General features: G+C 68.7%; 41 protein-coding genes and 1 riboswitch (2 of these 42 running past the window's edge). Of the genes, 25 read left to right on the forward strand and 16 right to left on the reverse strand.

Features of this window, described 5'->3' with window-relative positions; genetic code table 11:
• Positions 1–234, reverse strand: the 5' portion of a protein-coding gene (locus tag FHW85_RS09550) for a LacI family DNA-binding transcriptional regulator (RefSeq protein WP_167252431.1). Its footprint begins 819 nt before the window's first position; only the first 234 of its 1053 coding nucleotides appear in the window; the start codon lies at positions 232–234; its stop codon lies beyond the left edge, outside the window.
• A gap of 205 nt (positions 235–439) precedes the next feature.
• Here FHW85_RS09550 and FHW85_RS09555 point away from each other — a divergent pair, with 205 nt between their 5' ends.
• The 4 genes from FHW85_RS09555 to FHW85_RS09570 all read left to right on the forward strand — a co-directional run bounded on the left by FHW85_RS09555 (position 440) and on the right by FHW85_RS09570 (position 6983).
• Entirely contained in the window at positions 440–2782 is a 2343-nt protein-coding gene (locus tag FHW85_RS09555) for a GH92 family glycosyl hydrolase (RefSeq protein WP_210427745.1), read from the forward strand.
• Between the two features lie 342 nt (positions 2783–3124).
• A complete protein-coding gene (locus FHW85_RS09560) occupies positions 3125–4921 on the forward strand; it encodes an ATP-binding protein (RefSeq protein WP_167252429.1) in 1797 nt (598 codons plus the stop codon).
• Complete coding sequence (locus tag FHW85_RS09565) at positions 4918–5388, forward strand: response regulator (RefSeq protein WP_167252428.1); 471 nt, start codon at positions 4918–4920, stop codon at positions 5386–5388. The genes FHW85_RS09560 and FHW85_RS09565 overlap by 4 nt, the downstream gene beginning before the upstream one ends.
• A 29-nt stretch (positions 5389–5417) precedes the next feature.
• Positions 5418–6983, forward strand: a complete 1566-nt coding sequence (locus tag FHW85_RS09570; RefSeq protein ID WP_168648093.1) for a response regulator — start codon at positions 5418–5420, stop codon at positions 6981–6983.
• Between the two features lie 421 nt (positions 6984–7404).
• On the opposite strand, the gene FHW85_RS09575 is transcribed toward FHW85_RS09570, so the two are convergent.
• The 7 genes from FHW85_RS09575 to pgmB form a co-directional block, all read right to left on the reverse strand.
• Positions 7405–8808 (reverse strand): sigma-54 dependent transcriptional regulator, encoded by a 1404-nt coding sequence (locus FHW85_RS09575; RefSeq protein WP_167252426.1) that lies wholly within the window; start codon positions 8806–8808, stop codon positions 7405–7407.
• A gap of 80 nt (positions 8809–8888) precedes the next feature.
• Positions 8889–9980 (reverse strand): alpha/beta hydrolase fold domain-containing protein, encoded by a 1092-nt coding sequence (locus tag FHW85_RS09580; RefSeq protein ID WP_246866712.1) that lies wholly within the window; start codon positions 9978–9980, stop codon positions 8889–8891.
• Positions 9977–11653, reverse strand: coding sequence for a trehalase family glycosidase (locus FHW85_RS09585; RefSeq protein ID WP_168648094.1), 1677 nt, complete (start codon positions 11651–11653; stop codon positions 9977–9979). The genes FHW85_RS09580 and FHW85_RS09585 overlap by 4 nt, the downstream gene beginning before the upstream one ends.
• Before the next feature lie 182 nt (positions 11654–11835).
• Positions 11836–14097, reverse strand: coding sequence for a glycoside hydrolase family 65 protein (locus tag FHW85_RS09590; protein ID WP_168648095.1), 2262 nt, complete (start codon positions 14095–14097; stop codon positions 11836–11838).
• Between the two features lie 31 nt (positions 14098–14128).
• A complete protein-coding gene (locus tag FHW85_RS09595; RefSeq protein WP_243867810.1) occupies positions 14129–15391 on the reverse strand; it encodes an MFS transporter in 1263 nt (420 codons plus the stop codon).
• 90 nt (positions 15392–15481) lie between these two features.
• Complete coding sequence (locus tag FHW85_RS09600; RefSeq protein WP_168648096.1) at positions 15482–18028, reverse strand: TonB-dependent receptor; 2547 nt, start codon at positions 18026–18028, stop codon at positions 15482–15484.
• A gap of 62 nt (positions 18029–18090) precedes the next feature.
• Positions 18091–21171, reverse strand: coding sequence for a beta-phosphoglucomutase (gene pgmB / locus FHW85_RS09605; RefSeq protein ID WP_168648097.1), 3081 nt, complete (start codon positions 21169–21171; stop codon positions 18091–18093).
• 357 nt (positions 21172–21528) lie between these two features.
• Between pgmB and FHW85_RS09610 the strand changes: the two genes are divergently transcribed.
• Positions 21529–22488, forward strand: coding sequence for a LacI family DNA-binding transcriptional regulator (locus tag FHW85_RS09610; protein ID WP_167252741.1), 960 nt, complete (start codon positions 21529–21531; stop codon positions 22486–22488).
• Positions 22489–22579: 91 nt separating this feature from the next.
• On the opposite strand, the gene FHW85_RS09615 is transcribed toward FHW85_RS09610, so the two are convergent.
• Positions 22580–24226 (reverse strand): HAMP domain-containing sensor histidine kinase, encoded by a 1647-nt coding sequence (locus FHW85_RS09615; RefSeq protein ID WP_167252420.1) that lies wholly within the window; start codon positions 24224–24226, stop codon positions 22580–22582.
• 829 nt (positions 24227–25055) lie between these two features.
• Between FHW85_RS09615 and sucC the strand changes: the two genes are divergently transcribed.
• The 6 genes from sucC (at position 25056) to FHW85_RS09645 (ending at position 31912) form a co-directional block, all read left to right on the forward strand.
• Complete coding sequence (sucC, locus tag FHW85_RS09620) at positions 25056–26216, forward strand: ADP-forming succinate--CoA ligase subunit beta (RefSeq protein WP_167252419.1); 1161 nt, start codon at positions 25056–25058, stop codon at positions 26214–26216.
• Positions 26217–26229: 13 nt separating this feature from the next.
• Positions 26230–27105, forward strand: a complete 876-nt coding sequence (sucD, locus tag FHW85_RS09625; protein WP_167252418.1) for a succinate--CoA ligase subunit alpha — start codon at positions 26230–26232, stop codon at positions 27103–27105.
• Between the two features lie 247 nt (positions 27106–27352).
• Positions 27353–27868 carry a spore coat U domain-containing protein gene (locus tag FHW85_RS09630; protein WP_168648098.1) on the forward strand — a complete coding sequence of 172 codons (516 nt, stop codon included), beginning with the start codon at positions 27353–27355 and terminating at the stop codon, positions 27866–27868.
• 4 nt (positions 27869–27872) lie between these two features.
• Positions 27873–28592: a molecular chaperone gene (locus FHW85_RS09635; RefSeq protein ID WP_167252416.1), complete on the forward strand. Its 720-nt coding sequence runs from the start codon at positions 27873–27875 to the stop codon at positions 28590–28592.
• A 60-nt stretch (positions 28593–28652) separates the two neighbouring features.
• Entirely contained in the window at positions 28653–30962 is a 2310-nt protein-coding gene (locus tag FHW85_RS22560; RefSeq protein WP_168648099.1) for a fimbria/pilus outer membrane usher protein, read from the forward strand.
• Positions 30959–31912, forward strand: coding sequence for a spore coat U domain-containing protein (locus FHW85_RS09645; protein ID WP_210427746.1), 954 nt, complete (start codon positions 30959–30961; stop codon positions 31910–31912). Before FHW85_RS22560 ends, FHW85_RS09645 begins: the two co-directional genes overlap by 4 nt.
• Here the strand turns inward: FHW85_RS09645 and FHW85_RS09650 are convergent.
• Both FHW85_RS09650 and FHW85_RS09655 read right to left on the reverse strand, forming a co-directional pair.
• Positions 31909–32160, reverse strand: coding sequence for a hypothetical protein (locus tag FHW85_RS09650; RefSeq protein ID WP_168648100.1), 252 nt, complete (start codon positions 32158–32160; stop codon positions 31909–31911). The two genes, FHW85_RS09645 and FHW85_RS09650, sit on opposite strands and share 4 nt — an antisense overlap.
• 54 nt (positions 32161–32214) lie before the next feature.
• The gene (locus tag FHW85_RS09655) at positions 32215–33123 is read right to left on the reverse strand and encodes a LysR family transcriptional regulator ArgP (protein ID WP_168648101.1); all 909 of its coding nucleotides are present in this window, start codon (positions 33121–33123) and stop codon (positions 32215–32217) included.
• Positions 33124–33417: 294 nt separating this feature from the next.
• On the opposite strand from FHW85_RS09655, the gene FHW85_RS09660 reads away from it, so the two are divergent.
• The 3 genes from FHW85_RS09660 to FHW85_RS09670 all read left to right on the forward strand — a co-directional run bounded on the left by FHW85_RS09660 (position 33418) and on the right by FHW85_RS09670 (position 36814).
• A complete protein-coding gene (locus FHW85_RS09660) occupies positions 33418–34035 on the forward strand; it encodes a LysE/ArgO family amino acid transporter (RefSeq protein WP_168648102.1) in 618 nt (205 codons plus the stop codon).
• A 62-nt stretch (positions 34036–34097) separates the two neighbouring features.
• Positions 34098–35729: an NAD+ synthase gene (locus FHW85_RS09665; protein ID WP_168648103.1), complete on the forward strand. Its 1632-nt coding sequence runs from the start codon at positions 34098–34100 to the stop codon at positions 35727–35729.
• Between the two features lie 314 nt (positions 35730–36043).
• Complete coding sequence (locus tag FHW85_RS09670) at positions 36044–36814, forward strand: GNAT family N-acetyltransferase (protein WP_168648104.1); 771 nt, start codon at positions 36044–36046, stop codon at positions 36812–36814.
• A gap of 82 nt (positions 36815–36896) precedes the next feature.
• On the opposite strand, the gene FHW85_RS09675 is transcribed toward FHW85_RS09670, so the two are convergent.
• Positions 36897–37736, reverse strand: a complete 840-nt coding sequence (locus tag FHW85_RS09675) for an outer membrane protein assembly factor BamD (protein WP_167252408.1) — start codon at positions 37734–37736, stop codon at positions 36897–36899.
• A gap of 70 nt (positions 37737–37806) precedes the next feature.
• Between FHW85_RS09675 and rluD the strand changes: the two genes are divergently transcribed.
• Both rluD and pgeF read left to right on the forward strand, forming a co-directional pair.
• Positions 37807–38784, forward strand: a complete 978-nt coding sequence (gene rluD / locus FHW85_RS09680) for a 23S rRNA pseudouridine(1911/1915/1917) synthase RluD (protein ID WP_167252407.1) — start codon at positions 37807–37809, stop codon at positions 38782–38784.
• The gene (gene pgeF / locus FHW85_RS09685) at positions 38774–39511 is read left to right on the forward strand and encodes a peptidoglycan editing factor PgeF (RefSeq protein ID WP_168648105.1); all 738 of its coding nucleotides are present in this window, start codon (positions 38774–38776) and stop codon (positions 39509–39511) included. Before rluD ends, pgeF begins: the two co-directional genes overlap by 11 nt.
• Positions 39512–39615: 104 nt before the next feature.
• On the opposite strand, the gene otsA is transcribed toward pgeF, so the two are convergent.
• From otsA to otsB, 3 genes are read right to left on the reverse strand one after another with little or no spacing between them, the layout of a single operon-like run.
• A complete protein-coding gene (gene otsA, locus FHW85_RS09690; protein ID WP_168648106.1) occupies positions 39616–40998 on the reverse strand; it encodes an alpha,alpha-trehalose-phosphate synthase (UDP-forming) in 1383 nt (460 codons plus the stop codon).
• A complete protein-coding gene (locus FHW85_RS09695; protein WP_168648107.1) occupies positions 40995–42836 on the reverse strand; it encodes a glycoside hydrolase family 15 protein in 1842 nt (613 codons plus the stop codon). The genes otsA and FHW85_RS09695 overlap by 4 nt, the downstream gene beginning before the upstream one ends.
• Positions 42829–43632, reverse strand: a complete 804-nt coding sequence (gene otsB, locus FHW85_RS09700) for a trehalose-phosphatase (protein ID WP_208399571.1) — start codon at positions 43630–43632, stop codon at positions 42829–42831. Before otsB ends, FHW85_RS09695 begins: the two co-directional genes overlap by 8 nt.
• 247 nt (positions 43633–43879) lie before the next feature.
• Here otsB and clpB point away from each other — a divergent pair, with 247 nt between their 5' ends.
• On the forward strand, positions 43880–46462 hold the full coding sequence (gene clpB, locus FHW85_RS09705) for an ATP-dependent chaperone ClpB (protein WP_210427747.1): 2583 nt from the start codon (positions 43880–43882) through the stop codon (positions 46460–46462).
• Between the two features lie 192 nt (positions 46463–46654).
• Here the strand turns inward: clpB and FHW85_RS09710 are convergent, their stop codons facing one another.
• Positions 46655–48667, reverse strand: coding sequence for a phospholipase C, phosphocholine-specific (locus FHW85_RS09710; protein ID WP_168648109.1), 2013 nt, complete (start codon positions 48665–48667; stop codon positions 46655–46657).
• Between the two features lie 650 nt (positions 48668–49317).
• Positions 49318–49535: riboswitch (cobalamin riboswitch) on the forward strand.
• Between the two features lie 121 nt (positions 49536–49656).
• On the opposite strand from FHW85_RS09710, the gene btuB reads away from it, so the two are divergent.
• The 8 genes in view from btuB to cobU are tightly spaced (at most 26 nt apart) and all read left to right on the forward strand, a layout consistent with a single transcriptional unit that may run on beyond the window.
• Positions 49657–51507 (forward strand): TonB-dependent vitamin B12 receptor, encoded by a 1851-nt coding sequence (gene btuB / locus FHW85_RS09715; RefSeq protein ID WP_246866720.1) that lies wholly within the window; start codon positions 49657–49659, stop codon positions 51505–51507.
• A gap of 26 nt (positions 51508–51533) precedes the next feature.
• The gene (locus tag FHW85_RS09720) at positions 51534–52109 is read left to right on the forward strand and encodes a hypothetical protein (RefSeq protein WP_208399569.1); all 576 of its coding nucleotides are present in this window, start codon (positions 51534–51536) and stop codon (positions 52107–52109) included.
• The gene (gene cobO, locus FHW85_RS09725) at positions 52106–52708 is read left to right on the forward strand and encodes a cob(I)yrinic acid a,c-diamide adenosyltransferase (protein WP_168648111.1); all 603 of its coding nucleotides are present in this window, start codon (positions 52106–52108) and stop codon (positions 52706–52708) included. Before FHW85_RS09720 ends, cobO begins: the two co-directional genes overlap by 4 nt.
• Positions 52705–54000, forward strand: a complete 1296-nt coding sequence (locus FHW85_RS09730) for a cobyrinate a,c-diamide synthase (protein ID WP_343203684.1) — start codon at positions 52705–52707, stop codon at positions 53998–54000. The genes cobO and FHW85_RS09730 overlap by 4 nt, the downstream gene beginning before the upstream one ends.
• A complete protein-coding gene (gene cbiB / locus FHW85_RS09735; protein ID WP_168648112.1) occupies positions 53997–54911 on the forward strand; it encodes an adenosylcobinamide-phosphate synthase CbiB in 915 nt (304 codons plus the stop codon). The genes FHW85_RS09730 and cbiB overlap by 4 nt, the downstream gene beginning before the upstream one ends.
• The gene (gene cobD, locus FHW85_RS09740) at positions 54904–55914 is read left to right on the forward strand and encodes a threonine-phosphate decarboxylase CobD (RefSeq protein WP_168648113.1); all 1011 of its coding nucleotides are present in this window, start codon (positions 54904–54906) and stop codon (positions 55912–55914) included. Before cbiB ends, cobD begins: the two co-directional genes overlap by 8 nt.
• Complete coding sequence (locus FHW85_RS09745) at positions 55911–57386, forward strand: cobyric acid synthase (RefSeq protein WP_168648114.1); 1476 nt, start codon at positions 55911–55913, stop codon at positions 57384–57386. Before cobD ends, FHW85_RS09745 begins: the two co-directional genes overlap by 4 nt.
• On the forward strand, positions 57374–57671 hold the 5' portion of the coding sequence (gene cobU, locus FHW85_RS09750) for a bifunctional adenosylcobinamide kinase/adenosylcobinamide-phosphate guanylyltransferase (protein WP_168648115.1). Its footprint extends 224 nt past the window's final position; 298 of the gene's 522 nt are visible here — the first part of the coding sequence; the start codon lies at positions 57374–57376; its stop codon lies off the right edge, out of view. Before FHW85_RS09745 ends, cobU begins: the two co-directional genes overlap by 13 nt.

Below are 57671 nucleotides of genomic sequence, written 5' to 3' on the forward strand. Positions count from 1 at the left end.
CAGTTCGTTGAGCACCAGCGCGATGCTCGACGAGGTGCGGCGGCGCAGATTGGCCGCGGCGCGGTTGTAGACGTAGCCCTGCTTGCGCAGTTCTTCTTCCACCCGCGCCCGGGTGTGTTTGTTCACCAGTGGACTGCCGCGCAGCACGAGGGACACAGTGGCGCGCGACACGCCGCAACCGGCGGCGATGTCGTTCAGGGTGATCTTGCGGCGGATCGAGGTCGAGCTTTCCATGGTTCTCGCGGCCATTAGAACGATCCAAAAGTAGTCGATTCCATAAGGATAGTGATCTCGCACTGCAGCATGCACCGGCCATCGGTGGGGTGTTAGCTTCCCCGGTTTGGAACGATCCAAACTTGCCGGCCAGGACGGTCGACCAAGCAGCAGGCACCTCGGTCGACCGGAATTGCGCCGCAAACCACGTCCTGGGGAGATGCCGATGGTCAAGTTTTCGTTTAAGCCGGGCTTCGCGCCGGCCCTGCTGGCACTGGCCTTGTCGCTGGCGGCGGAGGCCGGCCACGCCGCCGAGCCGGGCCACGCCGCGGACGTCGACCCGCGCATCGGCACCGGCGGCGACGGCCATACCTTCCCGGGGGCCACGGTGCCGTTCGGGATGATCCAGCTCTCGCCCGACACGGCCATGCCGGATTTCAAGCACGCCTATAAATGGGCCGCCGGCTACCAGTATGGGGACACCAGCCTGCTCGGCTTCTCCCATACGCATTTCTCCGGTTCCGGCCATTCGGACCTGGGCGATGTGCTGGTGATGCCGGTGGCCGGCGAGCCGAAGCTGGAACCGGGCGACCCGGCCCAGCCCGGCAGCGGCTACCGCTCTCGCTTCAGCCACGACAGCGAAAAGGTGGAGGCGGGCTATTACGCCGTCACCCTCAGCGACTACCAGGTGCGCGCCGAACTCACCGCCGGCCGCCGCGTGGGCTGGCACCGCTACACCTTTCCCGCCGGGCAGCCGGCGCATCTGCTGCTGGACCTGCGCCCGAGCATCTACGACTACGCAGGCAAGGTGCTGTGGTCGTCGCTGCGCGTGCATAAGGACGGCGCCGTCACCGGCTGCCGCCAGACCCGCGGCTGGGCGCCGGGCCGCGAGCTGTGCTTCGCCATGCGCTTCTCGCAGCCGCTGGCCGCGCGGCATCTGTACGACCGCGAGACCGACGTGGCCTACAAGGGCTTCAAGGGCCCGGGCCACCAGCCGGAAGACCAGGACGCGCAGCACGGCCGCGCCATCGTCGGTGTGTTCGACTTCGGCCAGCTCAAGCAGCCGCTGCAGGTGAAGGTGGCGATCTCGCCGGTAAGCGAGGCCAATGCGCTGGCCAACCTGGACACCGACGGCAAGGGCTGGGACTTCGACGCCCGCCGCGCCGAGGCGCGCAGCGCGTGGAACCAGGTGCTGGGCGTGGTCGACGTGGACGCGCCGAAGGAGCAGCGCACCAGCTTCTACACCTCGCTGTACCACGCCATGCTGTCGCCGACGCTGAGCATGGACGTCAACGGCGACTACCGCGGCCCGGACAACGCCGTGCACCGCGCGCAGGGTTTCGAGTTCCATTCCACCTGGTCGCTGTGGGACGTGTACCGCGCGCAGCAGCCGCTGATGGTGCTGTTGCAGCCGCAGCGCAGCGTGGACTTCGTGCAGTCGCTGATCGCCGCGCGCGAGGCCAGCCCGTTCGGCATCCTGCCGGTATGGGCGTACCAGGGCCTGGAGACGTGGTGCATGATCGGCTACCACGCGGTGCCGGTGATCGCCGACGCCTATGTGAAGGGCATCCGCGGCTTCGACGCCAAGGCCGGCCTGGACGCGATGGTGGCCAGCGCCACCTATGCGCCGTACGGGGGCCTGGGCGAATACATGCAGCGCGGCTACGTGCCGATCGACAAGGAGCCGGAAGGCGCCTCCAAGACGCTGGAATACGCCTACGACGACTGGACCATCGCGCAGATGGCCAAGGCCATGGGCCGCCAGGACGTGGCCGCGCAGTTCGCCAGGCGCGCGGGCAACTGGCGCAACGCCTACGACGCCAAGACCGGCTTCATGCGCGCGCGCAAGACCGACGGCCAGTTCCGCGAACCGTTCAATCCCGACGTGGCCGGCTACGGCAGCGACTACACCGAGGGCAATGCCTGGCAGTACAGCTGGTACGTGCCGCAGGACGTGGCCGGGCTGATCGCGGCGATGGGCGGCGACCAGGCCTTCGTGCGGAAGCTGGACAGCGTGTTCGACGCCAAGGTCGATCCCAGGCAGTTCGCCCACGTGGAAGACATCACCGGCCTGATCGGCTGGTACGCCCACGGCAATGAGCCCAGCCATCACCTGGCCTACCTGTACGACTACGCCGGCGCGCCGTGGCAGACCCAGCAGCGCCTGAAGCAGATCATGGACAGCCAGTACGCGCCGCGCCCGGACGGCCTGGCCGGCAACGACGACCTGGGCCAGATGTCGGCCTGGTACGTGTTCACCGCGCTGGGTTTCTATCCGGTCGCGCCCGGCAGCGACGAGTACGCGATCGGCCGTCCGTTCGTGCGCAAGGCCACGCTGCATCTGCATGGCGGCAAGACCTTCACGGTGTCCGCCGAGCCGCTGGACGACGCCCATCCTTACGTGGGTGAGGTGACCCTCAACGGCAAGCCGCTGGACCGCGTGTTCCTCCATCACGGCGAGATCCTGGCCGGCGGTGAGCTGCACTTCCGCATGCAGGCGCAGCCGGACCGTAGCTGGGGGCAGGCGGCTGCGGCGAGGCCGGCGGCGATGAGTGCTTACGGGAAGTAAAAGAAAAGAAACCTTCTCCCCTCCGGGGAGAAGGTGCCGGCAGGCGGATGAGGGGCCGGGGCTCGCCACAACGTATCAACGGGGCGAAGTAAAGAGTTTTTGAGCTTGTCGCGAACCTCCGCGCCACGCTCCGCCCGGCCCCTCACCCCGACCCTCTCTCCCACAGGGACTACCTTCGGGTCGCCCGGAGGGGAGAGGGAGTTAGCGTGAAGGGGAGAGGGAGCAAAGCCGCAGGCAAATCGCCGCGCCGTGACATCCCCGCTGGCAGGCATCAGATGATTCTGTAACCATCGGCGTATGCCGCACTCCCCGTGGAAACTTACGCCGGTCACCCGACCCCGGATGCGGGATCGCGTGGCGCTGCGCTGGCGCCTGGGCGGCCTGCTGTTCGCGGTGCTGGTGATCGTGGCGCTGCCTTACATGGTGACCCGCAGCGGCTCGCGCGACGCGCTGGACGCCAATGCCCGCGTCACCCATTCCTCGGAAGTGAAATCGCTGACCTACCGCATCGCCTACGTCACCCGCGACGGCGAGGCGGCGCTGTACCGGCTGCTGGACGGCGACGACAACCCGCAGGTGCGCGTGCGCGCCGGCCGGGCCAGCAAGGAGATTCCCGGCCTGCTCGCGCAGCTGCGCGACATGACCCGCGACAACGCCGACCAGCAGGCGCGCATCGGCGCGCTCGGCAGCATGGTCAGCGGCCGCCTGGCCCTGCTCGACCAGGCCATGCTGCGCTATCGCCAGGGCGACGTGCGCGCCGCCAACGATGCGCTGCGCGATTCCGGCACCCTGTTCAAGATGGACGACCTGATCGACGGCATCGTGCAGAGCGAGGACGACACCTTGCTCGCGCGGCGCAGCCAGGCGCGCGCCGCTTCGTCCAACAGCAGCCTGGCGCTGACCATCACCGCCAGCGCGCAGGTGCTGCTGCTGGCCATCGTGGTGATCGTGTCCGAGCGGCAGATCAGCCGGCGCCTGCAGGCGGAAGAACGCGAAGGCCAGGCGGTGCAGCGCTCGCAGCTGATCGTGCAGGCGGTGCGCGAGCCGATCGCGCTGCTGGACAGCAAGCTGTGCACCTTGCTGGTCAACGCTGCGTTCGGCGAGCTTTATGGCATTCCGCCGTCGAACCGGCATTCGCTGCCGCTGGTGGAGATCGGCGATGGCGCCTGGCGCGACAGCGCCTTGCAGCAGCGCCTCAACGACGTGCTGCTGCTGGACCGCGAGCTGTGGGACTACGAACTGCTCCAGCGCACCGTCGACGGCGTCGACCGCCACGTGGTGATCAACGCCCGCCGCCTGCAGCAGGACGACGGCGGCGAGCCGGTGCTGCTGCTCACGGTGAGCGACGTCACCGCGCGCGCCCTGGTCGAGCAGCAGGTGAAGGAACTGAACCGCCAGCTCGAAGGCAAGGTGGCTCAGGTTTCCGACGTGAACCGCGAGCTGGAAGCCTTCAGCTATTCGGTCTCGCACGACCTGCGCGCGCCGCTGCGCCATATCGCCGGCTTCGCCAGCAAGCTGGAACAGCATCTGGGCGAGGGCGCGGACGACAAGTCGCAGCACTATATCGACGTGATCAGCGACGCCGCCCGCCGCATGGCCCAGCTGATCGACGACCTGCTGGTGTTCTCGCGCCTGGGCCGCGGCGCGCTGCGGCTGCAGCCGGTGGACATGCAGTCGCTGGCGGAAGAGGCGCGCGTGCTGGCCGAATCCGAGGTGCACGGGCGGCGCATCCTGTGGTCGATCGCGCCGCTGCCGATCGTGATCGGCGACGAGAACATGCTGCGCACGGTGTGGCAGAACCTGCTCGGCAATGCGGTGAAGTACACCGGCAAGTGCGAGGTGGCGAATATCGGCGTGGAGATGCGCCGCGGCGACAACGGCGACTACGAGTTCGTGGTCAGCGACGACGGCGCCGGCTTCGACATGCAGTATTCCGGAAAATTGTTCGGCGTGTTCCAGCGTTTGCACCGCGCTTCGGAATTCCCCGGCAATGGCATCGGCCTGGCCAATGTGCGGCGCATCGTGCAGCGCCACGGCGGCAAGGTGTGGGCCGAGGGCAGCCCGGGCGAGGGCGCGCGTTTCCACTTCACCCTGCCGGCCTCCGACCTGGCCGACGCGTTCGCGCAGGAACGGCAATGAGCCTGGGTACGGTCACCCGCAACGCGCCGGCGCACGGTGTCCTGCGCAGCATCCTGCTGGCCGAGGACAGCCCCGCCGATGCCGAGCTGGCGCTGGAGGCGCTGCGCAGCGCGAATCTGGCCAATCCCATCGTGCACGTCGAGGACGGCGTGGACTGCCTGGATTACCTGCACGGCCGCGGCGCCTGGGCCGGACGCCCGCCGCTGGATCCGGCGGTGGTGCTGCTGGACATCAAGATGCCGCGCGTGGACGGCCTGGAAGTACTCACCGAGATGCGCGCGGACGAACGCCTGCGGCGCATCCCGGTGGTCGTGCTGTCGTCCTCGCGCGAAGAAAGCGACCTGGCCCGCAGCTGGGACCTGGGCGTGAATGCCTATGTGATCAAGCCGGTCGACGTCGACCAGTTTTTCGAAGCGGTGCGCACGCTCGGGCAGTTCTGGGCGGTGCTGAACCAGGCGCCGGATTGAAGGCGCCGCGCCGCGAAGGTATTGCTTACATGCCAGATAAACCGAACATTCCCCAGCCGCCGCCGTTTCCCCGCATCCGCGTGCTGCAGATCGAGGACAGCTTGCCCGACGCCGAGCTGGTGATCTCCGAACTCGAAGCCGACGCGATCGACTTCGAGGTGCGCCTGGTCGACGACGAGACCGGCTATCTGCGCGAGCTGGAGGACTTCAAGCCGCATATCGTGCTGTCGGACCTGAGCATGCCCGGCTTCTCCGGCGAGCGCGCGCTGGAACTGCTGCGCGAGCACGACCGCGACCTGCCTTTCATCTATGTCTCGGCCACCCTCGGCGAGGAAGCGGCGATCGCGGCGCTGCGCAACGGTGCCACCGATTACATCCTGAAGCAGAACCCCGCGCGCCTGGCCAGCGCCGTGCGCCGCGCCCTGCGCGAACACGAAGCGCAGAAGGCGCAGCGGCGCGCCGAGGCGGAGCTGATTCGCGCGCAGCGTTTCGAAAGCCTGGCCATGCTGGCCGGCGGCTTGAGCCACGACCTGCGCAACCTGCTGCAGCCACTGCTGCTGGCCGGCGAAAGCCTGCAGGATTACCAGGACGACCCGCGCCTCGCGCGCCTGGGCAAGCTGGTGCGCGATTGCGGACGGCGCGGCCTGGACATGGTGCAGTCGATGCTGTCGTTCGCCCGCGGCGCGCGCCGCGCCGAACAGGTGCGGGTGGGCGCGCTGCTGGATGCGCTCAACCTGCTGCTGCAGGGCAGCGTGCCGCGCAATGTCGCGCTGGAGCTGGCGGTGGACGATCCGGAGCTGAGCTTCTCGGGCAACCATACCGAGCTGCAGCAATGCCTGCTCAACCTCAGCCTCAACGCGATCCAGGCCATGCCCGGCGGCGGCGAGCTGCGCATCGAGGCGGGGCAGCAGCTGCTGGCGGCCGATTTCTTCCAGGAAGGCGAGAGCGCGGAAGAAGGCCGCTACCTGCGCCTGAGCGTGATCGACACCGGCTGCGGCATGGACGAGGCCACGCTGGCCCATCTGTACGAGCCGTTCTACACCACCAAGGAAGGCGGCACCGGCCTGGGGCTGCTCTCGTGCAAGCGCATCGTGGCCAGCCACGGCGGCGCGATGCGCGTGGAGAGTGCGCTGGGGCAGGGCACGGGGTTCCATCTCTACCTGCCGCTGGGCGCGCAGCTCGAAGAGATGCCCGAGGGCGAGGACGACGAGCATCTGCTGGGCAATGCCGAGCGCGTGCTGGTGGTGGTGGAGGAGGCGGCCCAGTTGTCGCTGCTGGTGGATACGCTGGATGCGTGGGGGTATCAGGCGCATGCCAGCCAGAGCGGTACGGCGGCGTTGCAGTGGATCGAGGCGCATGGGGTGCCGGATCTGGTGCTGATGGATGCCGATATGAATCTGTTTACCGGGGTGCGGACGCTGGCGGCGTTGATCGATCATGGGTATCGGCGGGCGGTGGTGTTGTTGACGCGGCCGGATGCGCCGCCGGATCTCGACGAGATGCCTGAGGTTGAGCGCCTCTATCTGGTGGATAAGCCGGTGGCTACTTTCAAGTTGTTGGGGACTTTGCGCGAGGCGCTGGATGGAGAGGGTTGAGGCGGGCCTCTCCTACCCGTCATCCCGGCGTAGGCCGGGATCCAGTAACGACCACGCCTGGTTTTTGCGGTGCCGCGGACTGGCCGCTTATGCAGCGGGCATTTCGGACGCCTGCCGGCGCCCGAGTCACTTTCTCTTTGCTGGCCCAAAGAGAAAGTAACCAAAGAGAGAATGGCCTAAGAGCAAAGGCTCGCGACGCGACTAGAAGGAGCGGTGGGCGTCTGCGGTAACTTGATTAACCTGGGTCTATACGAAACGACTGTGCGTTTACGTAGCGGCTGCTTCAACGTGCCGTGGCCGAGAGGACGTTCAAGAACTGAGGCCAGCTTTTGCTTTTCGTTCCTGCCTACCTCACGCCATCACCCCTCTCCCCTCCGGGGAGAGGGCAGGGTGAGGGGCCGGGCGGAGAGGGGAGGTGGGGTCAGTCGATCCCGAGCTTCTTGAGCTTGTAGCGCAATGCGCGGAACGTGATTCCCAATTTCTTGGCCGCCGCGGTCTTGTTGTACCGCGACTCTTCCAGCGCCTTGATGATCGCCGTGCGCTCGATGTTGCTGATGTAGTCGTCGAGGCCGCCGTCGGCGGTGGGCGATGGTGCAGGTTGGGTGGGGCCGGATGCGGGGGCGCCGGGTGGGGGCGGAACTGCTGTATCGGCTGCGCGTGCCGTGCGCTGGGGCAGCATCAGGTCGGCTACGTCGATTTCGTCGCCTTCGCACATGGCCATGGCGCGTTCGAGGATGTTTTCCAGCTCGCGCACGTTGCCGGGGAAGTCGTAGCCGTCCAGGGCCTGCTGCGCGGCGGGCAGCAGGCGGCCGGGGTTGCCGCCGCTCTTGATGGAGAGCTGGCGCAGGATGTAGCCGGCGAGGAGGGGGACGTCGCCGCGGCGTTCGCGCAGGGGCGGGACGCGCAGTTCGATCACGTTGATGCGGTAGAACAGGTCCTGGCGGAACTGGCCTTGCTCGACCAGGGCCGCGAGATTCTTGTGCGTGGCCGACAGGATGCGCACGTCGACGGGGATCTCCTCGCGCGCGCCGATCGGGCGCACGGCCTTTTCCTGGATCGCGCGCAGCAGCTTCACCTGCATGTGCAGCGGCAGTTCGGCCACTTCGTCAAGGAACAGGGTGCCGCCGTTGGCGGCCTGGAACAGGCCTTCCTTGTCGCTCACCGCGCCGGTGAAGCTGCCCTTGCGGTGGCCGAAGAATTCGCTCTCCATCAGCTCGGACGGAATCGCGCCGCAGTTCACCGGCACGAAGGGGCCGGCCGCGCGCGGGCCCTGCTCGTGGATCAGGCGGGCGACCAGTTCCTTGCCGACGCCGGATTCGCCGGCGATGTACACCGGCGCCTGGTTGCGCGCCAGCTTGCCGATGGTGGCGCGCACCTGCGCCATCGCGGGGGAGTCGCCGATCAGGCGGTCGCCGGCATTGGGCGCCTTGGCCGCGCCGCCGCCGGCACGCTTTTCCTCGGCCAGGCGCAGCGCGGTGCGCACCAGCTGGCGCAGCATCTGGATGTCGACCGGCTTGGACACGAAGTCGAAGGCGCCGGCCTTCAGCGCGCTCACCGCGGCGTCGACGTTGCCGTAGGCGGTGATCATCGCCACCGGCATGTCGGGGTGCTTGGCGGCGATCAGCTCGATCACCTCGTGGCCGGTGCCGTCGGGCAGGCGCATGTCGGTGAAGCAGAGGTCGTAGGTGCGCTCTTCCAGGGCGCGACGCGCGTCCGCCACCGTACCCACCGCATCGACCTGCAGGTCCATGCGACCCAGGGTGATGGTCAGCAGTTCGCGAATATCGCGCTCGTCGTCGATGACGAGGACGGTCTGTTGGCTCATGTCATCCAGCTGGCTTTCAGGTGCGGGCTAGGATACCCGCCCCCTCCCCGAGGGGCAAAGCCTGTCCGTCCGGCGCGTTTTCAGTGTCCCAGGTGCCGGTCGAAGAAACGCCAGATCACGCGGTAGGCATCCTTGGATTCCGGCATGTCGGGGTCGGAGAAGAACGAATGCCACATGCCGTCCCACACGTGCAGTTCCGCTTCCACGCCGGCCCGGTCCAGCAGCGTGTGGCTGTGGATCACCGCGCTCATGGCCATGTCGCGCGTGCCGGAAATCAGCAGGGTAGGCGGGAATTTCGCCAGCAGCGCGGGCGAGTTGGCCGGGAACACCAGCGGGTCGTCCGCGCTGGCGCCCTTGAAGTAGGGCAGGTCGCCGAGCTGCATCGATCGCGGGGGAATCGGCTTGCCGTTGAGCGGCGAGGCGATATAGCTCTCGTCGCCGCCCAGCGGGGTGACGCCGGCGCAGAACATGCCGATCGCGCCGGGCAGCGGCAGCTGGTCGTGGATCAGCCTGGCGGTGACCTCGCCGGTGAGGATGCCGCCGGCGGAGCAGCCGTAAATGCCTACGTTGGCCGGCTGGTAGTGCTTGAGCAGCTCGCGGTACACCGCCACCACGTCGTCGGTGGCGGCGGGAAAGACGTGCTCGGGGCCTTCGCGGTAATCCACCGTCACCACCTTCACGCGCCCCACGCCGGCGATGGGGATCGCCTCGACCAGGCCGCCGCTGTGCGCGCCCCACAGGAAGGCGCCGCCGTGCAGGTTGATCAGCACCCGCGCCTGGTTCGCCGGCGCCACGCCTTGCGCGGGCAGCACCACGTCCACCGCCACGTTGGCGATGCGCCCGGCGGCGATCTTCACCGGGTAGATCTGCTGCATGCGCGCAGCGCGGGCGCTGTTCATGCGGTCGTAGAACGCGCGGTTCTGCTCGATCGGCGCGGTCAGCGGCGGCGCCTTGTCGCCTTCGGCCAGCATGTTCGGGAAGAACGCGCGCGACTCGGGGGAGGCGAACACGGAATACGGCACGGTGGCATTGCCGATGAAGATGCTGGCGTCGGCTTTGTAGCCGGTGGCCGGCGACGCGGCCTGGGCGCTCGCGGGGTTGGCGCCGGACAGCAGCGCGGCGGCGACGCAGGCAAGCCGGAACGTGCGCATGGCGAAGGCTCCCCGCTTCATGGTGCGGTTCCGGTGGCGCGCTGCTTCTGCGCCGGCGCGTTCTTCTGCAGGATCTCCTGCAGCTTCAGATACACGCCGTTGGTCCAGCCGAAGCCGATCACGTTCTCGCTGTAGCCCGCGCTGACGCGCACGTCGGCATTGCCCTTGGCCATGTTGTATTTCTCGCGGATGGTGCCGTCGTCGGCGAGGCCGCGGTCCACCGTGGCGGTGAACTTGCCGGCGAGGCGGCGCGCGTCGTCGTGGAAGCCGTAGTCGTCCAGGCCCTTGATCGCCAGCCAGTTGGTCGGCGCCCAGCCGAACGGATCGTTCCACTGCACGCCGGCGGGCTGGTTGTCCATCGACAGTCCGCCGCGGCGCTCGAACACCGGCAGCTTGCCGCGCACGGCTTCGGCCTGCCGCGGTGAGGCAGCGCCGGCCCATAGCGGGTAGTAAGTGTTGAGATAGGGCGTGGGCGAGGGCTTGCCGGCGACGAAGTCGTAGTCGCGGTACATGCCGTCTTCCGCGCGCCACAGGTATTTATCCATGGCCTGCTTGCGCGTCGCGGCGGCGGCCGTCCAGCGTTCGGCGTCCTTGGTGTTGCCCAGGCGCTTGGCGAAGGCGGCCAGGTCCAGCTCGTAGCGATAGAGCAGGCTGTTGAGATCGACCGAGGCGTAGTGATGGGTGGAACCGCCGAACGGGCCGAAGTGGAAATTGGTGTCGTAGCCGGATTCGCGCATGGCGCGATCGCCGTGGTAGTAGTCGGCCGTGAGGCGGTAGCCGTCGTACCAGTTGCCCAGGCACACCTTCGAAGCGCGCACGTCGCAGCTTTCCCTGGCCAGCCGCGCGGCTTCGGCATCGTCCGGCCTCTGCGCACCCTTCAGCAGATAGCCCGGATCGTCCTTGGGATGCGCGCGCAGCCACTTGATCACCTTCACGTAGAAGTCGTCGCTGTTCTGCGCTTCCAGCACCGGGCCGTCGCCCAGGTCGTAATAGCGCGCCAGGCCGGTATCGCCGGCGCGGTGTTCCTCGCGCGTCCACACGTCGTGGTTGCGTACCGCCAGCGGGTAGGCGTTCGCCAGCCAGGTGTTGCGCTCGGCGTCGGAGGCGAAGGCGTCCGGGTCGTCCAGCACGGTGGCCATCATCGCGGTGAGGAAGGGCGGCTGCGAGCGGCTGAGGTAATAGGTGCGGTTGGCATTGAGCACCGCGCCGTAGTGCTCCACTTCGAACAGTGCGTTGTCCACCATGTCGCGCGCCAGCTTGCCGCGCTGGTCGGCAGCCAGGCCCAGCACGATGAAGTAGCTGTCCCAGCCGTACATCTCGTTGAAGAAGCCGCCGGGCACGACGTAGGGGTGCGGGAGGTAGAGCAGGCCTTGCGCGGGGAGCCTGGTGGCGTCGATGTCGCCCAGTTGCTGGATGACGCGCGGCAGCGGGTGGATGTCGACGCCGCAGCGTTTGCCGATGTCGGCGAGGGCGGGCGGGACCTTCATTTCCGCCGGGACGTAGAGCACGGGGTGGCCGACGATCTTGGGGTCGGTCAAGGCGTTGCACTGGTCCTGGGAGCGGGTGAGGGTGGTCCAGGCCTTGTCGATGTAGGTGCGGGTTTTGGCCGCGTCGGGCGTGGCTGCGTACGCAGTAGCTGTGGTGAAAATAGTTGCGAACAGCGCGACACGTAGCAGGTGGGGAGAGCGGGTCATGGGTGGGGTCCTCGCTTCGGGAATTGCTTGTCCTCAGTCCTCAAACTCGAACCCTTCTCCCTCCGGGAGAAGGTGGCGGCAGCCGGATGAGGGTTCGGGCGGAGCGGTGCACATCACCCCCGCGCTCCGGCCGTACCCTCACCCCAACCCCTCTCCCGGAGGGAGAGGGGCTTAAGCCGCGATCAATCGGGCCGTTCGATACGGGTGAGCTTCGCCTTCCCATCCGCACCATGCTCGATGCCGATGTCGAACACCTTCCCGCGGTAATGCACCCCCTGCAGCTTCACCGACTTCCACGCCGGCGGCAGCACCGGCGCGTAGGCCTCGCTCAGCCCGTTGTCGTCGATGCGCAATCCGCTCAAGCCATACACGAGGCTCTGCACGAAGCCCGCCGAGGTGGACAGAATGTACCCCGCGTTATTCGCCACGGTCTCCGTGCGCACATTGAACGGCGGTTTGAGAAACCCGGCCAGGTTGCGATGGATCCACTCGCCCGCCGTCTTGCCATCGCCCAGCTCGGCCGCACCCACCGCAAGCATCACCATCATCATCTCGTTCGGATCGTCGCCATGCACCTTCAGCTCGTGCAGCTGGAAGTCGAAGTTGTTGCGGCGGATCTGCGGCGTCATCGGCAGGTCGAGGTTGGGATACATCAGCCAGATCAGCGAGGAACCCATCCAGGTGATCTTGTCGTGCGGCACCGTGGCGTCGAAATCGAGATGGCGCTGGTTCTGCTGGTCGAACGGGATATACATCTTCGCGACGATCTCGCCCCACTTCGGGTCCGCCGTCTCGCCCACCTTCCTGGCCGCTTCCTGCGCGATGCGCAGTGCCTTGGCCGCGGCGGCATTGGTGAAGGAGTCGTTCGGCACGTCGTTATAAGCCTCGTCGGGCGAGGTGACGTGGTGGATCTCGTAGCGGTCGTGCGCCTTGTCGTAGGTGACGCGGCTGACCCAGAACTCGGCCACCTCGCGGATCACCGGCCAGCCGTACTGCTTCAGCCAAGCCTCGTCGCCGGTAGCCTGGTAGTACTGCCACTGGGCGATCGCCACGTCGGCGTTGACGTGGATCTCGCGGTACACGTCGTAGGCGAAATGCGGCGTGTAGTCCTTGCCGGTTTCCGGATCCGCTTCCCACGGATACATGGTGCCGCTCGCGCCGTACTGCTTGGCGCGTTCGCGCGCCGGCTGCATGGTGCGGTGGCGGAACATCACGATCGGCTTGGCGCGCTCCGGGTGCAGCAGCAGCAGCGCCGGGAACACCCAGGAATCGCTGTCCCAGAACGCATGGCCGGCATAGCCCGGGGTCAGCGCGCAGGCGCCCATCGGCCAGGCGGTGCCGACGGTGGAATTGGCCAAGAGGTAATAGAGGTCGGAATGCACGGCCTTCTGCACGGCCGGATCGCCGTCGACCACGATGTCCGACTTCCACAGCTCATGCCATGCGGCCTTGTGCGCGGCCAGCAGCTGGTCGAAGCCGGTGGCGCGCGCCTGCTTGGCCAGCACCAGCGTGGCCTTCGCATCGCCGCCCCAGCCCTGGCGCGACAAGGCGGCATACTTGGTGAAGGCGTAGGTGCGGCCCTTCTGCACGCGCGCGGTGACGTTGAGCGAGAGGCGGAACGGCGTCTTCTCCAGCTTCACGTCTTCCACGTTCAAACCGGCGGGCAGGCTGACGGCAATCGCTTCGGCCATCTCCAGGCCCTGCTCGGCGCGGCCGTCCAGCCACAGCGTGAGGTCCTTGCTGTCGCCGTCGCTGGCGCCGATGCGCGTCACGCCGTGGTACCACACGGCGGCGCGGTCCGGCGTGGGCACCGGCTTGTTGTTGAGGTTCTGGCCGCTGGCGATCACCGACTCGATCATCTGGTCGCCGGTGAGCTTGCCGATGGGAAAGCGCGGCTGGTGCTCGGACCACAGGCGGATGGGAAAAGTCAGCTGCACGCTGCCGTCGAACTGCGGCGTGATCGTCAGCCGCGTCGCGGCGACGTGGCTGGCATCCTGGCTGACGAACGTCGTGACCTTCACGTCGGTAGACTTGTTCGCATAGACGAAGCGGTAGCTGGTGGCGAGCGTGGCGTCGCGCATGTCCAGCGTCTGTGCGTAGCCGGTGAAGATTTCCTTGCCCAGGCGGGTGGAATTGAGCCAGCCGCCGCCGGGGTTGTAGTCGATCTCGCTCCAGCCCGGTATCGCGGCGGGGCGCGCGATATCGTCCCGGGCGTAGTCCATGAAGGCGACCATATAGCCCATCGCGGGCTCGGTGCCGCGGGCGGTGGTCATGCTGGAGAAATAGCCGTTGGCGAGGTAGCCGGGGAAGTAGCTGTCGAAGTCGGCCGAGGTGCCGGTGAGCACGAAGCTCGGGTCGCTGTTCGCGTCCTGCGCCAGGGCGGGGCCGGCGGCGGCGAGCATGAGCAGGGCGGCAAGGCCCAGGCGGCGACAGCGTATTGGCATGGCTACTCCCATCATCGAATCCTTGTAGGGCTTATTCCGGGGCGAGGTCGGACGGCGCGGGCAGTGCGCCCGCGCGGTCGGCCTCGCGCTTGAAGAAGAACAGCGCCACCAGCACCAGGCTCATCGGCACCAGCGAGAAATAAAAGGCGTGGATGCCGCCGAAGCTGGCGAACACCACCGCGGTGATGCGCGAACCCAGGGTCCCGCCCAGCGCGGAGAAGATCACGATCAGGCCGGTCATCGCCGCATGCAGCGGCTTGGGCAGCGAGCTCAGCGCCACCGAATTGATCACCGGATAGATCGGCGCCATCAGCAGCCCGATCAGCGGCAGCAGATAGGCAGCCGGCGGCGCATTGAGCCAGCCGATATCCGGCCGCGCCACGGTGTGCTGCGCCAGCGGCAGCACCAGCAGCACCAGCACGCCCATGCCGATCACGCACAGATTCAGCAGCGTGTGCCACGGCATGCGCCGCAGCACCTGGCCGGCGGCGATGCGGCCCAGCGCGGTGCAGCCGGCCAGGATGCTGGCGAGCTGGATGCTCATGGCATTGGGCAGGTGCAGGATCTCGTTGTTGAAGGTGGGCAGCCAGGTGCCGAAACTCTGCTCGATCAGCACGTACAGGAAGGCCGAGATCAGGAACACGTTCACCAGCGGCCGCAGCATCAGCTTGAACATCGCCGCGGCCGAACCGCCCAGCGACTGCACGCCGCCGCCATGCGCGGCCGACTCGTCCAGCCGGGTGCCGGCCAGCAGCACGAACACCAGCACGCACAGCACCGCCAGCAGCCAGTACACGCGGAACCACACCGGGTTGGCCGGATCCGCATGGTCGATGAAGGCGCTGAAGATCCAGCCGCTGAGCAGCACGCCCAGCATGAACAGGCCTTCGATGGTATTGGTCAGGCGGCCATGCTCGGCGCGGCCGCGGGTGAGCAGGCCGATCGAGGAATACACCGAGACCTTGGTCAGCGCGAAGGCGACGCCCACGCAGGTGAACAGCAGCTCGGTGGTGTGGAAAGAGGGATACAGCGGCATCAGCGCGCAGGCGCAGCCGACGATGGCCAGCGCGATCATCATCGCCCGGCGATAGCCCAGCATGGGCAGGAAGGAGGCGACCAGAAAGGAAGTGACCGCGATCGGCAGGTCCTTGAACAGCTCCAGCAGGCTGGCCTGGGGCTTGTCGATGCCGAACGTGTGGATCGTCTGCAGGATCACCGTGCCGACGCTGTTGAGCAGGATCGCGAAGATCATGTAGATCAGCGCGAGCGCAGCGATCATGCGGAATCGGTTCATGGCCACTCGCTTGCGGGTCGGGTCATACGGCAAAAAAGGGCGGTCCGGGCTGTCGCGCGCCCGGACCGCCTTCAGGGAAAAACGAAAGCATCAGAAGTTGTACTTGACCTGGAAATTCACCTCGCGCCCTTCCAGCGGACGCGCCAGAATCACGCCGCCCGCGCCGGCCGCCGAGCCGAAGATACGCGAGTTGCTCTCGGTCAGGCCCAGTTCGTTGGTGATGTTGGTGCCCTGCAGGCGCAGTTCCCAGTGGTCCTGCACATTGGCCACCACGCCGAAATCGAGCGTGTCGTACGAGCCCAGCTGCTGCAGGCCGGACAGGTCCTGGGTGTGGTCGCCGACATGGGTGTAGGTCACGAAGGCGGTGATGTCGCCCCACGGGAACAGGAAGCGGTAGCTCGGCGTGAACATGTAGCGCACCTTCGGCTGGCGCTGCAGCTGCTTGCCGTTGATGAAGGCGCAGCCGTTGCCCGCCACCTGGTTGACGTAGGGAATGCAGGCCGAATAGTGCGAGTAGTGGCCGTCCAGATAATTGGCCACCACCGCCAGCTTCAGGTTGTCGATGGGCATCACCGCGCCGCTGAGGTTGATGCCCTTCGAATCCGAACCGTACAGCAGCTGCGCGCCCACCGGCGCACCGGCCGCATTGGTCGGCTGGTAGGGCAGGCCGTTGAACTGGCGGTGGTACACGCTGATGTCGGCGTACAGCAGCTTGGACTGGTATTTGAAGCCGGCTTCGAAGTTCTGCACCTTCTGCAGCGGCGGCGTGTTGCCGGTGGTGTTGCCGCGCAGCGCGTTGTCGAAGTCGCCGAAATGCACGCCCTTGTTGACGCGGCCGTACACGCTCATGTTGTCGGCCAGCTCGTAGTTGGCGCCGACCGTCCACGAGGTATGCGTCTTGTCATACTTGGTGGTGGCGAAGGTGCCGTCGCACACCGGCACCGCGTTGTCGTACAGCGTGGCGTTGTTGCCGTCCAGGTTCACGTTGTGCAGGTTGCACACGTGCACGGTGGAGTCCTGGTTTTCCAGGCGCGCGGACACGTCGAAGATCCAGCGGTCGAGCTTCCACACGTCGGACAGATAGAACGCCTTGTTGGTGGAAGTGCCGTTCTCGGCGATGTTGTACGCGCCGTAGTCGAGGAAGCCCTGGTAGTCGGTGACCTGGTCGCCATTGGCGGCGACGACCTTGATCGGGCGCGCGTTCGGCGTGTTGGTCATCAGCATCTGGTTGCCCAGCGCCCACTTGTCGTTCATGGTGTAGTGCGCCAGGTACAGGCCGGCGGTGAGCGTATTGCCTTCGAACAGTTCCTTGCTCAGGCGGAAATCGTTGTTCATGTTCTTCAGGCGCTTGTGGATGTACCACCAGCCCTGGTGGATCACGCTCTGGTTCGGATCCACCACGCCGCCGCCGTTGATATAGGTGGCGGTGGCGCCCGGCGCGATCTGCAGGCCGCCGAGATCCTTGGAGGTGGTGTACAGCGTGCCGTCGAGCGTGTCCGGATTGGAGCCGGAGAACAGGGCATTGGTGTCCATGTCGCCTTGGTCGATCAGGAACTTGTCGGAGATGCTCCAGCCGCCGTCCAGGTCGTAGTCGAAGTTGCCGCCGAAGAAGCGCATCTTCGCGCCGCGGCCGTTGGCCAGGTTGGCGCTGGTGCCGCCGCCCGGATACCCCGGTAGGTTGACGTGCTGGATGTACTTGCTGTTGTAGGTGTCGGTCAGCGGATCGAAGCCCGGATAGGCCGAGAAATTGTCGCTGCCGTGCTGCAGCAGCGGGATCGGCGTGATGAACTGGTTGCGGTCGTTGAGCACGCGCGTCCACAGCACCAGCGAGCCTTTCTCCATGGTGTGCGAGAGAGTGGCGGTGAACTGGCCGCCCTTGTCCGCGGCGAACTGCGGATCGCGCACGCCATCGGACTTGCGCCAGAAGCCGCCCACGCTGCTGAACCAGTCGTCGGCCACCTTGAAGCCGAGGAAGCCGTCGGCGCGCCACAGGCCTTCGTTGCCGTAGGTGAGGCCGATGCTGCCCGAGGGCTTGGCCGTGCCCTGCTTCAGCATGAAGTTGGCGGTGGCGCCGATCTGGCCGTCGCCGAATACCACGGACGGGCCGCCCTGCAGGATTTCCACGCGCTCGACGGTGTCGTCGAGGCGGAACATCGAGGTGGTTTCCATGAACGACAGCGTGGGCATGCCGTACAGCGGCGAGCCCATGATCTGCGTGGTGAAGTAGGGCGCATCGCCGCCGCCCGGGAAGCCGGCGATCTCGATGTTCGCGCCGGTCTGGCCGCCGGTGGATTCCGGCCACAGGCCGGGCGAGATCTTCAGAAGGTCCGCGGTGCTCTTCGGATTGGCCTGCTTGATCGCCTCGGCGTCGGCCGCGGTGATCGAGTAAGCGGCGTCGATCTTGCGGATGCCGCCGATGGTCGGCGTACCGGTGACCACCACCTGTTCCAGCGTCTTGGTGTCTTTCTTGCCCTGCGGCGGCGCCGGAGCCGGCGGCGCGGGCGGCGCCGGGGGCTGCTGCGGTGCGTTGGACGATGCGCTGTTCGGCGCCGTGTCCTGCGCGTGCGCGGTGCCGAGCATTAGCGCCGCGGCGATGGCCGCGGCGAGCAACTGTCGAGTGATGCCTTGGCGATGCATGGTCGAACCTCCCCACCCATGTTGTCGGGCTTTATGTGGCGAAATCGCTGGCCGCTTCCCCTTCAGGCGGCGTGCGACGCTTCTTCACTGCTGATGAAATCCTCGATGCGGAACGCGCTCAGTCCCGGCAGCACGGTGTCCGCCTGGGCCAGGGCGGCTGGCTGGCCGATGCCGACGGCGGCCATGCCGGCGGCGTGGATGCTGGCGACGCCCGCCGCGGCGTCTTCCACGCCCAGGCAGGCGGCGGGCGCCACGCCCAGGCCCGCGGCCGCGGCCAGGAAGATCTCCGGGTCCGGCTTGGAGCGCTGGATCCGCGCGGCGTCCACGATGTAGTCGAACAGGTGCGCCACGCCCAGCCGCTCCAGCAGCAGCGGCGCGTTGCGGCTGGCCGAGGCCAGGCCGACCTTGAGGCCGGCGGCGCGCACCGCGGCGATCGCCTCGCGCGCGCCGGGCAGCAACTGGTCCGGGCCGAAGCGCTGGATCTGTTCGCGGTAGTAGTCGTTCTTGCGTTCGCCGAGCGCGTGTTTTTCTTCGTCGCTGTAGGTGCGGCCGGCGCGTTCCAGCAGGATTTCCAGCGAGCCCATGCGGTCGACGCCCTTCAGGCGCTCGCCGATCGTAGCGTCGAACGGTAGGCCCGCTTCTTCGGCCAGGCGGCGCCACGCGGCGTCGTGCACCACGGCGGTGTCGGCGATCACGCCGTCGAGGTCGAAGATCACGGCGGCGAGCGGCGGCTGCGCGCCGCGGCCCGGCGTGGCGCCGGCGCGCGGCAACTGCAGCGTTTCGCCCGCATGCAAGGTGTATGCGCGGCCGTCGTGGCGGAAGCTGAGCGCATCGCCGCGCGGCAGCGTGTAGCGCACGCCGGAGCGGTCCACTTCCACACGCAGCTGCGCGCCGCCCCAGCGCAGGCCGAAGCGGTAGCCGTGCCAGGCGGCGGGCAGGCTTGGCGAAAGCGCCGGCTGGCCGTCGATCACGCGGAAACCGCCGAAGCCCCATTGCAGGCCCAGCCAGCTGCCGGCCATCGCGGCCATGTGCACGCCGTGCGCGGCATTGCCGTGCGAGTCGTCCAGGTCCACCCGCAGGCTGTCCTGGAAATAGCGCCAGGCCTTGCCGGCGAGGCCCACTTCCGCCGCGATCACGCCGAAGGTGGAGGCGGACAAGGTGGAGTCGTGCACGGTCACGCCTTCGTAGTAGTCGAAGTTGCGCCGCTTGGCTGCGCGATCGACGCCGTCGCCGGCCAGCATCAGGGCCAGCAAGGTGTCGGCCTGCTTGCACACCTGGTGGCGATAGATGGTCAGCGGATGCAGGCGCAGCAGCAGCGGATGCTTGCCTTCGCCCGGCTTGGCGGCCAGGTGCGCGGGCAGGCGCGGGCGCTCGAGAAAACCGTCGTCCTGCGCGAACACGCCCAGGCGCGGGTCTTCCTGCAGATACATGGCGTCGGCGGCGCGGCGCCATTGCGCCACTTCGTCCTCGCCCAGGCCGATACGCGCGCACAGCGCGGCGTAGGCCACCGGCGCGGCGCCGGCCATCCACAGCGCGGTGTCGGCGGCGTCGCGCAGATGCCGCTGCGCCATGCGGTTGGTGTAGTGGTTGTTGTCGACCAGGGCGGAGTATTCGTCCGGCCCGGTCACTTCGTGGATGCAGAACGCGCCGCCGCGGCGCGCGTTGAAATGGCCGATGTCCAGCCACACCCGCGCGGTCTCGAACAGGATCTCGGCGCCGTGGTCGCGCAGGAAATCGGCGTCGCCGCTGGCATCCACGTACAGGCGGATCGCCCAGGCGATGGCCGCATTGATGTGGTACTGCGCCGAGCCGCCGGGGTAATAAGCCGAACACTCGTCGCCGCTGATCGTGCGCCAGGCGTACAAGGCGCCGCGCGGATGATTGAGTTCGCGCGCATGCAGGCGCGAGCGCTCCAGGATGCGGTGGCGGTACAGCAGCATGCCGCGCGCCAGTTCCGGCGCGACGGTGGCGAGCACCGGCAGGATGAAAGCCTCGGCATCCCAGAAGTAGTGGCCCTCGTAGCCCTCGCCGGTAAGCCCCTTGGCCGCCGCGCTGCCGTGGCCGTCGCGGCAGCTGGACTGGAACAGGTGGAACAGGTTGAAGCGCAGCGCCTGTTCGGTGGCGGCGTCGCCGTCGATGGCCAGATCCGCGGCGTCCCACAGCGGGGCCAGCGCCTGGCGCTGGCGTTCCAGCAGGTTGGCGTAGCCGAGGTGGGTGGCGGCGGCCAGGATGCTGCGCGTGCGGGCGAGCAGGGCTTCGTCCGCATCGTCGCCGTGCGGTTCGGTCCAGGCGTAGGCGACGTATTTTTCCAGCGTCACCGCCTGGCCCGGCGCGAGCGTGCCGGTATAGGTCTGCACCACGCCGTGCTGGGCGAGGTTGGCGAGGTGGCAGTCCAGGCTGCCGTCCTGTGCGCGGTGCGTCTGCGCGCAGGCCAGGCGGATGCCGCTGTGGGTGCTGCGCTGGGTGACCCAGGCGACGTCGGCTTCGGCCGCGGCGTCGACGGTGTGCAGGCCGCCGTCCAGGCGCGTGCCGATGCGCGGGTCGTCGCCCTGTTCGGCGGCGTCGCGCGCGGTGCTGATCGAGGATTCGAGGGTGATCGGGCCGCTGTAGTCCAGCGAACGCACGCGGTAGCGCAGCGCCAGCAGGCCGGGTTCGTCGAGGCTGACGATGCGCTGGGCTTCGATCTCCAGTGTTTCGCCCGCCGGCGAGCGCCAGCGCAGGAAGCGGCGGTAGCAGCCATCGCGCAGTTCCAGGCGGCGTTCGAAATCCAGCCATTCGCCCTCGCTCAGCCGCGCCGGCACGTCGCCCAGGCGCAGCTGGATGCGGGTGGCGTCCGCCACCGGAATGCGCGTGTCGGTACTGGCGGCGAAGCCGGGGAAGCGCTCGTGGTAGTCGATCGGCGTACGTTCCCACGCCGCCGACAGAAAACTGGCCTGGCTGGGGCTGTCGCCTTCTTCCAGCCCGCCGCGCACGCCCAGCGCGCCGTTGGCCAGGGCGAACAGGCTTTCGTCCTGCGCGAAGCCGGCCGGGTCGGTGCCGCGGCGGATCAGCGTCCAGGGATCCGGCACGCCGGCGGCACCCACCACGGAGGTGGGCACGACGTTGACGGCCGCGGCGGGCGCGGTGGCAAGACGGTCGAGCATGAAGTCCCCAGCAATCTTTTGGTTGTTCTCGGCGGGGCGCCTGCGGGCGCTGCCGGTCCGTTGGGGGCGGAGCTTCGCAGCAAATGATATCGATATCAAGATATCGATATCATTTGCTGCGGCGCGGAATCACGCGGCTTTGAGCCGGGCTGCCGCAGCCTCGCCGGCGGCATCGCGGACAGGCGGGAGCGGGACAGCGTCTCGGCCATCCGTTGGACGCACCGGGCGCAAATCGACACACTGCGCGCTGCTGCGGACGCGCAATCCCTGGAGCACAGCGATGGAAGTGGCCGAGGTCCGGTCGTGAGTCGAAGCAAACGAAAACCTCCACGAGCGGGCACGCCGGCCAACCTCACCATGGCCGATCTGGCCAAGCTGGCCGGGGTCTCCAAGATCACCGTCTCGCGCGCGCTCAGCGACAGTCCGCTGGTCAACCGCGAAACCCGCGAGCGCATCCAGGACCTGGCGCGCGAGCAGGGCTACAAGCTCAACGTCAGCGCGCGCAACCTGCGCCTGCGCCGCAGCCACACGGTGGCGGTGATCGTGGAGATGAAGCCCAGCAACGACCGCACCATGTTCGACCCCTACCCGCTGATGCTGCTGGGCGGCATCTCGCAGGAGCTCACCGCCGCCGGCTACAGCGTGCTGCTGACCACCCGCCAGGGCGCCAGCGCCGCGGCGGTGCAGGCCGCCGACGGCATGATCCTGCTCGGCCAGGGCGTGCGGCAGGACGCGGTGCGCCGTTTCGACAAGCTCGGCCTGCCGATGGTGGTGTGGGGCGCGCAGGGCGACCACGACGACCACGTGGTGGTGGGCAGCGACAACCGCCAGGGCGGCCGCGCGGTGGCCGCGCATTTCATCGGGCTGGGGCGGCGCAATCCGGTTTTCGTCGGCAATCCCGGGCATCCGGAAATCTTCGAGCGCCTGAGCGGCTTCGTCGATGCGCTGGCCGAGCACGGCGTGAAGCCGCTGCTGATCCGCCGCGACGAATTCACTCTCGCCTCCGGCATGGATGCGGTGCAGTCATTGGCCGCGCGCCACGTGACGTTCGATGCGCTGTTCGCCTGCAGCGACCTGTTGGCGATGGGCGCGGTGCGCGCGCTGCAGGAACTGGGCCGCCGCGTGCCGCGCGATGTCTCCGTGGTGGGCTACGACGACATGCCGCTGGCGGCCAGCTTCCAGCCGCCGTTGAGCTCCGTGCGCCAGGACTGGCAGGAAGGCGGCAGCCTGCTCGCGCGCAAGATGCTGGCGATGATCCACGACGAGGCCGCGCAATCCGAAGTGCTGCCGGTGAGCCTGATCGTCCGCGCGACGTAGTGGACGTAGGTTGGGGTGAGCGCAGCGAACCCCAACAATGCGATGCGTTTGAAGGTGGCGATGTTGGGGTTCGCCTGCGGCTCACCCCAACCTACGCCGCCGCGATGGCATCGCTGCCCGGCACCCGCGCGGGCGGGGTCAGCACCAGGCGGAAACAGCTGCCGCCGCCGGCCACGCGCACGTATTCCAGCGAGGACTGGTTCGCCTCGGCCATCTGGCGCGCCAGGTACAGCCCCAGGCCCGTGCCGTATTCGTGCGTGGTGTAGAACGGCTCGAAAATCTGCGCGGCGACCTTCGGCGCAATGCCGGGGCCGCGGTCGATCACTTCCAGGATCGGCACCGCATGTTCGCCGTGGCGCGCCACCACCATCACCCGTGCCGGCTCGCCCGGCATGCGCCCGTAGCGCAGCGCGTTCTGCACCAGGTTCCACACCACTTGCTGCAGCTGCTGCGGGTCGGCCACCGCGGCCACCGGCTCGCTGCCGTTGCTGATCACCCGCAAGGTGTCGTTGCCCAGGTCGTTGCCCTGGCGGTATTCCTCGACGAAGTTCTCGGCCCAGCGGCCCAGGTCCAGGGTTTCCGGGCGCGAGCGCTCGCGCCGCGACAGCTGCAGGATGTTCTCGATGATGTCGTTCAGGCGCACGCAGTGGTTGTTGATGATCTCCACCATGCGCAGGTCGGTGCCGCCCAGGTCGCGCGACTCGGCCAGCAACTGCGCCGAATAGCGGATCGCCGCCAGCGGGTTGCGGATCTCGTGCGCGATCGAGGCGGAGAGGCGGCCCAGCGAGCTCAGCGTGAGTTCCTCGGCGCGGCGCGAGACCAGCGAGGTGTCGTCGAGAAAGATCAGCACCAGCGCGTCGTCGTTCGGCGCCAGCCGGCTGAAGCGCGGGATCACCTCCGGCACGCCGTCGGCGAGCTGGGTGGCGGTCTCATCGAGCTTGCCCGAGGTGGTCCAGTGGTACAGGCGGCGCGAGAGCTCCGGCGCCACGCGGCCGAGGTCGCGCTGGTCGGCGCTGGGGTTGCCCAGCAGCATCCAGGCCGATTCGTTGATCTGGTGGATGTGGTTGGCGTCGTCCACCAGCATCACGCCGGTCTTCATGCGGCGGATGATCAGCTCGTTGACCTGGGCCAGGTTGGCCAGGTCGATGCTGCGCTGCTCGGCCAGCGCCTCGCTGGCGCGCAGCTGGCGGCTCAGCACGTAGCACAGCATGGTGATGGCGAAATAGGCCAGGCCGAACAGGCCGGCCTCCAGCAGCTGGCGGTCGGCCACGCCGGCGTCGCCCTGCGGGTTCAGCAGCGAATGGCCGAGCATGCCCAAGGTGGCCAGCGCGGCGAAGAACAGCGCCAGGCGCAGCGGCAGCAGCAGGGCGCCGGCGGCCAGGTTCACCGCCAGCATCATGGCGATGCCGATGCGCGCGTCCTGCATGGCCCCGGTGGCCAGCACGGCGGCGACGATATCGATCACCAGCGAGGCCGAGGTGACCAGCCGGGTCCACGGCATGGTGCGCCGGGTCAGCGCGGCCACCGCGATGGCGAAGCCCAGGAAGCACAGCGCCACCACGCGGGCGGCGTCCGTGTCGTTCAGGTGCGGCCAGCCCAGGGCGGGCGGGCTGAAGGCCAGGCCGGCATAGACCAGGGCCTGCGCCAGCCGGAAGTAGTTGAGGAAGAACAGCTCGTGGCGCACGGCCTCGGTGGCGGCGCGGGAGGGGGCGAAGGCGGGCGGCGCGGTATGGGGCACGGGGCCTGGCACTCTCGGCGGGCGGGTCGGTGCGCAGTATAGGTGCGACTCAGGTCAATCCTCAGTTCTGACGTTCAAGTCCTTCTCCCGCCGGGAGTTCGCGGGAACGGCGTAGCGGTGCACGTCACGCTTGCGCTCCGCCCGACCCCTCACCCTGCCCTCTCCCCGGAGGGGAGAGGGGTGATGGCGTGAGGTAGGCAGGAACGAAAAGCAAAAGCTGGCCCCGGTCGCTGAACGTCCTCTCGGCCACGGCACGTTGAAGCACCCGCTACGCAAACGCACTGTGGTTTCGTGTAGACCCAGGTTAATCAAGTTACCGCAGCCGCCCACCGCTCCTTCTAGTCGCGTCGCGAGCCTTTGCTCTTAGGCCATTCTCTCTTTGGTTACTTTCTCTTTGGGCCAGCAAAGAGAAAGTGACTCGGGCGCCGGCAGGCGTCCGAAATGCCCGCTGCATAAGCGGCCAAATCGCGACAACCACACCTAGTCGCTACTGGATGATTCGCTTCACTCACCCCTTCGGGGCCGCCCTACGGGCGTTCTTCGCGCTACGCGCTCGTCCGGCCTACCCCGGGATGACCGAGCAAAAGCGGATTCCGCCCCCCCTCCCACCCCCTCCCCCGGCGGAAAAGGGGCATTACATTGCCATCCCGCCCGCCTTCCGCGAAAATACCGGGCCGTATTGCGCGGTTTTCGCCATGTCGAGACATGGCGGCGCACTGCAACCCCCGGTAGCGCCTGCATTCGACGCCGTCGCCGTCCGTCCCCCTCAAGCCCGTCCGGTCTTCCCCGCACGGGCGCCATGTTTTTCCCCGTTCGCTCGAGGTATCGAATGAATTTCCACGAGTACCAGGCCAAAGAACTGTTCGCGAAGTACGGCATCGCCGTGCCCCCGGGCAAGGTCGCCAACTCTCCCGATGCCGCTGTCGACGCCGCCAAGCACCTTGGTGGTTCGCAGTGGATGGTCAAAGCTCAGATCCACGCAGGCGGCCGCGGCAAGGCCGGCGGCGTGAAGTTCTGCAAGAGCCTCGATGACGTGCGCGCAGCGGCCAAGGGCATGCTGGGCACCCACATGGAGACCTACCAGTCCGCCGGCCGCGCGCTGCCGGTGAACCTGGTGCTGGTCACCGACGCCACCAACATCGCCAAGGAGCTGTACCTGTCGATCCTGGTGGACCGCGACACCAAGTCCGTGTCCTTCATCGCCTCCAAGCACGGCGGCGTGGACATCGAGCAGGTGGCCAAGGACACCCCGGAAGACATCCACACCATCGTGGTGGACTTCGTGGAAGGCCTGCAGCCGTACCAGTGCCGCCAGCTCGGCTTCGCCATGGACCTCAACGCCAAGCAGGTCGGCCAGCTGACCAAGATCATGCTGGGCCTGTACAAGCTGTTCAACGAGAAGGACCTGGCCCTGGTCGAGCTGAACCCGCTGGCCATCCTCGAGGACGGCAACCTCGCCGCGCTCGACGGCAAGGTCAACTCCGACGACAACGCCGAATTCCGCCACGCCGACCTGGCCGCCATGCGCGACCTGAGCCAGGAAGACGCGGCCGAGGCGGCTGCCGTGCAGCACAACCTCAACTACGTGACCATGGACGGCACCATCGGCTGCATGGTCAACGGCGCGGGCCTGGCCATGGCCACCATGGACGTGATCAAGCTGGCGGGCGGCGAGCCGGCCAACTTCCTCGACGTCGGCGGCGGCGCCACCAAGGAGCGCGTGACCGAGGCGTTCAAGCTGATCACCTCCTCCGACAAGGTGAAGGCCATCCTGGTCAACATCTTCGGCGGCATCGTTCGTTGCGACATGATCGCCGAGGGCATCATCGCGGCCGTGAAGGAAGTGGGCCTGAAGATCCCCGTGGTGGTGCGCCTGCAGGGCACCAACGTGGAGCTGGGCCGCGAGCTGCTGGCCAACTCCGGCCTGGCGATCACGCCGGCCGACGATCTCAACGACGCGGCGCAGAAAGCCGTGGCCGCCGCGAAGTGAGGAGCAATCGAGCATGAGCGTTCTCGTCAACAAGAACACCAAGGTGATCGTGCAGGGCTTCACCGGCCAGCAGGGCACCTTCCACGCGCAGCAGGCGCTGGACTACGGCACCAAGGTCGTCGGCGGCGTCACCCCGGGCAAGGGCGGCAGCGAGCACATCGGCCTGCCGGTCTTCAACAGCGTGGCCGAAGCGGTCGACGACACCGGCGCCGACGCCTCGGTGATCTTCGTGCCGCCGCCGTTCGCGGCCGACTCGATCCTCGAAGCGATCGACGCCGGCATCAAGGTGATCGTGGCCATCACCGAGGGCATCCCGGTGCTGGACATGCTGCGCGTCAAGAACGTGCTGGCGCAGCATCCGGAAACCGTGCTGATCGGGCCGAACTGCCCCGGCATCATCACCCCGGGCGAGTGCAAGATCGGCATCATGCCGGGCCACATCCACCAGCCGGGCAAGGTCGGCATCGTGTCGCGCTCCGGCACGCTCACCTATGAAGCCGTGTTCCAGACCACCAACGAAGGCCTGGGCCAGTCCACCTGCATCGGCATCGGCGGCGACCCGATCAACGGCCTGAACTTCATCGACTGCCTGAAGCTGTTCCAGGACGACCCGCAGACCGAAGGCATCATCATGGTCGGCGAGATCGGCGGCAGCGCCGAGGAAGACGCCGCCGAGTTCATCGGCGAGTACGTGACCAAGCCGGTGGTGTCCTTCATCGCCGGCGCCTCGGCTCCGGCCGGCAAGCGCATGGGCCACGCCGGCGCGATCATCTCCGGCGGCAAGGGCACGGCCGCGGCGAAGTTCGCCGCGCTGGAGAAGGCGGGCGTCACCACGGTGAAGTCCCCGGCCGACCTGGGCAAGACCCTGGCGGGGCTGCTGAAGAAGTAAGTCATCCTTGCTTAAGTCATCCTTGATGGGTGGCGAAAAAGGCCGCGGTTTCCGCGGCCTTTTTCTTTTGGGGAACGGGGAACAGGGATCGGGGAACGGGGAAGGCTGGGTTCCCCGTTCCCCGCTCCCCGATCCCCGGCATTTGACTAAACGTTTGGTTCGGGTCTACACATAGCGCCGCGCACGCCCGGGACGGCGGCACCGCCCGGACAGCACTCGCATCGCTCACGTACCTCAGGGGGTCGTCATGAAGCGCTCGCAGCAGCTGTGTTCCGCCTTGATCCTTGCCGGGGCCGCCTCCGCGGCACCCGCCGCCGTCTACAACAACGGCACCAGCCCCGCGGTCTTTACCGTCTCGCTCACGCTGCAGGCCAACTGCACCATCGGCGCCAGCGCGCTGGCCTTCGGCAGCTACGGCGTGCTGGGTTCGGCCATCAACCAGCAGACTACGGTGCAGGTGACCTGCACCAACACCACGCCCTACAACGTGGGCCTGGATGCGGGCGGGGTGAGCGGCTCCACCGTGGCCGCGCGGCTGATGGCCGGCACCACCGCCGGCAATACCAGCACCACCGTCGGCTTCCAGCTCTATCAGGACGCCGGCCACAGCACGATCTGGGGCAATACGCAGGGGACGGATACCGTCGCCGGCACCGGCAGCGGCTCGGCCCAGTCGATCAATGTCTACGGCCAGGTGCCCGCCCAGGCCACGCCGAAGCCGGACACCTACCAGACCACCGTGACCGCCACGGTCTATTTCTGAGGCCATGCGGCGCCTGACCGCCGCCGCGCTGGCTGCCGGCGCCGCCCTGGCGGCGCACGCCTCGTCGCTGCAGATCTCGCCGGTGACGGTGGAGCTGCCGCCCGGCCAGAACGCCTCCGCCCTGACCCTGCGCAACCCGGGCAAGGAGCCGGTCTACGGCCAGGTACGCGTGTTCCGCTGGGACCAGGCACCGGACGACGACCGCCTGGAACCCAGCGATGACCTGGTCGCCAGCCCGCCCTTGATCCGCATCGAGCCGCAGGGCGAGCAGTTGGTGCGGCTGGTGCGCCGCGACGGCTCCGCCGTGGCGGAAGAGCGCTACTACCGCGTGCTGGTCGACGAGGTGCCCAACCTGGACGCCGCGCCCGGCAACGGCGTGAACATCCGCCTGCGCTATTCCGTGCCCGTGTTCCTCGAACCCGCCGGCGCGCCCGCGCTGCCCAAGCTCAGCTGGGAGCTGCGCCGCGAAGGCACGCAATGGCAGCTGCGCGTAAGCAATACGGGCGGACGCCGCGCCCAGCTCGCCGCCGTGCGGGTGGTGGGCGCCGACGGCGCGGCGCAGGAAATCAACCCGGGCTTGCTCGGCTACGTGCTGGCGGGGAGGACGCGGCAATGGACGATCGCGCTGGACGACAAGCTGGCGGCCCACGGGCCGCTGAAGCTCCGCGCCAACCTCAACGCCCAGCCCATCGAGACGGAGCTGAGCGTCGCCGCGCGGCCATGACGCATGCATCCGGCGCGCTGCCCCGATGGAACGGCGCGAACGGATGAACGCCGGACGGGCGTGGGCCGCTGCCTCCTTTGCTGCGCACTGGCCCTGGCGCTGCCGGCGCGGGCCGACGACCTGCCGCTGCCCGCCGCGCTCGACATGGCGCAGCCGCAGGAGGTCTTCCTCGACGTGATCCTCAACGGCCAGCCCAGCGGACGGATCCTGCGCTTCCGCGCCACCGGCGAGCGCCTGGCCTGCGACGCGGCGGAACTCGCCTCGCTCGGGCTGGACCCCGCACGCCTGGGCCGCACCGGCGAGGTGTCGCTGGACGACGTGCCCGGCCTGTCCTACCACTACGACGCCGCCACCCAGCGGGTGGAACTGACCGCCGCCGACAGCCTGCGCCTGCCCTTCGTGGCCGACGCGCGCCAGCTCGGCCGCACGCCGCCGGCGCAGAGCGGGCGCGGCCTGCTGATCAACTACGACGCCTACGTGCAGAGCGGCAGCGACGCGCGCCTGGCGCTGTGGTCGGAGCTGCGCTACTTCGCGCCCTCCGGCGTGTTCGCTAACACCGGCACGTACTACGACGGCGGCGGCCAGCACCGCTACCTGCGCTACGACACCGCGTGGACGCGCTCGGACCCGGCCACCACCAGCGTGCTGCAGCTCGGCGACAGCATCACCTCCGCGCTCAACTGGTCGCGTCCCGTGCGCTTCGCCGGCGTGCAGTGGCGCAGCGATTTCGGCCTGCGGCCGGACCTGATCACCTTTCCGCTGCCGTCGCTGGGCGGCTCGGCGGCGGTGCCGTCGGCGGTGGACCTGTACGTCAACAACGTGCGGCGCGCCAGCGTGGACGTGCCCAGCGGCCCGTTCGTGCTGAACCAGGCGCCGGGCATCAGCGGCGCGGGCCAGGCCACGCTGGTGACGCGCGATGCGCTGGGCCGCACGGTGACCACCGCGCTGCCGCTGTATATCGATGCGCGCATGCTCGCCGAAGGGCTGGACAGCTACGGCGTCGAGGCGGGTTTCGTGCGGCGGCGCTATGGGCTGGCTTCGTTCGATTACGCCTCGCATCCTTCCGCCAGCGGTTCGTGGCGGCACGGCGTGAGCGATGCGTTCACTGTCGAAGTGCATGGCGAAGCGAGCGCGGGCCTGGCCAATGCCGGCGGCGGCGCGCTGGTGCGGCTCGGGCAGGCCGGCGTGCTGAGCGGTTCGCTGTCCTTGAGCGGCGGCCGCGAGACGGGACGGCAGGCCAGCTTCGGCTACCAGTGGATCCGGCCCGACGTGGCGATCGATGCGGAACTGACCGAGCGCACGCCGGACTACGCCGACCTCGCCTCGCGCGAAGGCGCGCCCGCGCCGCGGCGGCTGGCGCGGTTCACCGTGTCGCTGCCGTTCGCGCCGGGCCAGAACGTGGCGCTCAGCTATATCGCCCTGCGTTCGCCGGGTGCCTCGCCTTCGCGCATCGGCGCACTGACCTGGATCTGGTCGGTGGCGCGCTGGGCTTCGCTCAACCTGAGCGCCTACCGCGACTTCGCGCGGCCTTCGTCCCAGGGCGCGTTTCTCAGCCTGAATCTCTCGCTGGACGGGCGTATCACGGCCAGCGCGCTCGGCGGCAGCCAGGGCGGCCAGCCGTACCGCAACCTGCAGGCGCTGCGTCCGGCCGACTACAGCGGCGGCTGGGGCTGGGGCGTGCAGGACGGGCGCAGCGGCGGGCTGAACTTCCGCCAGGCGCAGCTGCAATACCTGGGCAGCGCGGGCCAGCTCACCGCGCTGGTGCAGGACACCGATGGCCATCGCACCGCCTCGCTCGATGCCTACGGCGCCCTGGTCTGGATGGACGGCAGCCTGCAGCCGGCGCGCCGCATCTACGACGGCTTCGCCCTGGTCTCCACCGACGGCGTGCCCGGCGTGCCGGTGCTGCACGAAAACCGCCCGATCGGCCGCACCGACCAGGGCGGCCATCTGCTGGTGCCGGATCTCAACGCTTACCAGGCGAACCGCCTGGCCATCGACAGCCTGTCGCTGCCGGCCGATACGCAGGTGGATTCGGTCGCCCAGGATGTGGTGCCGCAGGCCCGTTCGGGCGTGCTCGCGCATTTCCCGCTGTCGCGCTATGCGGCGGCGTCGATCGTGCTGGTGGATGGGACCGGCCAGCCCTTGCCGGCGGGCACGCGCGTGCATCATGCGGAAAGCGGCATGGACACCGTGGTGGGTTACGACGGCATCACCTTCGTCAGCGGCCTGCGCGAGCGCAACCGGCTGCAGCTCGACGGCGATGGCTGGCATTGCGCCGTGGCCTTCGACTACCGCCGCCCGGCGGACGGCTCGCTGCCGCGCATCGGGCCGCTGAGCTGCCCGAAGCAGCCGGAGTCCGCGCGATGATGCGCTGGCTTGCCTTGCTGCTGTTCGGCTGCGCTCTGGCGTGGTGCGGTGCTTCGCGCGCGCAGACCTGCACCGCCACCCCGAGCAATCTCGACTTCGGCAACGTCAACCCGATCGCCGGCGCCGCGGTGGCGCGCACCGGCACCATCAATGTCACCTGCAACTGGACGCTGATCTCGCTGCAGCCCAATGCGCTGGTCTGCCTCAATCTGAGCACCGCGACCACGCGCGCCATGGCCAACGGCGCCAGCACCATGCAGTACGGCCTGTTCCAGGACGCGGGCAATACGCAGACCTGGGGCTCCACCGTCAGCGGCAATACGCCGATCTCGGTGTCCATCGCCAAGCCGCTGATCGGCACCGCGGGCAATGCGACGGTGAACTACTACGGCCAGATCACCGCCGGCCAGACCACGGTGCCCACCACCGGCAATGCCAGCACGGTGTACAGCCAGAGCTTCAATGCGGAGACGGTGCTGTCCTACGGCTACTACCTGCTGACGGCGCCGAGCTGCGCTTCGCTCAGTTCGGCCGGAAGCTTTCCGTTCACCGTCAGCGCGACGGTGACCAACAACTGCAATATCAGCGCGACCAACCTCAGCTTCGGCACCGCCGGCCTGATCGGCGCGGGCATCAATGCGACCAGCAGCCTGAGCGTGACCTGCACCAATAACGACGCCTGGCGCATCTCGATCAACGGCGGCGGCAGCGGCAACGTGGCGGCGCGCGTGATGCAGCGGACGGGCGGGGGAGGTTCCGTCAACTACCAGTTGTATACCGACAGCGCGCGCACCCTGGCCTGGGGCGACGGCACCGGCGGCACCACGCGCGCCACCGGCACCGGCACGGGGCTGGCGCAAAGCGTCACGGTGTACGGGCGCGTGCCGTCGCAGGCGACGCCGAGGCCCGGGAGCTACGGCGATACGGTGACGGCGACGATCGAGTTCTAGAAGGTTATTTCCCAGCGGGCCGGCGCGAGGCGGCGCGTCGACGAAGGCGCGCGCTTGGGATCGTTTGCCTGCACGCGGTACGGGGAATCCAGCGCGCAGTTCACCACCGGCGGCTCGCGCTCCTGTCCGCGGCGGTCGATCCGGCAGCTTTCCTGGATGGTGAGGCTGACCTCGAGCGTGGTGGATTCGGTGGCGGCGAAGCTGGCGCAGGGCAACAGCAGCAGGGCGAGCAGGAGCGGACGGGGCATGCGGCGGAGACGTGATGGGATCTCCCTCCTTGATCGGCGGAGCCGGCCCGTTCTTTAAGCGCCGTCGCGCTGGCGCAGCTGTTTGGCGGCGGTGGCGAGCAGGGCGGCGGTGAGCCGCTCCAGCGTGGCCGAGCGCACCGACCAGTGCTGCCAGTACAGCGGCACGTCCAGCCAGCGCCCGGGCGCGATGGCCTGCACGGTGCCCTCGCGCAGCGGTTTGCGCAGCATCGATTCCGGCGCCATGCACCAGCCCAGGTCCAGCCCCGCGGCATCGACGAAGCCGGTGGAGGAGGGCAGGTAGTGGGTAGGCGGGGCCAGCCGGGCGCGGGTGATTTTGCGGATGAAGCGCCGCTGCAGCGCGTCCTTGCGGTTGAACACCACCATCGGCGCGCTGCCCAGCGCGGCGGCATCCACGCCATGCGCGAAGTGGCGCGCCACGAACCTGGGCGAGGCGATCGGCAGGTAGCGCATCGCGCCCAGCGGCCGTGACGTGCAGCCCTGCACCGGGTGCGCATCGGCGGTGATCGCGCCGAGCACGCTGCCATCGCGCAGCAGGTCCAGCGAGTGGTCCTGGTCTTCCACCCGCACGTCGAACAGCAGGCCGTGGCGTTCGTGCAGCGCGGCGAGCGCGCCGAGGAACCAGGTGGCCAGCGAATCGGCGTTCACCGCGATGGCCAGCGTGGCCGGCGCCTGGTCCGCCGCGCGCTCCACCGCGAAGGCCTGCAGGGTTTCCGCTTCCAGCAGCTGCATCTGCTGCACGCTGCGCAGCAGGTGTTCGCCGGCGGCGGTGGCGCGGCAGGGCGCCTGGCGCAGGATCAGCACCTGGCCCAGCCGGTCCTCCAGCGCCTTGATGCGCTGGGACACCGCCGACGGCGTCACCGACAGCCGCCGCGCGGCGCCTTCGAAACTGCCTTCGCCGAGCACGGCGGCGAAGGCGGCGAGCTGGGGGTTGAGCAGGGTCATGGCGGGTTCCTTCGATGAAGAAAATCTAATTCAGGATAAGTCGATTTAGTTTTACTGAAATGAGGGCGTATCGCATCCTTGATGGACTCAGTCCCCAAGCCCGAATCCTTCTCCCTCCGGGAGAAGGTGGCGGCAGCCGGATGAGGGTACGGGCGGAGCGGGGCGCCTCGCTCCGCCCGTACCCTCACCCCCACCCCTCTCTCCCACGGGGACTACCTGCGGGTCGCCGGAGGGAGAGGGGCTTTACGTCGCGGCCTATCCCGCGTTCTTTCATCACCAACCGTCGAAATCTTCATGCAGACCTCCGCTTATCTAGCGGGCCTCGCCGCCGGCGCAGGCCTGATCATCGCCATCGGCGCGCAGAACGCCTTCGTGCTGCGCCAGGGCCTGCAGCGCCGGCACGTCGGGCCGGTGGTGCTGGTGTGCATCGTGGCCGACGCGGCGCTGATCCTGCTCGGCGTGGCCGGCATGGGCCTGCTGGTGAAGGAGATGCCCGCGCTGCTGCAGGTGCTGCGCTATGCCGGCGCGGCTTTCCTGCTCGCCTATGGCGCCCTGGCATTGCGCCGCGCCTGGAACGGCGAGAGCGGCCTGCAGCCGTCGGAAGACGGCTCCGCCGGCCGCCGCCGCGCACTGCTGGCCTGCCTGGCCTTCACCCTGCTCAATCCGCACGTCTATCTCGACACGGTGGTGCTGCTGGGCAGCCTGTCCACGCATTACGAAGGCGCGGGGCGCTGGTCGTTCGCGGGCGGCGCGTGCACGGCCAGCGTGCTGTGGTTCACAGCGCTGGGCTATGGCGCGCGCGCACTGCTGCCGGTGTTCCGCAGCCCCATGGCGTGGCGCGTGTTCGACGTGCTGGTGGCGGCTTTCATGGTGACACTGGCGGTGCTGCTGCTGACCCGGCCGCTGGGTTGACCCGCGCCGGCGGGGAAGGGCTGCGAGTATCATGAGCGGCCATTCCCCATGGATTCCCAGGCATGACCACCCTGCGCCTCGCCCTCGCCCAGTTCGATTTTCCGGTAGGGGCGGTCGCCGCCAATGCGGCCCGCGTGGGCGACCTGCTGGCGCAGGCGCGCGACGGCGGGGCCGACCTGGTGGTGTATCCGGAGCTCACCCTGAGCGGCTATCCGCCGGAAGACCTGCTGCTGCGCCCCAGCTTCCTGGCCGCCTGCGACAGCGAGCTGCACGCGCTGGCCGCCGCCACCAACGGCGTGGCCGCGCTGGTCGGCCATCCGCACAGCGAGGGCGAGGTGTACAACGCCGCCAGCCTGCTGCGCGAAGGGCGCATCGAACTGACCGCGCACAAGCAGGCACTGCCGAACTACGGCGTGTTCGACGACAAGCGCTACTTCCGGCCCGGCCACGAGACCGCGGTGAGCACCATCGAAGGCGTCACCGTCGGCCTGCTGATCTGCGAGGACATCTGGCAGCCGGAAGCCGCCGCGCAGGCCGCGCTTGCCGGCGCCGAACTCATCGTCGTGATCAATGCCTCGCCGTGGGACGGCGCCAAGCAGGCCGAGCGCGAAGCGGTGCTGCGCGCCCGCGCGCAGGAAACCGGCTGCGCCATCGTCTATCTCAACCTGGTCGGCGGGCAGGACGAAGTCGTGTATGACGGCGGCTCGCTGCTGGTCAACGGCGACGGCAGCATCGCCGCGCGCGCGCCGGCGTTTACCGAAGCGCTGCTATGGGCGGATTTCGACGCGCAGTCGCGCACGCTCCGCGCCGACGCCTGGCCCGCGCGGCTGGACGACGCGCCGGAAGCCACGCTGTACGCCGCGCTGGTGCGCGGCATCCGCGACTACATCGAGAAGAACGGCTTCGGCGGCGTGCTGCTGGGCCTGTCCGGCGGCATCGATTCGGCGCTCACGCTGGCGCTGGCCGTCGATGCGCTCGGGCCGCAGCGCGTGACCGCGGTGATGATGCCTTCGCGCTACACCTCGCAGCTGTCGCTGGACGGCGCGCGCGCACAGGCCGAGCAGCTGGGCGTCGAGTACCACATCATTCCGATCGAGCAGACCTTCCAGAGCTTTATCGACGCGCTCACGCCCGCCTTCGGCGGCAAGCCGGCGGACCTCACCGAAGAGAACCTGCAGTCGCGCACCCGTGGCGCCATGCTGATGGCGCTGAGCAACAAGCACGGCCGCCTGCTGCTGGCCACCGGCAACAAGAGCGAGATGGCGGTGGGCTACGCCACGCTGTACGGCGACATGTGCGGCGCCTATGCGCCGCTGAAGGATGTCTACAAGACCGTGGTCTACCGCCTGTCGCGCTGGCGCAATGCGCATGCCGAGCGCTTCGGCGGCGGCGAGGTGATTCCGCCGGCGGTGATCGAGCGTCCGCCGTCGGCCGAGCTGCGCGACAACCAGACCGACCAGGATTCGCTGCCGCCGTACGACGAGCTCGATGCGATTCTCGAGCGCTTTATCGAAGGCGAGCTGTCGCAGGCCGAGATCGCCGCGCAGGGTTTCCACTGCGACACCGTGCGCCGCGTGGTGCGCCTGGTGCTGCTCAACGAATTCAAGCGCCGGCAGTCGGCGCCGGGGCCGCGCGTGACCACGCGTGCATTCGGGCGCGAGCGTCGCTATCCGATTACGTCCGGGTGGCGTTGAGGCTCGCGCACTAACGGATTCACGTTTTTGCATGTCGCGCTTGACAGCGCGGGGTAGTCTTTGGAACGATCCGCGGCCTTCCGAATCGGAGGTGCGCCATGATTGTCATCGCCTCACGCAAGTCCGCCGTCGCCGCTGCCGCGCAGATCGCCGCCTGCTGACGCCGTCCACTGGTTTTCTCCGCTGGACCGTTCACTAAGTCCGTTCTGACGGCCGCGTTCGCGGCCCCCGCATCCGTACCCGAGCCTCGCGGTTCGGGCGATCCGGCATGTCCTGTCGCTGCCCGCGCCGGGACGAGACTGAGTACCCCACCCATGACAATGCATGACCGCACGGCGCTGAGCCGTGTCTCCGCCTATCTGCGCGCCCGCATAGCGCTGCAGCAGGGCAACCGTTGCCTGCAACCGTTCCACGTCACCCTCGACTCGGCCAGCACCGAACCCGGATGGAACTACGCCACGCCGGTGGACGGCGCCGCGCCGAATGCGCACGAACTGGCCTCGCTGATCGACCTGTTCGACCGCAAGCAGCGCAAGCCGCGCCTGGAATACATCCACGACATGGCTCCCGAGGTGCTGCCCCGCCTGCTCGATGCCGGCTTCTTCCGCGAGGAGCCGCTGGCGCTGATGACCTGCACGCCCGACAGCCTGGCCGCCGATGGCGATCTCGACGGCGTGGAGTGGCTGCTGGCCGAACGCGAGCACGAACTGCACGCGGCCGCCGAGGTGCAGAACGCCGCCTACGGCGTATCCGGCACCTGCGCGGCCGACGTGGAGCGGCTGGCCGGCGTGGTGGAAAAGGGCGGCGCGGTCGCCCTGGCCCGCTGCCGCGACAGCGGCGATGCGCTCGGCGCGGGGCTGTATTCGCCCCCGCTGGAGGGTGTTACCGAGATCGCGGCGATCGGCGTGCGCGAGGATGTGCGCGGCCGCGGCATCGGCGGCGCGGTCACCGCGCTGCTGGCGGACCACGCTTTCGTGCAGGGCGTGAGCTTGCCGTTCCTGATGACGGCGGCCGGCAACGAACACCGCGTGTATGCGCGGGCCGGGTTCCATCGTTTCGGCGAGTTGATCGGTGTAACGCGGTGAGCGGCCGCGCAAACGAAAACGCCACGGCGCTGGCCGTGGCGTTTTCGGATGCGGGGGTTGATCCCGGCTTTGGCGATGCGGCTTAGTGGTGGCCGGAGAACGGCACCATCTTGCGCAGCGTGGACGGGGCGTGCGGCCACTTCTCGTCCGTCAGGTAGGGATGGTTCGGGTAGTTCAGCGCCAGCACCTTGCGGGTCTGCTCGGCCAGCTGCGGACGCTCCAGGCCGATGTAGCTGCGGGTGAGGATGGCCAGCGCGTCGCCGGTCTGCGGCGCCTGCTGGTAGTGCTCGATCACGTACTGGGCGCGGTCGGCCGAGGCGATGTAGGCCTTGCGGCGCAGGTAGAACTCGGCCACGTTGACCTCGAACTGGGCCAGCACGTTGCGCAGGTAGATCATGCGCTGGCGGGCGTCGGCCGAGTAGGCGCTGTCCGGGAAGCGGCGGGTCAGCTCGGAGAAGTCGTCGAAGGCCTGCAGGTTGTAGCCCTGGTCGCGGCGGGCCTGGCTCTCGGTGCGCTGGAACACGCGCTCGATAAAGCCGCCGGTGCGGTCGAAATTGATCAGGCCGCGCAGGTAATAGGCATAATCCACATGCTTGTGGGTCGGATACGTCTTGATGAAGCGGTTGACCGTGGAGTAGGCGTCGTCCGGCTGGTTGTCCTTGTACTGCGAATAGGCCAGGTCAAGCTGGGCCTGTTCGTTGAAGTCGCCGGACGGGAAGCGCGCGATCAGTCGCTGGTAGGCCTTGGTCGCGGCGGCGTAGTCGGAATGGACCAGGGAGTCGTGCGCGGTGCTGTACAGCTTCTCCACCGGCATGGTGTCGATGGTTTCCTTCTTGCTCCGGAACATGGAGCACGCGCTCATCGTGGCGACGACGGCGAGCACCACCAGTACTTTGAAGACCTGCAGCTTGGTTACGCGCATGGGAAAGGGTTCAGATGTTTGATCGAAAAGGGATGATAGCCGAAACCACCGGAAACCCGGGCGGCCGGCCATGACGACCATCCGCCACGAGGCCACCGTGCCGCTGTCGGCAGCCGGGTGGCGCTTCGACCGGGCCTTGGCCGAGATGTTCCCGGACTACTCGCGATCCCGCCTGGCGGCGTGGATCAAGGCCGGGGCGGTGACCCTGGACGGCGCCGCCGCGCCCCCGCGCCACCTGCTGCGCGGCGGCGAGCAGGTGCGGCTGGAGGCGGAGCTTGCGGCCGAGGTCGAGCTGGAACCGGAAGATATCGCGCTGGAGGTGGTCCACCAGGACGAGCACCTGCTGGTGCTGAACAAGCCGGCCGGCCTGGTGGTCCACCCCGGCGCCGGCAATGCGGCCGGCACTTTGCTGAACGCCTTGCTGCACCACGACCCCAAGCTGGCCGAGCTGCCGCGCGGGGGCATCGTGCACCGCCTGGACAAGGACACCTCCGGCCTGATGGTGGTGGCCCGCTCGCTGGCGGCCCATACCGCCCTGGTCGACATGCTGTCCCGCCACGAGGTGGAGCGGCAGTACGAGGCCGTGGTGATGGGCCTGCTGGTGGCCGGCGGCACGGTGGACGCGCCGATCGGCCGCCATATGGGCGACCGCCTGCGCCAGGCCGTGCGCGACGAGGAGGACGGCAAGCGCGCCGTCACCCACTACCGCCTGCGCGAACGCTTCCGCGCCCATGCCCTGCTGCAGTGCAGCCTGGAGACCGGCCGCACCCACCAGATCCGCGTGCACATGGCGCATATCGGCCACCCCCTGGTCGGCGACCCGCTGTACGGCGGCGGCCTGCGCCTGCCCAAGGGCGCCTCGCCCGAGCTGGTGGCGGCGCTGCGCGGCTTCCGCCGCCAGGCCCTGCATGCGGAGCGGCTGGCCTTCGAGCACCCGGTTAGCGGCGAGCCGCTGTCGTTCACGGCCGCGCGGCCGGCGGACCTGGACGCGCTGATCAACACCCTGCGCGAGGATGCCGCCCACGCGGATCCCTACGATGACTACTGAGGGCTGGCTGCGCCCGGACTGGCCGGCGCCGGCCGGCGTGCATGCGGCGGTGAGCACCCGCGACGTGCCCGGCGCCTCGGCATCCCCGTTCGAGCGCTTCAACCTCGGCAGCCGCTGCGGCGACGCGGTCGAGGCGGTAGCCGCCAACCGGGCGGCGCTGGCATCCATGCTCGACTTGCCGGCGCCGCCGCGCTGGCTGCGGCAGGTGCATGGCATCGCGGTGGCCGACACCGGCGCGCAAGACGAGCCGGAAGCGGATGCCGCGGTGACCCGCACGCGCGGCGAGCCGCTGGCCATCCTCACCGCCGATTGCCTGCCGGTGCTGTTCTGCGCGGTGGATGGCGGCGAAGTCGCCGCGGCTCATGCCGGTTGGCGCGGCCTCGCGGCCGGTGTGCTGGAGGCGACGCTGGGGCATCTGCGCGCCCGGCCCGGCGCAGTGATGGCGTGGCTGGGGCCGTGCATCGGTGCGGCTTCGTACGAAGTCGGCGCGGAAGTGCGCGAGGCCTTTATCGCCGACGATGCGGGGGCAGAAGCCTGCTTCGTTCCGACCCGCCCGGGCCACTGGCTGTGCGACCTCGCGGGACTGGCGCGCCGCCGGCTGGAGCGCGCCGGCGTTTGCGCCATCTACGGCGGCGGCTTCGACACCCTGGCCGACCCGCGCTTCTACTCGTACCGCCGCGACGCCGCACGCAGCGGCCGCTTCGCCACGCTGATCTGGCTTCAGTAACCGGAGTAGGTTGGGGTGAGCCGCAGGCGAACCCCAACGTCGGCACCTCCAAACACGCCGCGTTGTTGGGGTTCGCCTGCGGCTCACCCCAACCTACACCTGGGTCATTCGCGCAGCGCCGCCAGGAAACTCCTCCGCCACGCCGTAATGTCCTGCCGCTCCAGCACATCCATCATCGCCCGCCAGCGCATCTTCCTTTCCTCCAGCGGCATCGCCAGCGCGCGCTCCAGCGCATCGGCCACTTCCTCGGTATCCGCGGGATTCACCAGCAAAGCCTCGTCCAGCTCCTGCGCCGCGCCGGCGAACCGCGACAACACCAGCACCCCCGGATCCTCCGGGTTCTGGCTCGCCACGTATTCCTTCGCCACCAGGTTCATGCCGTCGCGCATCGGCGTCACCAGTCCCACCTTGGCATTGCGGTAATACCCGCTCAGCACGCTGTGCGGAAACGACTTGTTGACGTAGCGGATCGGCACCCAGTCCGGCGCCGCGTAAACGCCATTGATGTGCCCGGCCTTGCGTTCGAGGTCGCGGCGGATCTGCCGGTACTCCGGCACGGTGCTGCGCGATGGCGGGGCGATCTGCAGGAAGCTCACGCGGCGGTGCCAGTCCGGCATGCGTTCGAGCAGGCGCGCGTAGGCGTCGAAGCGTTGCGGCAGGCCCTTGGAGTAGTCCAGCCGGTCCACGCCGATGATCAGCGCGCGGCCTTCCAGGCTGCTGCGCAGGTCTTCGATCGGATCCAGCGTACCGGCTTTCGCCGCCGCCTCGGCCACCTGCCGCGTGTCGATGCCGATCGGGAACACGCCCGCGCGAAAACGCCGGTGGCCCAGCCGCAGGCGATGGCCGCCGCGCAGGCGGGCGCCCGTTTCGTGCACGAAGTATTCCTCCAGCGCGCGCAGGTCGCGCGCCGTGTGCACGCCCACCAGGTCGTAGGCGGCCAGCGTTTCCAGCAGCTCGCGATGGCGCGGCAGCGCGATCAGCAGGCCGGCCGGCGGCAGCGGCGTATGCAGGAAGAAGCCGATGCGGTTGCGCACGCCGCGCTCGCGCAGCATCGAGGCCAGCGGGATCAGGTGGTAGTCGTTGATCCAGATCGCGTCGTCCTGCTCGACCAGCGCGGCCAGGCGCTCGGCGAACACGCGGTTGACGCGCAGATAGCCGTCCAGATGGCCGCGGTTGTAGTCGACCAGGTCCGGCCGGTAATGCAGCAGCGGCCACAGGGTGCGGTTGGCGAAGCCGTCGTAGAAATGGTCGTGGTCGTCGCGCGACAGGTCGATGGTGGCGTAGTGCACCGGGCCGTCGTACAGGTGGTGCACGGTGGCCGCGGTCTCGCCGGCGATCTTGCCGCTCCAGCCGAACCATAAGCCGCCGGCTTCCTGCAGCGCCGCGCGCATGGCCGAGGCGAGGCCGCCGGTGGCGGTCTGCTTAGGTAATGCGACCCGGTTGGAGACGACGATCAGGCGGCCGGTGCGTGACGGCACCACGCTCATAGCTCGTCCTCCCAGCGGCGCGACAAGCGCATCGCGGTCTGCACCAGGCCCACCAGCGAATAGGTCTGCGGAAAATTGCCCCAGTGCTCGCCGGTGCCCGGCGCCAGATCCTCCGACAGCAGGCCCAGCGGATTGAGCTGCGACAGCATGTGCTCGAACATCTGCCGCGCGCGCCGCTTGCGTCCGGTGGCGGCCAGCGCCTCGATGTACCAGAAGGTGCAGATATTGAAGCTGGTTTCCGGCGTGCCGAAGTCGTCCGGCGCGATATAGCGGAACAGGTAATCGCCGCGGCCGAGTGCCTTGCCGATCGCATCCACCGTGGCGATGAAGCGCGGATCGCGCCCGCGCACGAAGCCGATATCGGCCAGCAACAGCAGGCTGGCATCCAGGTGCTCGCCGTCGTAGGCGTCGACGAAATGCCCCAGCCGTTCGTTCCAGACGCGCGCGGAAATGCGCTCGTGCAGCGCCACCGCCTCGTCGTGCCAGTAGCGCGCGCGATCGGTCAGGCCCAGCTCGGTGGCGATATGCGCCAGGCGGTCGCAGGCGGCCCAGCACATCGCCGCCGAATAGGTGTGCACGGCGGCGCGGCCGCGGAATTCCCATAGCCCGGCATCCGGTTCCTCCGCCATCCGCAGGGCCATGCGGCCCATGCTTTCCAGGCGCTCGAAGGTGCGCGCATCGCCGGGATTCTCCAGGCGCTGGTCGAAGAACAGCTGCGCGGAAGCCAGCACCACCGAGCCGTACACGTCGTTCTGGCGCTGGCGCCAGGCGTCGTTGCCGATGCGCACCGGCCCCATGCCGCGGTAGCCGGCCAGGCCTTCGGCCTCGCGCTCGGGCAGCTCGCGCTCGAAGGTGATGCCGAACACCGGGCCGACTTCATGATCGCCTTCGGCGGAGACGATGTTGAACACGTAGCGGATGTATTCCTCCATGCTGCGCGTGGCGCCCAGCCGGTTGAGCGCGCGCACCACGAAGGCGGCGTCGCGCAGCCAGCAGTAGCGGTAGTCCCAGTTGCGGCTGGTGCCCGGCGCTTCGGGAATCGAGGTGGTCAGCGCGGCGATGATGGCGCCGGTGGCCTCGTACTGGCACAGCTTCAAGGTGATCGCGGCGCGGATCACCGGCGCCTGCCATTCGTAGGGAATGGACAGGTAGCGCACCCAGTCGCGCCAGTAGGCGATGGTGTATTCCAGCGTGCCGTGGATGAAATCCGCGGGGCTGGTGGCAAGCGTTTCGTCGGGGCCGAACACCAGGTTGGCGGGCCGGTCCAGGTGGAAGAACAGGCCGCGCTCGATCAGCGGCACCGCCACGTCAGTGGTCAGGCGCTGCACCACGTCGCTCAGCAGAAACCGCAGGTGATTGCTGCCGGAGGTGGTGTCGGGCTGGCGCGCGCCGTAGTCGCACAGCGGCCGCAGCAGGATGCGGATGCGCGGATTGCCCTGGATCGGCCGGATGCGCCGGGCCAGCATCACCGGATGGTAGAAGCGCCCGCGGGTGCGGTGGCGCGGCGCGAAATCGGTGATCTCGATGGCGTTGCCGTGGCGGTCGTACAGCCGCGTGACCAGCACTGCGGTGTTCGGCAGGTATTCCTGCTCGGCCCGTTCGACATGTTCCAGCTCGACGCTCCAGTCGCCCCCCTCGCTCGCGGGCGAGAGCAGGGCGCAGAAGCTGGCGTCGCTGTCGAAGCGCGGCAGGCAGCACCACACGATGCGGGCCATGCCGTCGATCAGCGCGGCCACGCTGCCGTTGCCGATCACGCCCAGAGCCAATGTCTGCGGATTGGCCCGGGTATCGCTGCCGCCAGGTCCGGTGTCGTCGGACCTGGTGCGGGGTTCAGGCATTCCCTCCAAGGGCATGGGCATGGGGTTCGACTCCTTGCTTGAGCACGTTCAAGACACGTTGCAGCCAGGCCTGTGCCGACGACGGGCCCGGCAGGGTGTATTGGGCGAGCGTGGGTTCGCGTTCGCCGACGCGGACGCTGATCCCGTTCTCCAGATTGGTGGCGGCGAAGCCGTGTTCGTCGGTGAGGTCGTCGCCGAGGTACACGGGCAGGCGGCCGGCGAACGGCGGGCGTTCCAGCAGCTCGGTCACCGCCTTGCCCTTGTCCATGCCGGCGGGCTTGAGTTCCAGCACCAGGTTGCCGGCCTGCAGCTCGTAGCCGGGCAGGCCCGGCAGCAGCGCCAGCACGGCTTCACGCAGCGTTTCGTATGCGGCCGGCGCGGCGCGGCAATGCAGGGCCACGGCCAGGTCTTTGTTCTCCACCAGCACGCCGGGATGCGCGCGCGCGATCGACTCCGCCGCATGCAGCACCAGGGTGCGCCGGCTGGCGCTGACGCGCGTCTCGCGCCGCTCGCCGTCGGCGTGGCGCAGCTGCAGGCCGTGCAGGCCGGCCATCGCCCACGGTGGCGAACCGAACAGTGCGTCGAGGCCGACCAGGCTGCGTCCGCTCACCAGCGCGAGCGCGCCATCGAGATAGGCGTAGAGTTCGGCCAGCAGCGCGTACAGCTCGGGATCGACGCGCACGTCGCCGGGGCGCTCGGCAAACTCGAGCAGGGTGCCATCGACGTCCAGGAACAGGGCCCAGCGGTCGCCAGTGCCGGGCAGGGGCGGTGCCGGAAGCGGGGTCGCAGCAGGCATGCGGGGGAAGGCGGGGGAAAAAGACATCAGAACGAGCCTAGCAGGGCGAATGTGAAGATCAGCTTTGGATGTGTCTGCATGAATCAACGTAGGTTGGGGTGAGCGCAGCGAACCCCAACGGTGCCGCCGCATCGGGGTTCGCTGCGCTCACCCCAACCTACTTGAATCGTTGGGGGCGGACCGCATCTCATCGGGCAGTGAGCGGCCTCGGGGGCTGCCGAATCTTTATCTTTGCGGGGTTCTATCTATGCGGATGGACAAACTGACATCGCGCTTCCAACAAGCGCTGGCCGACGCGCAATCCATGGCGGTGGGCCGCGACAACAATATGCTCGAACCGGTGCACGTGATGGCCGCGCTGCTCGACCAGCAGGGCGACACCACCGCGCCGCTGCTGACCCAGGCCCAGGTCAACGTGCCCACCTTGCGCCAGCGCGTGGGCGAAGCGCTGGACCGCCTGCCCCGCGTCAAAGGCGACGAAGGCAACGTGCATATCGGCAACGACCTCACGCGCCTGCTCAACCTCACCGACAAGCTCGCGCAGCAGCGCGGCGACCAGTTCATCGCCAGCGAGCTGTTCGTACTCGCGGCGCTGGAGGACAAAGGCGATCTCGGCGCGGCGCTGAAGGCCGCGGGCGCCCACAAAGCCAACCTGGAACAGGCGATCGACAAGATTCGCGGAGGCGAAAAGGTGCAGAGCGAGAATGCCGAGGACCAGCGCCAGGCGCTGGAGAAATACTGCGTCGACCTGACCGCGCGCGCCGAGAGCGGCAAGCTCGATCCGGTGATCGGCCGCGACGAGGAAATCCGCCGCACCATCCAGGTGCTGCAGCGGCGCACCAAGAACAACCCCGTGCTGATCGGCGAACCCGGCGTGGGCAAGACCGCCATCGTCGAAGGCCTGGCCCAGCGCATCGTCAACGGCGAAGTGCCCGAAGGCCTGCGCGACCGCCGCGTGCTGGCGCTGGACATGGGCGCGCTGATCGCCGGCGCCAAGTTCCGCGGCGAATTCGAGGAGCGCCTGAAGGGCGTGCTCAACGACCTGTCCAAGCAGGAAGGCCGGGTGATCCTGTTCATCGACGAGCTGCACACCATGGTCGGCGCCGGCAAGGCCGACGGCGCCATGGACGCCGGCAACATGCTCAAGCCCGCGCTGGCGCGCGGCGAGCTGCACTGCATCGGCGCCACCACCTTGGACGAGTACCGCAAGTACATCGAGAAGGACGCCGCGCTGGAGCGCCGCTTCCAGAAGGTGTTCGTGGGCGAGCCCAGCGTGGAAGACACCATCGCGATTTTGCGCGGCCTCAAGGAACGCTATTCGGTGCACCACGGCGTGGAGATCACCGATCCGGCCATCGTCGCCGCCGCCACGCTGTCCAACCGCTATATCACCGACCGCCAGCTGCCGGACAAGGCGATCGACCTGATGGACGAGGCGGCCAGCCGCATCCGCATGGAGATCGATTCCAAGCCGGAGGAACTGGACCGCCTGGAGCGCCGCCTGATCCAGCTGAAGATCCAGCGCGAAATGCTGCGCAAGGAAACCGACGAGGCGTCCAGGAAGCGCCTGGCCGACCTGGAAAGCGATATCGAAAAACTCGAGCGCGAGTTCTCCGACCTCGACGAAGTGTGGAAGTCGGAGAAGGCGCTGCTGCAGGGCGCGACCAAGATCAAGGAACAGATCGAGCAGGCCCGCGTGCAGCTGGAAGCCGCGCAGCGCCGCCAGGACTACGCCAAGATGAGCGAGCTGCAGTACGGCCGCCTGCCGGAACTGGAAAAGCAGCTCGCCGCCGCACAGGCCGCCGAGAAGCACGAGTTCAAGCTGGTGCAGGACCGCGTCACCGACGAGGAGATCGCCGAGGTCGTATCGCGCTGGACCGGCATCCCGGTCAGCAAGATGCTGGAAGGCGAGCGCGAGAAGCTGCTGCATATGGAAGAGGCGCTGCACAAGCGCGTGGTCGGCCAGGACGAAGCGGTGCGCGCGGTGTCCGACGCGATCCGCCGCGCGCGTGCCGGCCTGTCCGATCCGAACCGCCCGTATGGCTCCTTCCTGTTCCTGGGCCCTACCGGCGTGGGCAAGACCGAGCTGTGCAAGGCGCTGGCCGAGTTCCTGTTCGATACGCAGGACGCGATGGTGCGCATCGACATGAGCGAGTTCATGGAGAAGCACTCGGTAAGCCGCCTGATCGGCGCGCCCCCCGGCTATGTCGGCTACGAGGAAGGCGGCTATCTCACCGAGGCGGTGCGCCGCCGTCCGTACAGCGTGATCCTGCTGGACGAGGTGGAGAAGGCCCATCCGGACGTGTTCAACATCCTGCTGCAGGTGCTCGACGATGGCCGCCTCACCGACGGCCAGGGCCGCACGGTGGATTTCCGCAATACCGTGATCGTGATGACCTCCAACCTGGGCTCGCAGCTGATCCAGGAGCAGGCCGGCGATTCCGAAGCGGACTACCTGCAGATGAAGGCCTCGGTGCTGGGCGTGGTGCAGGCGCACTTCCGTCCTGAGTTCATCAACCGCCTGGACGAGCTGGTGGTGTTCCGCCCGCTGGAGAAGAAGCAGATCCGCAAGATCGCCCTGATCCAGCTGATCCACCTGGAAAAGCGCCTGGCCGAACGCCAGCTGCGCCTGGAGATCGGCGAGAAGGCGCTGGACCTGCTGGGCAATGTGGGCTTCGATCCGGTGTATGGCGCGCGGCCGCTGAAGCGGGCGATCCAGCAGCAGCTGGAGAATCCGCTGGCGAAGGAGATTCTCGAAGGCCGGTACGCGCCGGGCGATGTCATCGGGGTGGATGCGGAAGGCGGGCAGTTGGTGTTTCGCACGCAGTAAAAAAAGAAAGGCGCCCACAGGGCGCCTTTTCTTTTTCCCCCTCTCCCCTCCGGGGAGAGGGCTGGGGTGAGGGGTCGGGCGGAGCGGAGAAGCAGAAGCAGCAAGCAGGCCGCGCCCTGTCGAACCCTTCCCGCGAGCCCCGGCCCCTCATCTGGCTGCCGCCATCTTCTCCCCGGAGGGGAGAAGAGTTCGCTAGCGGGGTTCGCTGATACTTGGCAGGCCGTTTTCCATATGCCCCGCCAACCGCCGCCAATAACCACCAAGCTCAGCAACCGTCACGCTCAAGTCGTACCAGTTGGCATGGCCACCCAGTGCCCAACTGTCATTCACCGTAGCCCCGGCGGCGACCGAATAAATCCGCACATCGCCCTCCACATAAGCATTGCTGACCGTCACGGTGCATGCCGCGCCGCCGTTATTGGTCACGGCCAGCCGCAGGCGATTGCCTGCGGCGTCGTAGCTCGCCGCCACTTCCGGCGCCGCACCCATCCCGGTCGCCACGCTGCCGCGATACTGCCGCAGAAAACCATTCGGCCCATGCGCCTCCAGGTCGTACACGCCCTGGGTGTAACGCGCCGCGCTCCAGTAATCCGACAGCTGCTTGCCCGCCTCCACCGTGTAGCGCCATGGCCCGTCGCTGCGGTTCGCCGCATACACCTGGAACACCGCGCCGGCCGCACCGTCGTTATGGAAGTCGATCCAGTAGCGCCCCGCCGCCGCATCCACCCGGCCATCCGCACGCAGCGTGTAAGGCAGCGCGCGCGCCGGCCGCGTACCCGCTTCCTGCGCCGGCATCGCCTGTGTGGAGGGAATACTCGGCGCCGGCAGGTTCTTGCACTGCTGGTCCGCCGCGGCGGTGTAGCCGGTGGTGGAGGGCAAGCCGGGCCAGCCGCTGTTGCTGCCGCTGAAATCGAAGGCGCTGAGCAGGTCGCCGCACACCGCGCGGCGCCAGGCGCTGATATTCGGCTCCATCACGCCGAAACGCTGCTCCAGGAAACGCAGCACCGAGGTGTGGTCGAACACCTGCGAACACACCCAGCCGCCGCGCGTCCACGGCGACACCACGATCAGCGGCACGCGGAAGCCCAGGCCGATCGGCTGGCCGTTGCTGATCTCGCCCGTCACGCTCACCGTGGACAAGCCGTCGTTGGGCGAAGCCGGCGGCGTCGGCGGCGGCACGTGGTCGAAGAAGCCGCCGTTCTCGTCGTAGTTGAGGATGAAGGCGGTCTTGGCCCACACCGCCGGATGGGCGGCGAGCGCGGCGAGCAGGCGCGCGCTCAGGTCCTCGCCGTAGGCCGGCTTGAAGCTGGCGTGTTCGGACAGGTAATCGGCGGCCACGATCCACGACACCTGCGGCAGCGTGTCGTTGGCCACGTCCTGGGCGAACGCGGCGACCATGTCCGCCTGCGTCGCCATGCCCTTGTCGTGCAGCGGCGTGCCCGGCTTGGCCTGCTTGAAGTTCTTGAACCAGGCCAGCGCGTTGTCGTCGAAGTTGTTGCTCTCCTGGTAGACCTTCCAGCTCACGCCGGCCTTTTCCAGGCGCTCGGCATAGGTGGTCCAGGTAAAGCCCGCGCTCGGCTCGGTGTTGTCCAGCACCGCCGCCTGGCCCACCGACAAGCCGTTGCTGCCGGTCATCGCATGCAGGCGGTTGGGGTTGGTCTGGGTGAGGGTGGCGGCGAAGTAGTGGTCGCAGATGGTGAAAGCGTCGGCCAGCGCGTAATAGAACGGCAGGTCGGCTCGCTCGAAATGGCCCATGCCGAGGCCGGCCGCGCGTGCGGTGTTCCAGGCGTCGAACTTGCCCTTGTTGAAGATCGCCGTGTCCACCGGGTAGTTCATCGCCGGCGCATTGGCGCAGATCGCGCTGGTGGTCGCGGTATTCATGCGGAACGGCAGCAGATAGCCGTCCGTATTTCCTGTGTAGGGCTGCTGCCACACGTTGCGCGCGCCGCCGGGCAGCGGCGCCGGCACGCGGTCGCCGAAGCCGCGCACGCCGCGCAGGCTGCCGTAGTAGTGGTCGAAGGAGCGGTTCTCCTGCATGAAGATCACCACGTGCTTGACGTCGGTGAGGTTGCCGGTGCCGGTCGGGGAGGGGGCGGCCAGGGCCTGGCGCAGGGTTTCGGGGAGCAGGGAGGCTGCGGCGAGGCCGCCGGCGGAGGCGGCGGTCATCTGCAGGAATCGGCGTCGCTTGGGGTCGATTTCGCTCATGGGGGCGCTCGGGTGCTGCCTGATTGCGGGCTGTGCCTAGCTAATCGCAGTGGTGTTGCAGTGCCTTGCCAGCTGTGCGTCAGTGGGGAGACACATGGTGGACTGGGGGTGAAGGGGGCTAGCGAGTGGCGCGCCTTGCCGCCCCCTACTCGTCATCCCGGCGTAGGCCGGGATCCAGTGGCGATGGCGCTCGGTTGTCGCGTTGACGCGTATGGGTCTCGCCGTTGGCGAGGGTTTCGCCCCGCTGCCGCGGGACGAGTTACTTTTTCTCTGCGTGCCCAGAGAAAAAGTAACCAAAAAGAGAGGGCACCCTGCTTGGCGCCCTCAGCAGCGCAGCTGCTGAGGGTCCGTGAGGGCTGGCCGGGCTTTTTGACAGGGCATCCATGCCCTGATCAAAAAGGCGAGGACTCCTGTCCTCGCCCCCTGCGGGGCCTGATCGTCCAGCCCTCACCGCCGGCGCCAAGGGGACCCTGAAGATCAAGAGCAAGAGCGCACCAGCGGAACGCCGCGGCTGCGCCGCGTGCTCTTCGCTCGATTTTCGCCCCACCCGTCATCCCCCTCTCCCCGCCGGGGAGAGGGTCGGGGTGAGGGGCCGGGGCTCGCCATGACACCTCCTACTCGTCATGACGAGCACCCCCTTGTCGTACTGCTAAGATGCCCGGGCCTGAGGTGACCGCCGGCCTGGCCGGTGGTTGAAACGGGAATCCGGTGCGCCGTATTGACGGCTATTCCGGAGCTGCCCCCGCAACGGTAGGCGAGACACGATCGGCGGAAGCCACTGTGCTGCGAAGCATGGGAAGGCGCCGGTCGGGGAGGCATCAGCCTTCGCTCGCGAGCCCGGAGACCGGCCTCGAGGTGAACCGGACATGCGGTGGGCGTGCTCCTGGCGAGCGCGCCCTCGTCGTGCGTCCGTCCGGAGCTCCTTCCGCCTGTCCTGCAACCGAAGCGATTCCGCGCGGGCAGGCGCGGTCCAGGAGCCACCAGTGTCATTGCATGTTCCGTCCTTGCGCCGGTCCGCGTTTGCGGCCGCGTTTTCCCTTGTCTTGCTTTCCACCGCCGCGCAGGCCGACGAGCCTTCGCAGGACCTCAAGGGCGTGGTGGTCACCGCCACCCGCACCGAGCAGAGCGAATCGGCCACGCTCGCCGCCGTCACCGTGATCGACCGCGCCGAGATCGAGCGCCTGCAGCCGCAATCCGTGGCGGACCTGCTGCAAGGCACGCCGGGCCTGTCGATGGCCAACAACGGCGGCCCGGGCAAAGCCACCTCGCTGTTCCTGCGCGGCACCGAGGCCGACCACGTGCTGGTGCTGGTGGATGGCGTGAAGATCGGCTCGGCCACCCTGGGCCAGCCGTCGATCCAGAACATCCCGGTGGAGCAGATCGAGCGCATCGAGATCGTGCGCGGTCCGTTCTCCAGCCTCTACGGTTCGGAAGCGCTGGGCGGCGTGATCCAGATCTTTACCCGACGCCCCAGCGGCGCCTTCGAGCCGAACCTGGAGCTGGGCTACGGCAGCAACGACAGCTTCCGCGGCGCCGCCGGCCTGGCCGGCAAGGTCGGCGAGGGCTGGTATGCGGTGCAGGCCACGCACGAGGACACCGACGGCATCAACGCCTGCCGCGGCAAGCCGTCGCCGCGCGGCGCGGGCTGCTTCGTCAACGAACCGGACCGCGACGGCTTCCGGGACAGCTCCGTCTCGCTCAAGGGCGGCTACCGCTTCAGCGACGCCTGGGACGCCGACGCGCAGTGGCTGCGCAGCTGGGGCTACAACGCCTACGACGGCTCCACCAGCAACCAGTCCGACGTGGTGCAGCAGGTCTACGGTGCACGCGTGCACTGGCGGCCGAGCCGCGATTTCACGCTCACCGCGAGCGCCGGCCAGAGCGCCGACCTCGGCGACAACTACCTCAACGGCCGCTACACCAGCACCTTCGATACGCACCGCGATCTCGGCTCGCTGCAGGGCGACCTCAATCTCGGCGGCGGCCTGTGGAGCCTGGGCTACGACTGGCAGCGCGATCGTGTCGACAGCAACACCAGCTATGCGCGCGACCAGCGCCTCAACCGCGGCCTGTTCGCGCAGTGGCAGCAGGCGTTCGGCGTGCAGTCGCTGCAGGCCAGCCTGCGCCACGACGACAACCAGCAGTTCGGCGGCAAGACCACCGGCAGCCTGCTGTGGGGCTGGGACTTCACGCCGGGCATGCGCCTCACCGCCAGCGCCGGTTCCGCCTACAAGGCGCCGACCTTCAACGAGCTGTACTACCCCGGCTACGGCAACACCGCGCTGCGGCCCGAAAGCTCGCGCAGCTACGAGCTGGGCCTGCGCGGCACGCCGGGCTGGGGCCTGTGGTCGCTCAATGCCTTCGAAACCCGCATCCGCGACCTGATCGCCTACGACGCCTCGCGCGGCGTGCCGGGCAATGTCGACCGCGCGCGCATCCGCGGCGCCGAAGCGGTGGCGTCCACCACGCTGGCCGGCTGGACCTTGCGCGGCACCGCTACCTGGCTGGATCCGCGCAACCGCAGCGACACCTACCGCGACAAGCTGCTGCCGCGCCGTGCCCCGCGCAGCGCGCGCGTGGATGCGGATCGCGGCTTCGGCGACTTCAGCATCGGCGCCAGCGTGTACGCGGCGGGCAAGCGCTACGACGACCTGGCGAACGGCTATCGCCTGGGCGGCTATGCGCTCACCGACCTGCGCCTGGCCTATGCGCTGGACCGCGACTGGAAAGTGCAGCTGAGCGTGCGCAATGCCTTCGACAAGCACTACGAGACCGCGGCCTATTACAACCAGCCCGGCCGCACCGCGATGCTCAGCGTGAGCTACCGGCCCGCGCAGTGAATCCCCTCCGCCCCGAGGACCGCACCATGTCCACCGCCATGCCACGCTTCTCCGTACCGCTCGCCATCGTGTTCGCCGCGGTGATGATCGCCACGCGCTTCCATCACTTCGGCACCGCGCTGCATCTGCCCGATGCCTCGATGGCGCTGTTCTTCCTGGGCGGCCTGTGGCTGCGGCGGCACCTGGCCTTTGCCGCGTTCATGGCGCTGGCGGTGGTGCTGGACTGGGTGTCGGTGTCGTATGCCGGCGTCAGCGATTTCTGCGTGACGCCGGCCTACTCGTTCCTGCTGCCCGCGTATGCGGTGCTGTGGTACGCGGGGCGGCTGTGGTCAGCGCGGATGGCGCCGGCGCCGCTGGCGCTGGCCGGTGCGTTCGGCGTGGCGCTGGTGGCGGCTTCGGTCTCGTTCGCCATTTCCAACGGCGCGTTCTACTGGCTGGGCGGGCGCTATGCGAATCCGCACCTGGGCGAGTACGTTGCCCGCTTGTGGCAGTGGGGCCCGCTGTTCGTGCGCACCACGCTGACCTATGTGATCGTGGCGCTGGCGGCGTACTGGGCGCTGGCGCGCGTGAACTCCACCCGCCAGGCAGGAACCCGGGCATGAGCGACGAAGAACTGCGCCACCGCGAGCGCATGCAGCGCAAGAAGGAGCTGGTCGACCGCAAGATCGCCCGCGCCACCATCGACCGCGGCGTGCTGGTAGTGAACACCGGCAACGGCAAGGGCAAGAGCTCGTCGGGCTTCGGCATGCTGGCGCGCTCGCTCGGCCACGGTTTCCACTGCGGCGTGGTGCAGTTCATCAAGGGCAGCTTCTCCACCGGCGAGGAGGCGTTCTTCCGCCGCTTTCCGGACATGGTCGACTACCACGTGATGGGCGAGGGCTTTACCTGGGAAACCCAGGACAAGGCGCGCGACGTCGCCGCCGCGCAGGCCGCCTGGCAGATCGCCGCGCGCATGCTGGCGGACGAGCGCTACCGGCTGGTGTTGCTGGACGAGCTGAATATCGCGCTGGTCAAGCAGTACGTGACGCTGGAGCACGTGCTGCCCGCGCTGGCCGCGCGTCCGGCCGGCCAGCACGTGGTGATCACCGGCCGCGGCGCGCCCGATGCGCTGGTGGCGGTGGCCGATACGGTGACCGAGATGCGCGTGGTCAAGCATGCGTTCGAGGCGGGCATCCGCGCGCAGCTGGGAGTCGAGCTGTGAACGCCGTGCGGCAGGTGCCCGCGTTGCTGGTGTCCGCGCCGGCTTCGGGGCAGGGCAAGACCTCGTTCACCGCGGCGCTGGCACGCGCGCATGCGCGGCGCGGACGGCGCGTGCGGGTGTTCAAGACCGGGCCGGATTTTCTCGATCCGATGGTGCTGGAGCGCGCGAGCGGCGCGCCGGTGTATCAGCTGGATCTGTGGATGTGCGGCGAAGCCGATGTCCGCGCGCGGCTGTATGCGGCGGCGAGCGAGGCCGACCTGATCCTGGTCGAAGGCGTGATGGGCCTGTTCGACGGCGGCACCTCCAGCGCCGACCTGTCGCAGCGCTTCGGCTTGCCGGTGCTGGCGGTGATCGACGGTTCGGCGATGGCGCAGACCTTCGGCGCGGTGGCGACGGGGTTGGCGCGTTATCGCGAAGGTTTGCAGGTGCATGGCGTGGCCGCCAACCGCATCGGTGGCGCTTACCACGCCAAGCTGCTGGCCGGGAGCCTGCCGCCGGAGCTGCACTGGTTCGGCGCCTTGCCGCGCGATCCGGCGCTGGCCTTGCCGGAACGGCATCTCGGCCTGGTCGCCGCGGGCGAGCTGGCCGACCTGGATGCGCGCCTGGATGCGCTGGCCGATGCGATGGAGCTGCACGCCGGACTGGACTTGCCGCCGCCAGTGGCGTTCAGCGCGGTCGAAGCAATGCAGGTGCCGCGCCTGCTCGAAGGCCGGCGCATCGCCATCGCACGCGACGACGCGTTCTGTTTCCTGTATCCCGCCAACCTGGACGTGCTGCGCCAGGCCGGCGCGGAACTGTGCTGGTTCTCGCCGCTGGCCGGCGATGCCTTGCCCGGTTGCGATGCGGCCTGGCTGCCCGGCGGCTATCCCGAACTGCATCTGGCGCGGCTGGCCGAGCGCAAGGACCTGCACGCCGCGCTGCGCGCGCACGTCGATGCGGGCAAGCCTTTGCTGGCGGAATGCGGCGGCATGCTCAGCCTGCTCGATGCCCTGGCCACGCGCGAAAGCGATGCGCACACCATGGCGGGGCTGCTGCCCGGCTGGGCGGTGGTGCGCGAGCGGCTGGCGGGACTGGGCATGCAATCCGTCGAGCTGCCGGAAGGCACGCTGCGCGGCCACACCTTCCACTACGCGCATGCGGAGATCACCCAGCCGCCGCTGGTGCATGCAAGCAACCCCGACGGTGGCCCCGCCAAGGAAGCGGTGTACCGGCGTGCACGGCTCACCGCGAGCTTCGTGCATCTGTACTTTCCTTCCGCAACGGAAGCGGCCCTGCGTCTGTTCCTGCCATGACCGCGCTGGCGCTCACCCTGGCGCTGCTGCTGGACGCGCTGCTCGGCGAACCGCGCCGCGCGCATCCGCTGGTGGCGTTCGGCGGCTGGGCGCGGGCGATCGAGGCGCGGCTGCACCGCGACAAGCGTGGGGCGGGTGTGCTGGCGTGGTGCGTGGCGGTGTTGCCATGGGTGGTGGCGACGTGGGCGATAGCGAGGGTATTGCCGGCTTGGGTCGACCTGCTGTTCGGCGCGGCGATGCTTTATCTCGCCGTAGGTTTGCGCAGCCTGGGCGAGCACGCCCTGCCGGTGGCGGATGCGCTGGAGCGCGGCGATCTGGCCGCGGCGCGCACGGCGGTGGGGCGCATGGTGAGCCGCGACACGGCCTTGCTGGATGAGCGGCAAGTCGCGGCGGCCGCCACGGAATCGGTGCTGGAGAACGGCAGCGATGCGGTGTTCGGCGCGCTGTTCTGGTTTCTGCTGCTGGGCGCGCCGGGGGCGGTGCTGTACCGGCTGGCCAATACGCTGGATGCAATGTGGGGCTATCGCAACGAGCGCTATGAGCGCTACGGCTGGGCCGCCGCGCGGATCGACGACGTGCTGAATTTCATGCCCGCGCGGTTGACGGCGCTGAGCTATGCGCTGCTCGGCGACTTCCTGCGCGCATGGCATGGCTGGCGCCGGCAGGCGCCGGCGTGGGACAGCCCGAATGCGGGGCCGGTGATGGCGGCCGGCGCGGGTGCGCTGGGCGTGCGACTTGGTGGCGCCGCGCCTTATGCAGGCGTGTGGGAGCAGCGTCCCGTGCTGGGCGAAGGCGCTGCGCCCGATGCCGCGGCGATCCGGCGCGCGCTGCGGCTGGTGCGGCGGAGCGTGCTGCTGTGGCTGGCGGCGATCTGGTGTCTCGTGCCCATCCTCGGAGATCATCATGCTTGAACATGGTGGACGCCTGCTGCGCGCCGCGCACGAGTACGGCATTCCCGCGGAGCAATGGCTCGACCTTTCCACTGGCGTCAGCCCGTACGCATGGCCCGTGCCGCCGCTGCCCGTATCCGCATGGCAGCGGTTGCCGGAAGACGATGACGGCCTGATCGATATCGCGCGCACTTATTACGGGCATCCTTCGCTGCTGCCGGTGGCCGGTTCGCAGTCGGCGATCCAGGCTTTGCCGTCGCTGCGCGAGCGCTCGCGCGTAGGTGTGCTCGATCCTGGTTATGCCGAACACGCGCACGCCTGGCAGCGCGCGGGACACAAGGTGGAACGCGCCGCCGCCGATGCGCTGTTCGCCCGTGCGGTGCGCTACGACGTGGTCGTGCTGATCCATCCCAACAACCCCGGCGGCGAACGTTTCGAGCTCGACACATTGCTTGCCTTGCACGCCACGCTGGCCCGCCGCGGCGGCTGGCTGGTGGTGGACGAGGCGTTTATCGACGCCACGCCCGAACGCAGCCTGTGCGCGGCGCATGCGCTGCCCGGCCTGATCGTGCTGCGCTCGGTGGGCAAGTTCTTCGGCCTGGCCGGCGCGCGCGCCGGTTTCGTCTGTGCGGAACCCGCGCTGCTGGTGGCGCTGCGCGAGCGCCTGGGGCCATGGAGCTTGAGCGGTCCGGCGCGCCACGTGCTGAAGCTGGCACTGGCCGATACGGCCTGGCAGTCGGCGCAGCGCGAGCGTTTGCACGCCACCGCCGCGCGCCTGTCGAAGCTGCTCACACACCATGGCTTGGCTCCGGATGCCGGCTGCGCGTTCTTTCACTGGCGCCGCGACGACCGCGCGGCGGCGCTGCAACGCGCGCTCGCACGGCAGGGCGTGCTGGTGCGCCGCTTCGAGCAGCCGCACAGCCTGCGCTTCGGCCTGCCCGGCGACGACGCGGCGTTCGCGCGGCTCGATGCGGCGCTGGCCGGCTGGCGTTCGATCGATCGAAAGCAGGAGGTCGCGCCATGAGCGCACGCGTATTGATGATCCAGGGCTGCACCTCCGACGCCGGCAAGAGCACCGTGGTCGCCGCGCTATGCCGCTGGCTGCGCCGGCGCGGCGTGGCGGTGGCGCCGTTCAAGCCGCAGAACATGGCGCTCAATGCCGCCGTCACCGAGGACGGCGGCGAGATCGGTCGCGCCCAGGCGGTGCAGGCGCAGGCGGCAGGCGTGCCGCCGCATACCGATTTCAATCCGGTGCTGCTGAAGCCGCAGAGCGATACCGGCGCGCAGGTGATCGTGCATGGCCGCGCGGTCGGCAACATGGATGCGCGCGACTACCACCGCTACAAGCAGGTGGCGATGGACGCGGTGCTCGCTTCGCATGGGCGCCTGGCGCAGCGCTACGCGGCGGTGGTGGTCGAAGGCGCGGGCAGTCCGGCCGAGATCAATCTGCGCGACCGCGATATCGCCAATATGGGTTACGCGGAAACCGTGGACTGCCCGGTGCTGCTGGTGGCCGACATCGACCGCGGCGGCGTGTTCGCGCATCTGGTCGGTACCCTGGCCTTGCTGTCGGCGAGCGAAAGGGCGCGGGTGGCCGGTTTCGTGATCAATCGCTTCCGCGGCGATCTGGCGCTGCTGCAGCCGGGCCTGGATTGGCTGGAGCGCGAGACCGGCAAGCCGGTGTTCGGGGTGCTGCCGTATCTGCATGGCCTGCAGCTGGAAGCGGAGGACGCGCTGCCGCGCGATGCGGGCCGGCGCGAAGACGCACTGCTGCGCGTGGCGGTGCCGGCCTTGCCGCGCATCAGCAACCACACCGATTTCGACGCGCTGCGCGCGCATCCGCAGCTGGACGTGCGCCTGGTGGGGCCGGGCGAGGCGTGGCCGCCGTGCGACCTGATCGTGCTGCCGGGTTCGAAGGCGACGCGCGCCGACCTGGAGTGGCTGCGCGCACAGGGCTGGGCCGGGGCGATCGCGCGGCACCTGCGCTATGGCGGCAAGCTGATCGGCATCTGCGGGGGTTTCCAGATGCTGGGACAGGCGGTGCACGATCCGCACGGCATCGAAGGCGAAGCGGGTTCCAGCGCGGGCCTGGGCTGGCTGGCGATGGAGACGGTGCTGGAGCCGGAGAAGCAGCTGCGCCGCGCGCAAGGCAAGCTCGCGCTGGACGACGCGGACGTCGCCGGCTACGAAATCCATTGCGGCCGCAGCACCGGCCCCGCGCTCGATGCGCCGGCCTGCCTGCTGGCCGATGGCCGCGCCGACGGCGCGATCTCCGCCGACGGCCAAGTGCTCGGCACCTATCTGCACGGCCTGTTCGACGAGCCCGCCGCGCTGCAGGCGCTGCTGCGCTGGGCCGGCCTGCACGCGCCGCTCGCCGTCGACGTGCGCGCCTTGCGCGAAGCGAGCCTGGAGCGGCTGGCCGACGCGGTGGAAACGCATCTGGATACCACGCGCCTGGCCGCGCTGCTGGGAGTGAACGACGCATGCGCAGCCTGATCCTCGGTGGCGCCCGTTCCGGCAAGAGTGCGCTGGCCGAGCGCATGGCGGCGGAGAGCGGGCTCGATGTGGTCTATCTCGCCACGGCGCAGGCGCTGGATGCCGAGATGGCGGCGCGCATCGCGCACCATCGCGCCAGCCGGCCGCCGCACTGGCACGACGTGGAGGAGCCGCTGGCGCTCGCCGATGCGCTGCGCGCGCATGCGCGGGCGGATCGCTGCGTGCTGGTGGACTGCCTCACGCTGTGGCTGAGCAACCTGCTCGGCGATGCCGATGGCGAACGCT

Source organism: Dyella sp. SG609 (assembly GCF_012275375.1).
Lineage (GTDB): Bacteria > Pseudomonadota > Gammaproteobacteria > Xanthomonadales > Rhodanobacteraceae > Dyella_D > Dyella_D marensis.

Excerpts from the sequence above, each read along its gene's own strand:
- pgmB (WP_168648097.1), bottom strand. The coding sequence starts at position 21,171 with ATGCTCGACCGTCTTGCCACCGCGCCCGCCGCGGCCGTCAACGTCGTG.
- FHW85_RS09585 (WP_168648094.1), bottom strand. The coding sequence starts at position 11,653 with ATGACCCGCTCTCCCCACCTGCTACGTGTCGCGCTGTTCGCAACTATT.
- FHW85_RS09675 (WP_167252408.1), bottom strand. The coding sequence starts at position 37,736 with ATGCGCGTAACCAAGCTGCAGGTCTTCAAAGTACTGGTGGTGCTCGCC.
- FHW85_RS09695 (WP_168648107.1), bottom strand. The coding sequence starts at position 42,836 with ATGCCTGAACCCCGCACCAGGTCCGACGACACCGGACCTGGCGGCAGC.
- FHW85_RS09665 (WP_168648103.1), top strand. The coding sequence starts at position 34,098 with ATGACCACCCTGCGCCTCGCCCTCGCCCAGTTCGATTTTCCGGTAGGG.
- cobD (WP_168648113.1), top strand. The coding sequence starts at position 54,904 with ATGCTTGAACATGGTGGACGCCTGCTGCGCGCCGCGCACGAGTACGGC.
- FHW85_RS09745 (WP_168648114.1), top strand. The coding sequence starts at position 55,911 with ATGAGCGCACGCGTATTGATGATCCAGGGCTGCACCTCCGACGCCGGC.
- FHW85_RS09655 (WP_168648101.1), bottom strand. The coding sequence starts at position 33,123 with ATGACCCTGCTCAACCCCCAGCTCGCCGCCTTCGCCGCCGTGCTCGGC.
- FHW85_RS09650 (WP_168648100.1), bottom strand. The coding sequence starts at position 32,160 with ATGCCCCGTCCGCTCCTGCTCGCCCTGCTGCTGTTGCCCTGCGCCAGC.
- cobO (WP_168648111.1), top strand. The coding sequence starts at position 52,106 with ATGAGCGACGAAGAACTGCGCCACCGCGAGCGCATGCAGCGCAAGAAG.
- FHW85_RS09580 (WP_246866712.1), bottom strand. The coding sequence starts at position 9,980 with ATGAAGCGGGGAGCCTTCGCCATGCGCACGTTCCGGCTTGCCTGCGTC.
- FHW85_RS09595 (WP_243867810.1), bottom strand. The coding sequence starts at position 15,391 with ATGAACCGATTCCGCATGATCGCTGCGCTCGCGCTGATCTACATGATC.
- FHW85_RS09555 (WP_210427745.1), top strand. The coding sequence starts at position 440 with ATGGTCAAGTTTTCGTTTAAGCCGGGCTTCGCGCCGGCCCTGCTGGCA.
- FHW85_RS09660 (WP_168648102.1), top strand. The coding sequence starts at position 33,418 with ATGCAGACCTCCGCTTATCTAGCGGGCCTCGCCGCCGGCGCAGGCCTG.
- rluD (WP_167252407.1), top strand. The coding sequence starts at position 37,807 with ATGACGACCATCCGCCACGAGGCCACCGTGCCGCTGTCGGCAGCCGGG.
- otsA (WP_168648106.1), bottom strand. The coding sequence starts at position 40,998 with ATGAGCGTGGTGCCGTCACGCACCGGCCGCCTGATCGTCGTCTCCAAC.
- cbiB (WP_168648112.1), top strand. The coding sequence starts at position 53,997 with ATGACCGCGCTGGCGCTCACCCTGGCGCTGCTGCTGGACGCGCTGCTC.
- FHW85_RS09575 (WP_167252426.1), bottom strand. The coding sequence starts at position 8,808 with ATGAGCCAACAGACCGTCCTCGTCATCGACGACGAGCGCGATATTCGC.
- FHW85_RS09630 (WP_168648098.1), top strand. The coding sequence starts at position 27,353 with ATGAAGCGCTCGCAGCAGCTGTGTTCCGCCTTGATCCTTGCCGGGGCC.
- FHW85_RS09570 (WP_168648093.1), top strand. The coding sequence starts at position 5,418 with ATGCCAGATAAACCGAACATTCCCCAGCCGCCGCCGTTTCCCCGCATC.
- FHW85_RS09600 (WP_168648096.1), bottom strand. The coding sequence starts at position 18,028 with ATGCATCGCCAAGGCATCACTCGACAGTTGCTCGCCGCGGCCATCGCC.
- FHW85_RS09670 (WP_168648104.1), top strand. The coding sequence starts at position 36,044 with ATGACAATGCATGACCGCACGGCGCTGAGCCGTGTCTCCGCCTATCTG.
- FHW85_RS09560 (WP_167252429.1), top strand. The coding sequence starts at position 3,125 with ATGCGGGATCGCGTGGCGCTGCGCTGGCGCCTGGGCGGCCTGCTGTTC.
- FHW85_RS09710 (WP_168648109.1), bottom strand. The coding sequence starts at position 48,667 with ATGAGCGAAATCGACCCCAAGCGACGCCGATTCCTGCAGATGACCGCC.
- otsB (WP_208399571.1), bottom strand. The coding sequence starts at position 43,632 with ATGCCTGCTGCGACCCCGCTTCCGGCACCGCCCCTGCCCGGCACTGGC.
- clpB (WP_210427747.1), top strand. The coding sequence starts at position 43,880 with ATGCGGATGGACAAACTGACATCGCGCTTCCAACAAGCGCTGGCCGAC.
- pgeF (WP_168648105.1), top strand. The coding sequence starts at position 38,774 with ATGACTACTGAGGGCTGGCTGCGCCCGGACTGGCCGGCGCCGGCCGGC.
- FHW85_RS09565 (WP_167252428.1), top strand. The coding sequence starts at position 4,918 with ATGAGCCTGGGTACGGTCACCCGCAACGCGCCGGCGCACGGTGTCCTG.
- FHW85_RS09720 (WP_208399569.1), top strand. The coding sequence starts at position 51,534 with ATGTCCACCGCCATGCCACGCTTCTCCGTACCGCTCGCCATCGTGTTC.
- FHW85_RS09610 (WP_167252741.1), top strand. The coding sequence starts at position 21,529 with ATGGCCGATCTGGCCAAGCTGGCCGGGGTCTCCAAGATCACCGTCTCG.
- sucC (WP_167252419.1), top strand. The coding sequence starts at position 25,056 with ATGAATTTCCACGAGTACCAGGCCAAAGAACTGTTCGCGAAGTACGGC.
- FHW85_RS09635 (WP_167252416.1), top strand. The coding sequence starts at position 27,873 with ATGCGGCGCCTGACCGCCGCCGCGCTGGCTGCCGGCGCCGCCCTGGCG.
- sucD (WP_167252418.1), top strand. The coding sequence starts at position 26,230 with ATGAGCGTTCTCGTCAACAAGAACACCAAGGTGATCGTGCAGGGCTTC.
- FHW85_RS09645 (WP_210427746.1), top strand. The coding sequence starts at position 30,959 with ATGATGCGCTGGCTTGCCTTGCTGCTGTTCGGCTGCGCTCTGGCGTGG.
- FHW85_RS09590 (WP_168648095.1), bottom strand. The coding sequence starts at position 14,097 with ATGCCAATACGCTGTCGCCGCCTGGGCCTTGCCGCCCTGCTCATGCTC.